The organism is Anaerostipes rhamnosivorans, from assembly GCF_005280655.1.
GTDB lineage: Bacteria > Bacillota > Clostridia > Lachnospirales > Lachnospiraceae > Anaerostipes > Anaerostipes rhamnosivorans.
Genome location: NZ_CP040058.1, coordinates 2,200,106 through 2,257,776, shown reverse-complemented (window position 1 = coordinate 2,257,776; position 57,671 = coordinate 2,200,106). Strand labels below are relative to the sequence as shown.

The following is a 57,671-nucleotide window of genomic DNA, read 5'->3' as shown; positions in this document are numbered from 1 at the left end:
AAAAATGCGCGGTAGTGATAGATGAAGCTCTTCCTGCGGGAATTGCGGTCAACGCAGGAGTGATTCTTGGGATGACCATGGGAAAACATATGCCGGAAGCAATAGGAGCTGATGTTATGGATGGAGATGGCAATGAGCACCGGGGGATCATTACATTTCCGGTACCTGTTCTGAAGGCCGGTCAAGAAGTATTAAAGCAATTGAGACATAAATTAAACCAGCCTGAGTTTAAAGAGCTGTTGGTAACGGATTTTTCTGATCTGGCCCAGGGGTGCATGATTTACAGTGAGTTTATGGAAAAAATGTCAGAAACACCGGAAGAACAACTCAACTACCTCGGGATCGCTGTATGCGGGCCCAAAAAGATGGTGAATAAATTAACTGGAAATTTACCACTTTTAAGATAAAAAACTGACAAAAAGATGGAAGATTCATTATGACTCTTGATAGAACCCCGGTTAACATCTGCTGTTTCTGGGGAATCGCAGTCATTAGATGGTATTCTCTGACCATCTTTTTTTTATTTCTGCCAGCTGTTTCTAACTGATATTGTTAATTTTGTGACGATTTTGTGTGGATTTTGAGGAATAGAATGTCTAAAAATATATAAAATTTTTCTAAATAAAAAAGCAGGCATATGGCTGTATTGAAAAAAGTACAATCTATACTGCATACAAAAGACCAAAAGAAATGGCTTAAAAACGAGGTTCTCGAGATCTCATGAACGTTAATTGAAGGCCTGAAACAAATTTGTAATTGAAATGAAAAAGTGATTGTGATACTATTAACATATCGGCGGGAAACTGCCAAACACTATAGAACAGAGAATTATTATGGAGGAATTGATATGTCAAGAAAAGTAGTTATTGCAAGTGCTTGTCGTACAGCAGTAGGTAAGATGGGTGGAGCATTAAGCACAACTCCGGCTGCTGACTTAGGATCAATCGTTATTAAAGAAGCATTGAACAGAGCTAACGTACAGCCAGATCAAGTTGACGAAGTATACATGGGATGCGTAATCCAGGCTGGTCTGGGACAGAACGTTGCTCGTCAGGCATCCATCAAGGCAGGTCTTCCGATCGAAGTTCCGGCAACAACTATCAACGTTGTATGTGGTTCTGGACTGAAAGCAGTAAACATGGCTGCAGACATGATCAGAAGTGGTGACGCTGATATCGTTGTAGCAGGCGGATGTGAGAACATGTCAATGGCTCCATATGTATTAGATCAGGCACGTTTTGGATACCGTATGAACAACGGTGTATTAAAAGATTCTATGGTAAATGACGCATTATGGTGTGCATTTAACGATTACCACATGGGAATGACAGCAGAGAATATCTGTGACCAGTGGGGACTTACAAGAGAAGAATTAGATGAGTTTGCGGCAGCAAGCCAGCAGAAGGCAGTTGCGGCTCAGGAGGCAGGTAAGTTCGATGAAGAGATCGTGCCGGTAGAAGTGAAGAAGAAAAAAGAGACGATCATCGTGAATAAAGATGAAGGACCTCGTCCTGGAACAACAGCAGAAGGAATCTCTGGATTAAGACCAGCTTTTAAACAGGGCGGAATGGTTACAGCAGCGAACTCATCAGGAATCAATGACGGTGCAGCGGCAGTTGTTGTTATGAGCGAAGAAAAAGCAAAAGAGTTAGGCGTGACTCCAATGGCTACATGGATCGCAGGAGCTCTTGGCGGTGTAGATCCTAAGATCATGGGAATCGGACCGGTTGCTTCTACAAGAAAAGTATTAGAGAGAACAGGAATGAGCATTGATGACTTTGATCTGATCGAAGCAAACGAAGCATTTGCAGCTCAGTCTGTGGCAGTAGGAAAAGACTTAGGATTCAACTTAAGCAAATTAAATGTAAACGGTGGAGCAATTGCGATCGGACATCCGGTTGGAGCTTCAGGATGCCGTATCTTTGTTACTCTGCTTCACGCAATGAAAGACAGGGGAGCTAAGAAAGGTCTTGCAACTCTTTGCATCGGCGGCGGTATGGGATGCTCTACCATCGTTGAAATGGACTAATTTAATTTGAAAGGAGATTGAATCCATGGAATTCATCACATATGAAACAGAAGGTTTTGTAGGTATCCTCACCATCAACCGTCCAAAAGCATTAAATGCATTAAACAGCCAGGTGCTCGGCGAGATTGAGGAAGCACTGGATGCTGTTGATCTGGAAAATACAAGAGCCTTGATTCTTACCGGAGCAGGAGATAAATCCTTTGTGGCCGGAGCTGACATCGCTGAGATGAGTACATTGACAAAAGCAGAAGGAGAAGCCTTCGGTAAGAAGGGAAATGACGTGTTCCGTAAGTTAGAGACATTTCCTATCCCTACGATCGCAGCTGTCAACGGCTTTGCTCTGGGTGGAGGATGCGAGATCTCTATGAGTTGTGACATCCGTCTTTGCGCAGAAAATGCAGTATTCGGACAGCCGGAAGTCGGCCTTGGAATCACACCTGGATTCGGGGGGACACAGAGACTTGCACGTCTTGTGGGAGCCGGAAAAGCGAAAGAAATGATCTACACTGCTTTCAATATCAAAGCAGATGAAGCATACAGGATCGGACTTGTGAATGCAGTATATCCTCAGGCGGATCTGTTAGACGCAGCCAAGAAGATGGCAGCCAAGATTGCTAAGAATGCGCCGATTGCAGTGCGTGCATCCAAAAAAGCGATCAACGACGGACTTGATGTGGACATGGATCAGGCTATCGTTGTGGAAGAAAAAGCATTCGGAAGCTGCTTTGAGAGCGAAGACCAGAGAGCCGGAATGGAAGCATTCTTAAACAAGACAAAGGTTGATGGATTCAAGAATAAATAATCAGTGGCAGGCAACAATTAGAGTTTAAATACAGGAGGAATCACAATGAAAGTTGGAGTTATCGGTGCTGGAACTATGGGCAGCGGAATTGCTCAGGCATTCGCTCAGACAGAAGGTTATGAAGTTTGCCTTTGCGATATCAATGAAGAATTCGCAGCAAACGGAAAAGCAAGAATCGCAAAAGGATTCGAAAAAAGAGTAGCAAAAGGTAAGATGGATCAGGAAAAAGCTGACGCCATTTTAGCTAAAATCACAACTGGTGTGAAAGACATCTGCACAGACTGTGACCTTGTTGTGGAAGCAGCAATCGAAAACATGGAGATCAAAAAGCAGACTTTCAAAGAGTTACAGGATATCTGCAAACCGGAAGCAATTTTTGCTACCAACACATCTTCCCTTTCCATCACTGAGATCGGAGCAGGCCTTGACCGTCCGATGATCGGTATGCATTTCTTCAACCCAGCTCCAGTCATGAAGCTTGTTGAGGTTATCGCGGGAATCAACACTCCTCAGGAGACTGTTGACAGGATCATCGAAATCTCTAAAGAAATCGGAAAAACACCGGTTCAGGTAGAAGAAGCAGCTGGATTTGTTGTTAACAGAATCCTCATCCCTATGATCAATGAAGCAATCGGAATCTATGCAGACGGAGTGGCATCTGTAGAAGGTATCGACACAGCAATGAAATTAGGAGCTAACCATCCGATGGGACCGTTAGCGTTAGGTGATCTGATCGGATTAGATGTTTGCCTTGCTATCATGGAAGTACTTTACAACGAGTTTGGAGATACCAAGTATCGTCCACATCCATTGCTCAGAAAAATGGTTCGCGGTGGTATGTTAGGACAGAAGACCGGTAAAGGATTCTACGATTATAGTAAATAATTAAATGGAGGAATAAGAAATGGATTTCGCATTAAGTAAGAAACACGAAATGGCAAGAACTCTTTTCAAAGAGTTTGCCGAAAATGAAGTAAAGCCTCTTGCACAGGACGTGGATGAAACAGAACAGTTTCCAAAAGAAACAGCTGAGAAAATGGCTAAAAACGGTTTCCTTGGTATCCCGATCCCGAAAGAGTACGGTGGACAGGGCTGTGATCCTTTGACATATGTTATGTGTGTAGAAGAATTATCTAAAGTCTGCGGTACTACAGGCGTTATCGTATCTGCACATACATCTCTGTGCTGTGACCCGATTCAGACTTACGGTACAGAAGAGCAGAAACAGAAGTACCTTCCGGACCTTGCATCTGGTAAGAAGTTAGGTGCATTCGGTCTTACAGAGCCGGGAGCTGGTACTGACGCTCAGGGACAGCAGACAAAGGCTGTCTTAGACGGTGACGAGTGGGTATTAAACGGATCTAAGTGCTTTATTACAAATGGAAAAGAAGCTGACGTTTATATCGTGATCGCTGTAACAGGTGTCGTTGAAAAACGCGGAAGAAAGTTAAAAGAGATTTCTGCATTTATCGTGGACAAAGGTACTCCAGGATTCTCCTTTGGAACAAAGGAAAAGAAAATGGGTATCCGAGGATCTTCTACTTATGAATTGATCTTTGAAGACTGCCGTATTCCGAAGGAAAACTTATTAGGAAAACAGGGCAAAGGTTTCGGAATCGCTATGCATACCTTAGACGGCGGACGTATCGGAATCGCTTCTCAGGCTCTTGGATTGGCAGAAGGTGCATTAGAAGCAACCATCGAATATGTAAAAGAGAGAAAACAGTTCGGACGTACGATTGGACAGTTCCAGAATACTCAGTTCCAGTTAGCTGACATGGCTACAAAAGTAGAAGCTGCTAAACTGTTAGTTTACAAAGCCGCAATGGCAAAGGCTACACAGAAGAATTATAGTGTGGAAGCAGCTATGGCGAAGTTATACGCAGCAGAAGTAGCAATGGAAGTGACAACAAAAGCTGTTCAGTTACATGGTGGTTACGGATATATCAGAGAATACGATGTAGAACGTATGATGCGCGATGCTAAGATCACAGAGATCTACGAAGGAACATCTGAAGTTCAGCGTATGGTTATTTCTGGAAATCTGTTAAAATAAGGGAGGTACTTTACTGTGAAAATCGTTGTTTGTGTAAAACAGGTACCAGATACTAAGGGTGGAGTTAAATTCAACCCAGATGGTACTTTGGATAGAGGTGCAATGCTCACAATCATGAATCCAGATGATAAAGCTGGATTGGAAGCAGCATTAAAATTAAAAGATGAATATGGTGCAGAAGTTACAGTTCTTACGATGGGACTTCCAAAAGCTGATGAAGTTCTCCGTGAGGCAATGGCAATGGGTGCAGACAAGGGAGTTCTCGTAACAGACAGAGTACTCGGTGGAGCTGATACATGGGCTACATCTACAACTCTTGCAGGTGCGATCAGAAACCTTGAATATGATCTGATCATCACAGGACGTCAGGCAATCGATGGAGATACCGCACAGGTAGGTCCTCAGATTTCTGAACACCTGGATATTCCGGTTATTTCTTACGCTCAGGATATTAAGATCGACGGAGACAGCGTTGTTGTTGAACGTCAGTATGAAGACAGATATCATGTGGTAAAGGCAAAAATGCCTTGCTTGATTACAGCTCTTTCTGAATTAAATGAGCCACGTTACATGACTCCGGGCGGAATCTTTGACGCATACGATCAAGAAGTTACCGTTTGGGGAAGAAAAGATCTGAAAGATGTCGATGATGCAAATATCGGACTTGCCGGATCACCTACAAAGATCGCAAAAGCTTCCGATAAAGTGCGTAAGGGTGCAGGAGAAAAAGTAACACTTGATCCTGAAGAATCCGTAGCATATATCATGGGCAAATTGAAAGAAAAACATGTAATCTAGTGTGGTTTTATAGATAAAACCCCATCTGCCTCCGGCGGATGCCAGGGATTTTCAAAGGAATCTTCTGTGCAAGCACAGGAAAATCCCGGCGCAAGTACGCCGCAGCGCACTTGAAAGGAGAATTGGTGAACAAAATGGGTTTAGAAGAATATAAAGGAGTTTATGTCTTTGCACAGCAGGTAGACAATGAATTAAGCGGCATCGCTTTTGAATTACTTGGAAAAGCCAAAGACCTTGCAAAAGATTTAGATACTGATGTCACAGCTGTTTTAATTGGATCTGAAGTGAAAGATCTTGCAGATGAACTTGCAGCTTACGGTGCGGACAAGGTGATCGTTGTTGACGATCCTGAACTGAAAGAATACAGAACAGAGCCTTACACACATGCACTGGCATCTGTCATCAACGAATACAAACCAGAAATCATGTTAGTAGGTGCTACTGCAATCGGTAGAGATTTAGGACCTCGTGTATCTGCCAGAGTGGCAACAGGTCTTACTGCTGACTGTACAGTCCTTGAAATCGGTGATTTCCCATTGGTTGCAATCCCGGGAAGAGAGCAGAAGCACAATCAGTTACTGATGACACGTCCTGCATTCGGTGGAAACACAATCGCTACCATCGCCTGCCCGGACAACCGTCCTCAGATGGCGACTGTACGTCCTGGTGTTATGCAGGCAATCGATAAGATCGAAGGTGCAAAAGCTGAAGTGATTGAATTCAATCCTGGATTTACTCCAGACAACAAATATGTTGAGATCATGGAAGTTGTTAAATCTGTAACTGACGTTGTTGATATCATGGATGCCAACATCCTTGTATCCGGTGGACGTGGAGTTGGAAGTCCTGAAAACTTCAAGATCTTAGAAGACTTAGCGGAAGTGATCGGCGGAGAAGTCAGCTGTTCACGTGCGGTTGTAGACGCAGGATGGAAGCCAAGAGATATCCAGGTTGGACAGACTGGTAAAACAGTACGCCCGAATGTATACTTTGCAATCGGTATCTCAGGAGCGATCCAGCACGTTGCCGGTATGGAAGAAGCTGACATTATCGTTGCTATCAACAAAGATGACACAGCACCGATCTTCGACGTAGCTGACTACGGAATTGTTGGAGACTTAAACAAAATCGTTCCAATGCTTACAGAACAGTTAAAAGCTGTAGTAAAATAATAAAAAACATCAATAAAACTCACAAAAGAGGTCCTGTATTCGTGCAGGACCTCTTTTGCTACGGAAAGTAGCCAAAAAATTCAGAATGTAAACAACAGTTGCTTGTTAGGGAAATACCTGATTGCTATACTTGGATCATCAAAACAGAGGAGGAAAATACAATGTTTTCTAAAAAATTAAAAGATCTGCGCAAGCAGGCACAAATGTCTCAGGAGAGGATGGCTGAAAAGCTTCAGGTATCACGCCAGGCAGTTACAAAGTGGGAGACTGGGGCGGGTGTTCCCGATATAGAGAATGTAAAGGCGATTGCAGCTTTGTTCCACATCTCAATCGATGAACTTCTGGAGAACGATGAAAGTGACGGGCCAAAAAAAGATTATGTATATGACAGCATCACAGAATATGATATCGACGGCGGTAAAAACTACGATATCACCTTTGCAGGGGCTAGACGCGTTTCGCTCTGCGGATATGAGGGAGAGAAAATCCAGGTCCGCCTTGCGTCAGACCAGATTGCTGAGATTCAGACTGCTTTTAAAGTACGGATTGACGATGTGAAGAAAAAGATCGACATCGACGTGCGCCGATTTGGAACTATGACGGAGACAAGGGCAAAAGCAGAATTAGATATTTTTATCAGGATTCCCCGACAATATACCGGAGATATTGAAATATCCGGCAACACTTCGTTGTTGGAACTTGGGAACATAGAGGCAGAAAATATAGAATTCTCAGGTAAGACAGAAAAGGTCTTTGTCAATGGAGTCACCGCACATGTGGAGCTTAACAGCAATGAGGATATGTTGATTGTCTGTGCAGGACTGGACGGACGTCTGGATATCAACCAGTTATCTTCTACCTCAAGACTGATGATATCTGAGAATATGGAATTTTTTGCGGTTAAAAAGGGAATTGGCAACAGTATATATTATGAAAGAGAGGGCAGCCCTTGCGAGGACTTTTCAAGGAAAGAGGGAGAGTTGGATGACCAGACCAGCATGGTTGAACTCAACGGAATGAAAAGTGAGTTGATCATTGAAGCGGTACAGAGTCCCAGCTTTGAGGTGTGATCTATGAAACCATATAAGTATCATCCAATCCGTTTTTATGTAACCGTTTTTGTAATGACGTGGGCCTTCTGGATCGGAGCGGCGGCCTGCAGGGACAATGGGACAGCTATGACCCTGATGTTTCTGGGTCTCTGTGTTCCTGCGGCAACAGCAGTTTGCACTGTCCTAACGTCCAAAAGCAAAGCACTGAAATCCGATCTTAAGCGGAAGCTGATCGGTTTTTACCGGGTACACCCGGTTAACTTGCTGGCGGCAGTTCTGCTGTTTGCATGTATTGTTGCGCTGACGATCCTATTGTCTACTGTCTTCGGGCAAAGTCTTGATCAGTTTTCCTTTACTGAAGGTTTCTCTTTTTCTATCAAAGGAAGTTCTGCCCTGATTACAATCCTTCTGGCTTCTGTCATTGAGGAATTGGGATGGAGAGGGTATGGAGAAGACTCTATAGCGCAGTATGGCAGCTGGTTCTGGGAATCGGTGTTGTTTGGATTTATATGGTCTGCCTGGCATATCCCTCTGTTTTTTATTGATGGAACTTACCAGGCGGGGCTTATGCAGCTCGGCTTTGGATATGCCTTGAATTTTTTTGTGAGCGTCATTCCACTTGGTTTTATCACGACCTGGGTGTACGTAAAAAACAACCGGAGTATGATGGCCAGTATTTTTTTCCATTTGTTTGTAAATTTCTTTCAGGAAAAGATCGCCATGACTCCTGAGACAAAATGTATAGAGACTATCGTGATCACTTTGGCAGCAGTGGGACTGGTTTTTGCCAATAAAGAGATGTTTTTTGAGACGGAGCATGTTGGAAAATTGCTTGAGACAAACAAAGACAGACGGCCGGCGGATTAAGCCGGACCGCCAGTGCTTTTGTACCATAGGAAGGTTCTTTGAACCTCACTATGGTAAAAAAAGCCCTGCGAGTGTTACGTATTTGGTGTTCAAATTGGATAAGTCCCTCAGAGATTGAGGGGATTGTCCGCTTTTTTCAGATAGGCTATGACATCATTTAGATCCTTGTATACCAAATTGACGAATGGTTTTAAGGCATCAGAATAAGGGATTTTATCGGGAATCATAATGGAAGTCATGCCTGCGCGGGAGATGGACTCCAATCCAGCAGGGGAGTCCTCAAGTCCCACACATACAGAAGGATCCAGATCCAGCCTTTCAGCTGCCTTCAGGAAAATATCTGGAAAGGGCTTGCTGCGAGGAACCATTTCTCCAGTGACTATGGCATCGAAGAAATCCATGATCTCTCCTTGCCGAAAATAGCGGGTGACGCGTTCCAGATCACAGGATGTGGCAACTGCGGTCTTATAGCCGCCGTCTCTTAGAAATGAGAGCAGGTTGAGAAGTCCCGGCTTGAATGGGACTCCGTTCTCATCAATCCAGTCATTTACATAATCCTTTCTTATTTGAAGAGCTTTACCAAATGGAAAATCAGGTCCGAACAGAGATGTAAAGTACTCCTGCATTCCGGGGACAGAGAATCCAAAGGTGTGCCGGACGTGTTCTTCTGTGATTGGATAGCCGTAGGTTTCTCCGGCCTGCAGCCAAGCGGGTATGGCCAGAGTCTCTGTATCGAGCATCAGGCCGTCCATGTCAAAAATAACGCCTTGAATCATATTGGTGTGCCTCCTTGCAATTTCGTTCTCTTATCATTATAATTTGAATCAGAGGGATAATATATCAGCATATTAGGACGTTTTATAACAATCCTATGGCAAAAGAGGGAGGATATTGTGAGGCAGATCGAAACAGACCAGAATTTCAGGGAACTGAACCAGTCTCTGGACCAGAGATTTCCTGTATGGGCCAGCAGTGACAGCTTCCTTAAATATTTCAACCGATATTTTCAGTGCCATTGGCATCCGGAGATCGAATTTTCTATCATAACAGAGGGCGAATGTATCTATGAGGCAGGGGGACGGGTCTATGAACTGAAGGAGGGGGATGGGATCTTTCTCAACCAGAATACCCTTCACATGGCTCAAATGAAAGGAAAAAAGGAGTGCAGGTTTAGTGTTGTCCGTGCGGAGCCTTTTTTCTTGGGCGGAAGTACGGACAGTCTGGTTTACCGGAAGTTCATGGAGCCTGTCATAAACAATACGGAGATTCCCTGCATCCCGCTTTACAGCAATACTGCCGGGCAGAGGGAACTGATCGGACAGCTGGAGGAGATGGTCCGTATTTATGAGACGAAGCTGGAAGGATATGAGATGGAAATGGCCGGAAGGTTTTTTTTGTTTTGGAACGGATTCATCCGATACCTGGGCAAAGAGCAAAATGGGGCTGTATCGATGAACAAGGATACGGAGAGGGTACGCAGAGGGATCGCATACATCCAGAAACATTATAAAAGAAAGATCACCCTGAAAGAAATTGCGGAGATATGTCAGTCCTGTCAGAGTGAATGCTGCAGGATGTTCCGGAATGTGGTGAAGGAAAGCCCCATTGAATATGTGAATACTTACAGGATCCGCAGGAGCCTTATACTGATTGAACAGGGGACCTATTCCATGACAGAGATTGCACAGGAAACCGGTTTTTCGGGGAGTAGTTATTTTACCGAAGTGTTTAAACAAAAAATGGGCTGTACGCCGTCAAGATATAAGGGCAGCAAAAAAATATACCAGGGTAGTCTGATGTAGTTGTGTGTTTGGAAAAAGTGCTGTCATATGTTACTATGACATAAAAGGAGATAGTTAGACATGGAAAATCAGGAACAGAAGCATAAAAGACGTGTGCGCTACAGCGGTACACATCCAAAAACCTATAAAGAAAAATACAAAGAGCTCCATCTGGAAAAGTATGCGGATACTGTGGCAAAGGTGATACAAAAAGGAAGTACGCCGGCGGGGATGCATATCCCGATCTGCGTGAAAGAAATTATGGAGTTTCTGCAGATAAAACCGGGACAGAAGGGTCTGGACGCAACACTTGGATATGGAGGGCACACCCTGGAGATGCTCAAAAGGCTGAATGGACAGGGACATCTCTATGCACTTGATGTGGACCCGATTGAGTCTGCAAAGACAACAGAACGCTTGGCAGGGCTGGGGTACGGACCGGAGATCTTGACTGTAAGACTTGAGAACTTTGCCAATATTGATAAGATAGCACAGGAATATGGCAAGTTTGATTTTGTGCTGGCGGATTTGGGTGTATCGTCCATGCAGATCGATAATCCGGACAGGGGTTTTTCCTATAAAACAGAAGGCCCGCTGGATCTCCGTCTGAATCCCAAGAAAGGAATATCAGCTGCCGAGCGCTTGAGGACAGCTGAGCGGGAAGAACTCCACGGAATGCTCATGGAAAACGCGGATGAGCCTTATGCCGCGGAAATCACTAAGGCCATTATATCAGAACAAAAAAAGGGCAATGTCATATCTACAACTACACATCTTCGTAAAGTAATAGAAGGAGCACTGGCGTTTATTCCGATAGCCGAGAGGAAGGAAGCTGTAAAGAAATCCTGCCAGAGGACCTTCCAGGCCTTGAGGATCGACGTAAACAGTGAGTTTGAGGTACTGTATGAATTTATGGAAAAACTGCCCCATGTCCTTGCAGAGGGCGGGAGAGCTGCCATACTGACCTTTCATTCCGGGGAAGACCGGATCGTGAAAAAGGCTTTTAAGCAATTATACCGGGAAGGGATATATTCGGATATAGCAAAGGATGTGATCAGGCCGTCTGCCGAGGAATGTGCGAAAAACGGAAGGGCCCGGTCCACAAAAATGAGATGGGCAGTGAAGGCATAGAGACAGGATGTCTAGAAGTATGAGTTATTTACCACTATTTCCGTCGCGCTTTTGAAATGCGCTCCTCCAATAGTGGTAAATAACTTTCGTAGGTGGCGCCTTTTGTCTTGCAACAGCCATCTCCAGCAGACATTACGTCCATTTTCTACATGATTGGAGTGAGGCATTCTAAGAGCCGAACGGAAATCATGTGGAAAATATCATACATTATATAGATTCATATTGAAAAATAATCAGAATTAATGTTGACAAAATTGATATAGAGGCATATAATAAAACTAAGATAAGAGTAAGTTACTAGGTCTTATCGTACAATTGAATTATTCATCGGTAAAACTATTGAAAGATAGTGACACAAAGCCAAAGGGTCTAAGGTCCTCATATAGAGGATTATGACAGCCGGTTGCCACATTATATATTTAATGTGTATGGATAATAATTATCTATCTTATATGATTATAAGTGCAACCGTTTGTAAAGGATAACTTTGCAAATGGTTTTTTTATTTGGAAGAGAACGTTCCAGATAGATGCTCCGAATTTCATAAAGCTGGATTAATTAATATTCTACACAGAATCACAACATGGATGATGAAGTTAATTAATCAGTAATTTAATATTTTTAGTAAAACTATCGAAAGGTAGTGACACAAAGCCAAGGGTCTAAGATCTTTTTAAGATTACGATAGCCGGTTGCCGCATGAGAGAAGTTCATGTGTAAGAAATAAGCAGGTTGCTTTTTTCGTACCAGAGATCAAGATGGTCACTGGCTTGTGTCTATGAAATAGAGGAGGCGCATGGTCATGAAAAAAGCAATCAAAAAAGTTCTGGTAAGTGCATTTGCAGTTTTACTTGTAGTTGGACTCACAGCACCGGCGGCAGCAACTGTATCAGCAGCCAGCAATAAAGTAACAGTCAAAACAAGTACATCCAAGAAAGTAAAAACCAAAACATATAAGTTAAAGAAAAAGGTTAAACGCGCGAAGGTAACAACAAAGACAACCAAAAAGACATCCAAGAAGGTTATCACAAGCGTATCTAAAAAAGTTGAAGAGACAGTCCAGACCAATGTGGTTGTAAAGACAACAAAAAAAGCCAAAAAGAAAACTGTCAAGACAACAACAATCGTTAAGAAAGTCATTAAGACAACAAACCTCGCACAGGCAGGTAATGCAAGTATTAACCAGTTAAAGGGAATCGTCGATGACAAGGTGATCAATGAGTTCAATAGAGTCGGAATGACATTTGAAACCAATCCGAATTCTTCAGTATTAAAAGGTGCAGATGGAGTGTTCAGCCCGTCTCAGAGAAAGATCATCGTAAAAGAGAATGTCAACAGAGTTTTAGTCCACGAGGTAGGACACTTTGTAGCATATGTAAACAACAGAGCTGATTCCACAGCAGAGTTTAAAGCGATCTATAACGCTGAAAAAGGCAAATTTGTCGGAGACAACAAAGCATATGCAGTATCTAATAACAAAGAGTTCTTTGCAGAAGTATACAAAGAGTATTGCATGAACAGAACTTCTTTAAAGAAACATTGCCCAAGAGCTTATGAATATGTCAAAAATGTCCTTGCAGATATGTAAGGTAATGGGGTTATAGAAATCCGTCCGGAGTTGTCCGGGCGGATTTTTTCTAGTATAATGGACAAAGAAAAATTATTAGAAAGTAGGAATAGTATGCAGATACAGAGAGATGACATTATTATCAGAAAAGGGATCATACATATTCTGGACAGCCATAACGGATATCTTGGTTTGTCCAATGAACTGTTGGATATGGGGCCGGACTTGATGGAATTTGTCCGTGGACATATTTTTAAGATCTTAGAGAGCGATGACACTAAGAAGTGTCAGTTTGACGGAAACCTGTCTCCCGTTTTGACACTCCTGGAAACGATGGAGGAGCAGGAGGATGAAAGCTTTGTGGAAGCAAGCAGAGTTCTGGCAGAGAGCCTTTATGACATTATGTGCGACAGTGTCACCATCCCAGCCGCAGACCTGATTGTTGTCAGTTTCCAGCTTTACAGCGTTGTCCATCTAGCATTCCTTAAAATGAACTATAAGGAGACCTATGTACACAAAGAGGAGGAAAATGAGGTCAATGATATTGTAATACAGCGGGTGATGCCCATGGACGGGGCAAAACTCACAGAGGCTGTCATCGTAGATCTTCTGGAATATAAGGTACAGCTGGTGGAAAAGAAATATGAGATGCTCACAGGGGACAAGATCAACTACATATCCGAACGGTTCCTTCAGTGCCATGCAGATATGGCGCCAAAGAAAAAGTTCCAGATCCTGAACAAAGTGATCACGGACATCAACAACCGTTATGAAAATGAACCTTTAAAGAACCGTCTGGATGCTAAGAGCAAATTGAGAGAAGAATTTGCGGAGAAGAATGAATTCCGTATCAATGAGATCGGTGATCGGATCTTTGGTGAGAGCACAGAAAAGAAACAGGAGTTTGATGACCGAATCGAGCGTTATGACCTCCAGTATGATACCTTTACCGTCGCAAAGGAGAATACCGTCAAGAAGTTAGAATACCAAATCCTGGAGACTGATTCCGGAATTGAGATCAAAATCCCTATGGAAGAGTATATTACCAAGGATAATGTAGAGATACGGGAAGAACCGGGAGGTGGAAGTGTCATCACCATCAAAAATATTGAACAGGTGAAGATTAAATAAAACAGCCTATTCCAGCGTTTCTTGACATCTGAATGCACAAGGACTATAATATTTAAAATTAAAAATTCGGAATTGCTCTAAGCCGGAGTGTCGGTTTAGGGCTTTTCTTACATCGTCACGGAAAGAAGAGGTACATAATCATGACACAGTTTTCAGAAAGAATCCTAAAGACACCGGCATCCTTCATAAGGGAGATCCTAAAAGTCATCCAGAAGGATGATATCATTTCTTTTGCCGGAGGTCTGCCAAATCCTGTTTCTTTTCCGAAAGAAGCCCTCAAGCAGTCTATGGAACGAGTGATCGACCAATATGGAGATGAAGTATTCCAGTACTCCAGTACAGAAGGATATCAGCCTCTCAGAGAATGGGTGGCAAAAAGATACCGGGACGAGTATCAGATGGATGTTCAGGCTGAAGATATTTTGATCACTACCGGATCCCAACAAGCTTTGGATTTAATGGGGAAAGTACTGATTAATCCTGGCGATGCCCTTGCCATCGAAGAACCGGGATATCTGGGAGCAATTCAGGCGTTTACCATGTTTGAGCCAGATTTTTGCCCGGTGCCGCTCCTGGATGACGGTCTGGATCTGGATAAATTGGAATTGATTTTGGAAAAACGGAATGTAAAACTGTTGTACACAGTTCCAAATTTTCAAAACCCCACAGGGCTTACTTATTCCGTGGAAAAGAGGAAGCAGATGTGTGAGCTTCTGAACCGCTACTCTGCTTATTTGATTGAAGATGATCCGTATGGACAGCTGAAATTTGAAGGAGAGGTGTTTCCATATATCAGTTCCTTCGGCCTGAAAAAAAGTGTGGTGTTTGGAACAATTTCTAAGATCATTACACCTGGGATGAGGCTTGGCTGGATCTGCACTAAGGATAGGGAACTTATGAGCCATCTGGTGACAGCAAAGCAGGCAGCTGATCTGCACAGCAATATCTTCGCCCAGTATGCAGTTTATGACTACCTTATGAATCATGAACTAAATGAACATATCGATCATATAAAAGATCTCTATAAGAAACAAAGCGATGCAATGCTGCAGGCTATGAAGGAGTTCTTTCCGGACAGTGTCTCTTATACGATGCCGAAGGGCGGTATGTTTGTCTGGGGTTCACTTCCGGAAGGGGAGTCTTCCCTTAAACTGTTTGACCGGGCGATGGAAGAAAAAGTGGCGTTTGTACCGGGCAATCCATTTTACGTGGATGATACAAAAGCTGTCCCTACGTTCCGGCTAAACTATACAAACTCTGAACCGGAAGTGATACGGGAGGGAATCCGACGTCTTGGAAAGCTGATGGAGATCTATTAATCGGATTCAAATTTAATTTCATAATGGATCACAAGGGTTAGGAAGGATCTCAACAGGATCACCGCGCCCAGCATATAAAGCTCCTGCATATTTTTTGTGATAACCGTGCGTAGGATCTCGCCTCCCAGCTTAAATTCCAGGGCAAAAGCCAGGATCTTGGCAAGCTCCAACTTGATATCCCGGTCTTGCGTGGTGAATCCGGCGCGTAGATATTGAAAAAAAGCTTTTACGCACCCGAATACGATCACAAAGATGCCAAAGAGCTCCAGCATGTGGATGCACAGCATCACAGTGTCCGTTAAAAGATGGTCTGCCATAGGCCTCTCCTCTCTTTTTATACAATAGAATCAGAATGATAATATTTTTTACCAATCTGTAAGATTTCATACAAGTATGCTATAATGGGTATGATATGTTCTACATGATTTCCGTTCGGCTCTTAGAATGCCTCACTCCGATCATGTAGAACATGGACGTAGTATCTTCTGGATAAGGATAATGGAGAAAAGTTCATATCCACAGGGCATACCGCATTTGTAAAGGCAGGAGTAGATATGATGAAGCAAAAAGGAAGCAGCGGAAGGGCTGTATTGTTATATAATCTGGATCACTCTGAGAGAGGAAGAAAGATTAAGTTTATTCTGATCCGCATGGGAGTGCGGATTAAGAATATTAAAAAGGAAGATTATCTGAAACCCATCGGGGCTCTGGCAGGATTGCCTGGAATTGTGGCTCCAGACAGTGTATACGAGGGCCCGGGATTTATGGAAGAGATGCTGGTGATGAAGGGTTTCACCGGGCATCAGATCGATGATATGATCCTCAGGTTTAGAAAAGAAAAACTAGACAAGATCAATCTGAAAGCTGTCATAACTGACACGAACAAGACATGGGATTCGATCACCTTGTACGAGAATCTGAAAGAAGAACATGAACAGATGACGGGACAATAATTTTCTGGGAGTTATATGATGAAGACTTTTAAGAGCCGGAAGAATCCCGGTAAATCGATTGCAGTGTTATCAATCAAACAGGGGCTGACCTTAGTTATCCCCTTTTTAATTCTGGGTTCCTTTGCACTTTTATTCCAGAGCTTTCCATATCCGCCCTATCAGGAATTCATGAGTGATTTCCTGGGAGGGCGGATTTTGTCTATTCTGACATCGGTCTATAACATCACTCTTGGATCCCTGGCGCTGCTGCTGACTGTTACCATCAGCCTGTCCTTTGGCAAGATGGCGGAGACCAATGAAGCATTTTATTATGCAGTCACAGCGGTAGTCTCCTATATGGCCTTTTGCGGTGGAATCACGGAAAACAAAGAATATATTTTTGGACCGGAGTGGGTGTTTACGGCTATGTGCATCACACTGGCATCCTGCATCCTTTTCCGCATAGGTGTCAGGGCCGCCAAGAAAATTGAAGCGATGCACACGGTAGGTGCAGAATATTTATTTAACCTTTCCATCTTGAATCTGGCGCCGATCATTATCATTACACTGCTGTTTGCAGGAGCAGGGGTTTTGTTGAGACAATGGACAGGAGTCAGCAATATTACCAATTTCGGTTCCTTTTTATTCATGAAGGCATTCAGGCATCTGTCAGGCAACCTGACAGGAGCCCTGCTGTATGTTCTCTTTTCCCATGTACTCTGGTTTTTTGGGATTCACGGAACCAATACACTGGACGCGGTGGCAAAGAGACTTTTCGAGCCGGGGGTCCAGGTCAACCAGGCATTGCTTGCTGCGGGAAAGATGCCAACGGAGATCTATTCTAAGTCATTTTTGGATGTCTTTGTGTTTCTCGGAGGCTGCGGGGCGGCCTTGTGCCTCATTTTTGCCCTTTTGATCGCTGCGAAAAAGAGCCATAACCGGAAACTGGCAAAGGTTGCGGGAGTATCGGTTCTCTTTAATATTAGCGAAGTGGCAGTCTTTGGATTCCCTGTCATATTCAACCCTGTCATGTTCCTGCCATTTATCTTAACACCGCTGGTCTTTGTGCTGACCAGCAGCTTTGCAATGTACACGGGTTTGGTGCCGTATGTGACAAAGTCAGTGGAGTGGACAGTTCCGATTGTTTTCAGCGGCTATGAGGCGACGGGTTCCATGACAGGAGGCCTTTTGCAGGCTGTAAATCTGGTGATCGGCACTCTGATCTATATACCGTTTATCCGGTACAGTGAAGCAAAGCAGACAAGAAGTTTTCAGGAAGAGGTCCGGCAGATGACCAAAGATATGGATCAGGGAGATGAGACAGGACACAGACCGGAACTTCTCTCTGATGATTATGTACATAACTATGCAGCTAGAACATTGGCCTATGATCTAAAAAATGAGCTTGAGAGAGGATGTCTGACTCTCCATTATCAGGTGCAGATGGCTGGAGACGGAAGTCTATACGGAGCCGAGGCATTACTGCGGTGGAATCATCCGGTGGCCGGGTACATTGCGCCTCCATTGATCATACAGCTGGCTTATGAGAGCCGTCTCCTGGAGAAGCTGGGTTACTTTATTATTGAAAAAGCATGTATGGATATTCAGGAGATGAACAAGGTTTCAGACCAAGAAATAAGAATATCTGTAAACATCTCGCCAAATCAGCTGGAGCAAAAGGATTGGAGCCGGCATGTGTTCAAGCTTCTCTCAAAGTATGATCTTGGGAACAAGCAGATGGTCTTTGAATTTACGGAGCGTGTGTTTTTGGACCATTCTGATAAAGTGGCCGGTGAATTGAAAGCGGTCAGGGAACATGGCATTGAGATCAGCATGGATGATTTTGGAATGGGCCATGGTTCTATGGTCTACTTACAGGATTATTCGTTTGAGGAGGTCAAGCTGGACGGGAGGCTGGTAAGACAGCTTCTGGACAATGAAAGATCCAGAAATATTGTTTCAGGAATCGTAGAAATGGCAAAGACACTGAAGTTCCATGTGGTGGCGGAGTTCGTAGAGACGAAAGAGCAGAGGGATCTCTTAAGAGATATGGGCTGTAACGTATTTCAGGGGTATTATTACGGAAAGCCCGTTCCTCTGTGTGAATTTATTAAAACCTTCCTTAGGTAAACCGGAAAACATCAGTTGTGATACAGGCAAAATTATGGTATAATAACAGTTGAAATATACATGAACAGAGTTGGACGGCTAAGGGGGATATGGAATGGACAAGAGGAAGAGTGGGAGAATCTGTGCGGCAGTTTTGATTTGTACTCTTTTATTGTGGGGATGCAGCAAAAAAAGTACGGTAGAAAATGAAAAGAGTACCGGTCAGAATGTAACTACCATAACTTTTTTTGGAAATAAATACGAAAAAGAAAATGTCGAAGTGATCGAAGAGATCATCTCTGGTTTTATGAAGGAGAATCCTGATATCAGAGTGTCATATGAGAGCCTGAAAGGAGCCGAGTACTTTGAGGCGCTGGAAAAGCGTATGGCTTCGGGAAAAGGCGATGATGTGTTTATGGTTAACCATGATATCCTGCTGAAACTGAAAGGAAAAGGACAGATCGCAGATCTGTCCGGCCTCAGCACGGTTTCTGATTATACGGACCAGATGCGGGGGCAGATGGAGGAAGGGGGAAAGATTTATTGGATGCCTACCACGGTTTCTGTTTTTGGATTGTACTGCAATACGGATCTTTTGGAGAAACATAAGCAGAAGGCCCCGGAAACTTTGCAGGAGTGGGAGCATGTCTGTGAGTATTTTAAGGAGAAAGGAACTACGCCTGTTATATCCAACAATGATATTTCTCTGAAGACACTGGTTATTGGGGAAGGGTTTTATTCTGTTTATCAGAAACATGAGCAGAAAAAGGTATTTAAGGATTTGAATAACGGAAATGAAAAACTGAGCAAGTACTTAAACTCAGGCTTTTCTCAGGCGGAAAGCTTTATTAAAAAAGGTTATATCGATGCCGGAAAGGCGCTGGATACGGAGAAGACTTCAGATGACCTTGAAGAATTTGTCAAGGGGGAATCGCCGTTTATGCTGACAGGAGCATGGGCGGCAGGAAGAGTGAAGTCAATGAAGCCCGGCTTTAATTTTGAAGTTACAGCTCTCCCTGTCTTGAAGAATGGTTCTCTGCTGGTGATGAATGCGGATACCAGGTTGAGTGTGAATGCCGACAGCCGGCATGTGGATGCCGCAAAACGGTTTGTAGCATATTTTACAGAGGCAGAAAATATCCAGAGGTTTGCGGATCAGCAGTGCTCATTCAGCCCTTTGAAAGGAGGGAATCCTTCTTCGATTGATGAGATTCAGCCTCTTTTATCGTGTTATAAGGCGGGCAAAACGGTAATCGGAACAGACAGTCTTTTAGAATTGCCGATCTGGAATTTAACGGCCGATGCCTCCAGGCAGCTTCTCTCAGGAAAATCACTGAAAGCTGTTTTGAAAGAGATGGACCAGGCAGCAGCAAAAGAAAGGGAATAAAATGACGGAAATAATCAGGCCTGGGAAGGTAAAGAAAAAAATTGCTGTGGCAGCAGTGATCACCGGCATCATTCTCAGCTTTCTGACCTATCTTTTTGTTCAGGGTGTAAAGGAGGAGCTGTGGGAACAGTCCATCAGTACCATCAAAGAGAGTACCCAGCAAGGCTGCAATACTCTGAAGGTGCAGCTCCAGGATGAGTATGAGGCCATGGGAACGATCACAGAATACCTGAAGCAGTACTCAATGGCGGAAAGGAAGGATGTATCGGAGGCTCTAAGCAATTATGCACGGGCGGATAAGGGGATCAGCCTCTATCTGCAGGATGGCAGTTGTATCCCTTCTGGAACAAATCCGGATGAGGAGGTTCAGAGGCAGTTGCTTGAGTCTGACGATAAATACGGTATCATTGATCCGCATATCAGCAGCTCTACCGGTGTCAATGTATTTAACTTATATGTCAGGGTGATTTTGAAAGACGGGACAAAAGGTTATCTTTTGAAGGAATATGAAGTGAGCAGTATTGTCAACAGTTTTAGCCTGTCTTTTTATGAGGATACAGGTTTTTCCTATGTGACCAACCAAAAAGGAAAGGTTTTGATCCGTTCTCCCCATCCAAACAGCAACAAGACCATGAAAAATCTTTTTGATATGCTGCCGGTGGCTCAGAATGACCGGGACAGTATTTTACGCTTTCAAGAGGCTTTGAAGCAATCGAAGACTGGATGGGCTGTATTTAATTATCAGGGAAAGGATACAGTGCTTTGCTATACTCCGTTAAATTTACAGTCTGACTGGTATTTAATATCCATTATTCCAAAAGATGTGGTGGACGCCCAGACCAATGAGATCTTACGCCGTTCTCTGGCTTTGATCGGATGTATTCTTGCGGGTATCTCGGCCTTGGTATTTTTCTATTTCCGTTATGCCAGTAAGACAAATAGAAAGCTGCGCAACCAGGCGGATTACATTATGAATTTATATAATGCAGTACCGGAGGGGATTGCTTTGATCTCGGTTGATCAGCCGTACCGTTTTCTACAGCTGAATCAGCAGGGACTGCGTCTGCTTGGTTATCCTGACAGTACTTCAAATGATGTAGTTTCCGGGGAAGATCTTCAGAGCATGATCCATCCGGATGACTATGTTAAGCTTGTCCAGGTATTTCGGCAGACGGCAGAAAATGGACATAAGAATACGTTTGAATATCGTATCCGAAAAGAGGAAGGCACTTACTTCTGGGCATCTGGGATTCTTGAAAGAACATTGGATGATAATGGCAATCCGGTCCTGGTGGCGGCATTCCATGACATAACGGATGAAAAGCTGGCAAAAGAAGCGGCTGAGAGAGAGAAACTTCAAGAGAGGATCACCCTGGTGGGAGCCATCTCCAATGCTTATCCTGTGATCATCAGTATGAATCTGACAAAAGATACGCTCAGCTTTGTTTATGTAAAAAAAGGGCTGATGCTGGGAATTGGCAGTCAGACATCCTATAGCAGACTTTACGAAGATGTGGCAACAACCCTGCATCCAGACAATGTAGAAGAGTTTAAGCGCCGGTTTGAGCCTGGAAAGCTCTATGAAGCTTTAGGCCAGGATACAAATGAGGTGTTTTTGGAGGCAAGACAGAGGCTTTCAGACGGCAACTATCACTGGACCTCAACGCAGATCATTTCCGTGGATAATCCATATTCAGATGACAAATTGGCGGTCCTCATATCCCGTCGTATTGATAAGCAGAGGTATGAAGAAGAACAGCAGCGTCAGGCGCTTCAGAGTGCACTGGACAATGCCAATGCGGCTAATACAGCCAAAAGCCAATTCCTGTCTAATATGAGCCATGATATCCGTACGCCGATGAATGCCATTGTTGGGATGACAGCCATAGCCACGGCACACGTGGATGAACGAGAGAGAGTCATGGAATGTCTGGAGAAGATCACTCTTTCCAGCAAGCACCTGTTAAGCCTGATCAACGATGTTCTGGATATGTCAAAAATCGAAAGCGGAAAGTTTTCTCTCAGGGATGAACCGTTTAATCTTGCGGAACTCATGGCTGATGTGATCGCACTGGTAAAACCACAGGCAGACGAAAAACAGCTTCATATGAAAGTCCAGCTGACTGCGCTGAAAAACGAAAAAGTCATCGGGGATGCCCTGCGTGTCCGCCAGGTATGCATCAATATTTTGAGTAATGCCGTAAAGTATACGAAGGAAGGCGGAGATATTGATGTCCGTGTCCGGCAGGAGAGCAGTATGCGCAGAGGATATCAGAATTATGTTTTCTGCTGTGCAGACAACGGAGTCGGCATGAGCAATGAATTTCTGGATAAGCTGTTTCTTCCTTTTGAACGGGCCGCGGATGCTTCCGGCAGCAAAGCGGTGGGTACAGGGCTTGGAATGGCGATCACAAGAAATGTCGTGGATTTGATGAACGGCGATATCCAAGTGGAAAGTGAGCCTCTAAAAGGTTCGATATTTACTGTGACTCTGCCCTTCAGGCTGCAGGAGATCCAGCAGAAGGAGATCTCTGGTGAGTGGGCCGGGGTACGAAGTCTTATTGTAGATGATGATCTTCAGACATGCAGGGATGGGGCCGAGCTTCTGAACAGTATGGGGCTTCGGGCAGACTTCGCTGGTGATGGTGAGGATGCTGTCAACTTCGTTGTCCGGTCAAAGGCTGAGCAGGACCCGGTACAGCTGGTGATCGTAGACTGGAAAATGCCGGGTATGGACGGCCTGGAGGTGACCAGGCGTATCCGGGCTGAAGTTGGAAAAAAGATTCCGCTGATCATCCTGACTGCCTATGATTGGGCAGAGATCGAGGAGGAAGCCAGGGATGTAGGTGTGACGACATTTTTGTCAAAACCGCTGTATTACTCAAAATTATGTTATCTTCTCGGCAGGCTGAATGAAGATTCAGAGTATGAAGAACAGCAGTATTCCAGTGAGAAGCCGGATTACACCGGCAAAAGGATCCTGCTGGTGGAAGACAATGATCTCAACAGAGAGATCTCCAGAACCTTGATTGAAGAAATGGGGGTTCTGATTGACGAGGCCGTAGACGGTGAAGATGCAGTGAAGAAGGTTTCAGAGTCGGAAGAAAACTATTATGACATGATCCTGATGGATATTCAGATGCCGAAAATGAATGGCTATGATGCGACAAAAGTAATCCGGACCATGGACCGCCAGGACGCCGGACATATCCCGATCATAGCGATGACAGCCAATGCGTTTGAGGAGGATGTGAGGACGGCCTTAAGGGCAGGAATGAATGAGCATTTTGCAAAGCCTATCGATGTGCAGGCATTGGAGAGGCTGCTTCATAAGTACCTGATGGAAGACAAAACAGACAAAAAATAGATGAACATAGAGCAAAGAGCTGCAATACCCCGTTCCTTTCGGTTGTATCTCCTTTTTCTTCTGCATATATAAATAGTGCACAAGTTGGAGGTAGATACAGCGGATGGGAAATAAAAAAAGAGGTATTTTGCTGCTTTTTGCTGTTTTTTTTCTTGGGCTTTTGATCGCAGCGGAAAGCTCGGCCGTAGAGAGGATTTTACAGCGCAACGACGCAATTGCGAGAGAAAAGCGGTTTCAGGAGTACCGCAACACCGGATGTAAAGACGGAAAGCCTGACCCGCATATTTTAAAAGAAATAAAAAATTCTCCGGTGCAGGAGGACTACATACCGTTTGTCAACTATTCTGATTCGTGGAATGAGGCGAGAAGTTTTGGGGGAGACCGGCATCATGAGGGCACAGACATTCTTTCTGATACTGCGACAAAAGAAAGAGGCGAAATCCCGGTAACCAGTATGTCCGACGGTGTGGTAGAACAGATCGGGTGGCTGAAGCTGGGCGGATACCGCATCGGTATCCGTTCTCCGGGAGGGGTGTATTTTTACTATGCTCATCTCTACAGTTATGCTCCGGGTATGAAACGGGGAATGCGGGTACAGGCGGGAGATATTATAGGGTATATGGGGGACTCCGGATATGGAAAAAAGGAAGGGACCGTGGGCAAATTTCCTGTACACCTGCATCTGGGAATCTACCGTTATGACCGCCTGCATGGGGAATACAGCATTAATCCATACCAGTTTTTGCAAAAGATACTGAAGAAAAAATGAAAGGACAGACAGATGAAATTTGAGATTCACACATATCAGACAGTTGATTGCGTTGAAATCGTTAAACTGTTTTATGAGACCGTCCATGCCGTGAATGCGGCGGATTACACAAAAGAACAGCTGGACGCATGGACAGCAGGCTCCGAAACCAGACGGGCTTTTGAATGGAACCTGTCATTTTTAGAACATACCTCACTGACGGCAAAGGCAGGAGGAAAAATCATAGGCTTTGCAGATATGGACGCTGACGGTTATCTGGACCGGCTGTATATTCACAAGGATTATCAGAGAATCGGTGTGGCAGCCGCGCTTGTAAGGGAGCTGGAGTCGCATTCAGACAAGCGGAGTTTCAGAACTTTTGCATCCATAACTGCAAAACCGTTTTTTAAAAAGCAGGGTTATAGGGCAGTAAAAGAGCAGCAGGTGAACAGAAATGGGATCCTGCTCACAAATTTTCTTATGGTCAAGGAGCTTTGATCACAGAGGAACGTAATAGAGTTTTATGATATTTTCTCCTCTGCACAGATCAATCTCACAGGGACACGCACTTACATACCTCCAGCAGGGAATGCAGACGGCCAGTTTGCGGGCCTTGATCTTGTCACAGGCATTCACGTCTGTCACCTGACGGTCAGGACAGATGCGGTTTCCGGTGCAGCGGTCCAGATACTGCACGGTATAACTTCCAGTATCATCATGGACTTCTATGGATGTATCATCATAGAGATTACAAAGGCTGGTGACTAACACGGCATAGTTGGAGATTGTTCCATCCCCGCACTTTGTTTTGTACTCAAAGGTGAATTCCATAGAGTCATGCGGAGGAACAGTGAAATCCTCGGCCAGGATCCGCCGTTCGGTACTGTGTTCGGCCTGGTCTGCTGACTTTGCTCCGAATACATCATAGAGCAGCGGAAAAACAGCCGGAAGATCGGAGTGATTTCGAACTGCGATACGGTAATATACTTTTTTACAGGCGGCGGCATCCAGTGATTTATAGATGATCTGGTCGGCTTCCGTGCCCACAAACTTTTCTACGGTCACATCGGGATGGCAGGACACCACAGGTGTAGGGAAATGCAGAGTGCGGGCCGGATTATCGTATGTCAGCACTGCGGTATCGGCAGTGAGATGGCTGGGTTCCAGGAAGGTTACAAACGTTTCCCGGTCATTGTTTGTGTGAAGATGCGAACCACTGGCTGCTCCCTTAGCCGTGATCTCATAGCTGAGCTGGAGCCGGGTTTTACTGTCCGGGGACAAAGGGAAGAAGGGAACGTTCCCTAGGTCAACCGTAATGACTCCGTCTTGTATATTACCGTCATCTACGATAGGGAGCAGCGGCGGTTTTTTATAAACCGTATAGCCGGGGGCTGAAGGATCCGTGATGTCAGGATCATCTGCAGTTTTTAGGAGGATGCCGTCCTGTTCTCCTGAAATCTTTAGGGAACCTGGAACATATTCAAACAGAGCGGTGTTGATGGTATCTTTCAGTGACAGACGAAGGCTTCCTGCCAGAACGAGGAGATCCCGCACCAGCCGTTCTAATTCCTCGATGATGGGGCGTTCGGACCCGCTCTCGGCCGCTTCACGAAGATAGGAACCTGTGGAGGCGATTGTCCTCATAATGTTCAGGACATCCTCTCTTGTATACGGGCCGGGAGTCTGTGCATCGATTTCGATCCCCAGCACAAATAAAGAGGCATTTCCGTCAGAGGGATCTTTTATCTTGGCGGCACTTTCATAGGCACGTTTAAGCGCTAAGATCAATTCCTCAGAGGTTGCTGACCGGCTGGCTAACTCCTGGATCAGCCGGGGCAGAGTCTGCTTTAAATATAAATAATACTTCCACAGGCCTCCCGGCATCTCAGGAAGAAAATCACTGTCTGTGTTGGAAGGGCCTGCATATACATCGGCATATTCAGGATTTACGGAGCGGTTGGCCTGACCGTCAGTGATTAAAATAACGGCTCTGCGTAAAATATCATCTGACTGGGTAAAACCCGGAGTCTTTAGAAGACGGTATGCTTCATTGAGGCCTGCCTCAGTATTGGTGTCTTCTCCGTAAGGAATGGCCCAGATCATATTGTCAAGAATGGTATTGGCTTCATATCCGGTATCATTCATGCTGTAAGGAAGCTGAGAAGGAGTGAGGGGAGTCCCTGACGCCACGGATGTGATGAAGTTTCCTGTATATGCAGCCGGATCTGTGCTATACACCTGCTGAAGATAATTTTCCAAGATCGTATCAGTTCTGGCACTGCCGTCGGCATGATAAATGTCAGAGTACTGGATTTTATAATAGTTATAATAATTGTACAAGCTTCGTTCAGCACTGGCAGCGATCGGAGCCGATTGGCTCATGTAGGCGGGAATCTCAGATGCTGAGACATAAGAGCCGTTGCGATAGCCTAAGATCTGTCCGATCATGTTGCCGCCTACGGTGGAGCGCCGCCAGGTAAACAGCGTACCAAGGTAGTCGTAGGAAAAACCGCCTCCAGCCAGCGGGATATAGGCATCCCTCGCAAAAGGGACAATAGTGATCCTGGTCTCCTGATTCTGACGCCAGAGCAGCTGGATCGTCTGGATCAAAGCTCTCTTGGCCAGAGCCATTTTTCTGCTCCCGCCGGACATCATACTTGCGGTGACATCTAAAACAAAGATCACGTCCAGAGAATGAGGTGGATAATAAGAATAAACAAAAGGCTCTGCCGCCACATCGAGTGTTACTTTCGATGTGCAGTCTCCCAGGGCTCCTTTGGAAATGCTGAGCCGGTCATGAAAATGCAGGATACCTCCCCGGCCTTCTTCATAGCCTGCGTCATAGACTGCGGAGAGGCCAGAGGTGATCCAGTAATCCGGATCCAGATCATCATTTGTTTGACGGATCATATCGTATCCGCCGATAGTTTCAGGGTTTTGTTTTCCAGGTCCCTGATAAGGACAAGGAGTTTTTTTAATAGCCATATGATTACCTCCAGTTTCTATTAGTATATTATTCGACAGGCATTGAGACACAAAAAGAAGGGAATCTTCAATATCCTTTAATAGACAGCAAAAACTGGCTATGATAAAATAAACCAATAGGGAAATGAACGGGGATTTTTAAATAAGGGGATTGGCAGGTGGATTAATTTGAGGTGGAATATTGCAGCAGAGTCGATATCATTAGTAATGCTGGGCATCATTTGGGTATATTCAAGAAGGGGAAGTCATCTTCCCACACTGAAAAACAGAATATTTCAGGGATGCCTGATGGTGACATTTGGAGCTATGCTCACCAACATCCTGTCAACGATCATGATTTACCAGTGTGATCAGGTGCCCATGTGGATGACGTGGACGGTGACAACCGTATACTATGTACTGACTCCGCTTATGGGACTTGCATACTTTCTTTATACAGTCTCTGTGATTTATACGGAGAATGGACAGCTTAAGAAAGTCATAGGGGTTGGAATTATCCCAGGGGTGATCTATGTGCTGCTGGTCATCGCCAACCCGTTTACAAAACAGCTCTTTGATATCAATCTGAGTGACGGCTACGTGAGAGGGGACTGGGTTGCCGCCACTTATCTTGTTTTTTATGCATACTGTCTTGCAAGTATCATCGTCACGGTCTGGAATTATAAACGGATCGACAGAAAGATCTATCATATTTTAGCCGCTTTTCCGATACTGGCAGTGGTCGTTATCGTTGTCCAGCAGATCTATCCGAATATCATTTTATCCGGCTCCGCGGCAACCTGCGCGCTGATGATCATCTACCTGCATCTGCAGAACAAACAGATATCTATGGATTATCTAACCAATGTGCCCAACCGCCAGGAACTGCTCAACATGCTGGAATTGATGATCAGCAAAACTCCAGACAGGCGTTTTGTCCTTGTTGTGGTATCCCTCCGGGATTTCCGCCAGGTCAACAATACGTGTGGACAGCAGATGGGGGATGAATTTCTGAAGGAGTTCTGCAGGTTTCTAAGTTCTGTGGGACCGGCCGGAAATATATACCGTTTTAGCGGCGATGAGTTCGCACTTTTATTTACCCGCGAGGGAGAAAAACAGATCAGGCAGTGCATAGATCAGATTAACCAGCGGATGCAGCAGCCATGGCAGATGGAAGATTATCGGTTTCATCTGTCCTGCGTGACCGGCATTATCCGGTACACCGGAGAAGGGGAGAGCCTGGAACAGACCGTAAGTGCCATCGAATATGCGGTTTTTAGGGCTAAGGCCGGAAGGTACGGGCAGGTCTGCTACTGTGATAAGAATATGCTGGAGGAACTGGAAAGAAGGCGCAGGGTGATACAGATCCTGAAGGACAGTCTCTCAGAGCAGAGCTTTGAGATGTACTATCAGCCGATCTATTCCGTGAAGAGCGGAGATTTTCATTATGCGGAGTCACTAATGAGGATCCCGGACTCGCCCATAGGGCCGATCTACCCGTCTGAGTTTATACCGATCGCGGAGGAGACAGGCCTGATTGTGGATATCACTTACGTTGTGCTGGACAAAGTCTGTAAGTTCATTAACCGGCTTTTGGAAAAAGGGATCCAGGTGGGATCGATCCATGTGAATTTTTCGGCAGTGCAGTTCTCACAGCCGGATTTAGTTGATAAAGTCCTGGAGATCATCCGGAGCAATCACACTCCAATGTCCGCTATCGAGATTGAGTTTACGGAAAGTACCCTTGCGGAGAGCACAGAAGTCGTCACAGAATTCGCCCTGCGGATGAAAGACAATGGGATCAAAATGGGGTTGGATGATTTCGGTACAGGTTATTCCAACATCGCCACGGTCATCAATATTCCGTTTGGGACTGTCAAGCTGGACAAAAGCCTTGTGCGTGCAGCTATGGACAAAAGCCTATCCGCCCTAGCAGTCAAAAATTTGTCCTATACATTTAAGCAGCTGGGGATGAAAGTGATCGCCGAAGGTGTAGAGACCGATGAACAGAGAAGTCTGGTAGAAGGTTTCGGGGTAGACCAGATCCAGGGCTTTTACTATGCAAAACCGATGCCGGGGGATGATATGGAGCGGTTTCTCCTTGAGCATGAGAGAAGATAAATGTGCAAAAAGACTGGATGACTTCAGTCTTTTTTTATTCCATAGGAAAGTTCTGAAAACCTCCCTATGGAATAAACAAGACCTGCGGGCAGTATGCACACAAATGCGTAAGGAAATCATTTGACTACGCCAAATCGCATTTGGCGCGCAAAGTGCACAAGCCCCTCAAAGAGTGAGGGGGTGGGGAGATGAAGTGGTTTGCCTACTTTGTTCTGCTGGAAGTCTATGATCCGGCGTCAACTAGTTCCATTGTTCAAAAGAGGCAGGTTTGTTTAATTTTCCGCAAGAGAAGATATCAGCACCCCGTTTTTTCGTATCAGGAAACCTGGCAGCTGTGATCCGGCTGTTGTCATAGGTCCTGAAAAAATATGTGGAGGAGGACAGGTCAATGAATGTCGTGTACTGTGTATAATCTGCGGTTTCACGGTTTGTCATGACAGAGCCCTTTGGGATGCTTACTCCTTCTAAAATATGAAAGCAGGCGGAGACTGCCTGATCTTGTGCTTCTGGAAGAGGAGTGTGGGTTTTTAAATATGCGGTTTTTACAAATCTGGCCGGCGGAGTGTAATCTCCGGGGAGACCAAAGGTTCCTGTGCCCTGTCCGAAGGGGCTGAGCGTTACTGTATTCCAGCTGTTTTCTTGAAGCTGGGAGGAGGTAACGTTCATGTAGTTTCGGAGGTTTGTCATGTGCCATTGGAAATCAGGGCTGTTGGACAACACGCCGATGGGATTCTCCATGATGTGCAGTCCGTCCGCCATTTTTTCAATGACCCTGCACTGTCCGCTTCTGTCTGTCAGGATCCAGTGGAGGGGAGCCACAGAATCGGTGACAGGATCTTTGATTCCTACAATGCGGAGCATGGAAAGGGTGGAAACTGCCTCCTTTACCGACGCACACTGGCCCAGAAGGAAATTTACAAGCTCCAGTGCGGCTATGGAAATTTTGGAGGACCGCTGGGTTTCTGCGGGATCATACTGGGCATAGCCAGGAAAGTATAAAACAGCGGCGGCAAAACCCATTTCATTTACGCCGTCTGCGAGAGTGACAGGAGAGATATCCTGGCCGATGCCCATGACACTGTATCGGTTTTGGATCAAATGGGTCTTTAACCTGTTGCTCCATTTATATCCTCTTGGGATAACATAGAGTTCCGGATCCAGGGGATAGGAAAAATCCATAGTGCGCCCAAAATAAAAGTTCCCCTTTGGCGTCTGTGCAGTCATTGCGGTACACATTGATAAAACCTCCTTATAGATGAAGCAGTTTTGTATTATGCAAATGTATATCTATGCTATGCTGCATGCATGAATAACTTGACGGGTTCTGAGAAAAAAGCTAGTATTTAAGAAGCGAAGATAAAAACACGGTCCGGTTGGTAGTCCGGGCGCGGGAGATGTATCCTGTCAGTAACCTGCCTCCTTGGTTGTCCATTCTTTGTTCATATCTTTTATTTAAGGAGGAATAAGAAATGAACAAAGTGACGTTAAAAACCACCGTATTTTTTGAGGATCCTTTCTGGATCGGACTGTTGGAAAGAGAGGAAAACGGCCAGCTCTCTGTGTCAAAGATTACCTTTGGCCCTGAGCCGAAGGACTATGAGGTACTCTCGTTTCTTCTAAGGCATCATCAGGACCTTAGATTCAGCCCGCCTGTAACGATTTTGGAGACAGCAGGGAAAAAACTGAATCCTAAAAGGATGCAGAGAAGCTTAAGAAGACAAAAGGAGCCTGGTGTGGGGACAAAATCCCAGCAGGCACTTGCAGCCCAGAGAGAGGCTGTGAAGACAGAGAGAAAGGTCCACAGGAAAGAAATGCGGGAGGAACGGGAGCACATGCAGTTTCTTAAAAAGCAGCAGAAGAAAAAACAGAAGCATAAAGGAAGGTAGGGGAGCAAGTATGGAAAAACTGTTTCAGCCTTTTAGCATCAAGGGCCTTAAAATCAAAAACAGGATTTGTGTACCGCCCATGGTTTGTTATAACTGGGTGAAAGATGACGGTTATGTGGTGCCAAAGAATGTGGAACATTACAGGGCCATTGCAAAGGGCGGTTTTGGCCTGATCATCCAGGAAGCCACCTGTGTGGACACGGACGGCAAACTCAGCAGAGATCAGCTGGGCATCTGGGAGGACGGGCAGATTGCTGGCCTGAAAAGAATCGTGGACGCAGTACATAGGGAAGGCTGTCCTATCTTTTTGCAGATCCACCATGCGGGAGTTAACGGATGCCAGGAGCATCTTTTATGTCCCAGTGATTACGAGTTTCATACGAATGGGGCAAAGAGGATTGGACATGAAATGACACCTGAGGACATTAAAAAGGTACAGGCAGAATTTGTTCAGGCGGCTGTGCGGGCCTGTGAAGCGGGCTATGACGGAGTGGAGCTTCACGGCTGCCACAGCTATCTGATGTGTGAGTTTTTCAATTCCAGGGTAAACTTAAGGACAGACGAATACGGTTTGCATCCGGAGAAGTTTGCCCTGGAGATCTTAGAGGAGATCAGAAAGCAGACCCCGAAGGATTTTATTGTGGGGATCCGTCTGGGAGCGTTTGAGCCAAAGCTTTCTGACGGCATCCGCCATGCACAGATCCTGGAGCAGCACGGCATTGACTTCCTGGATATCTCTTATGGTTTTTCTGGTGAGGATGAGCCGGAGGCACCGAAAGATTTTCCATATAAGGATGTCATTTATGCGGCAGGAGAGATCAAAAAGCATGTTTCAGTCCCTGTATTTGCGGTCAACAGCATAACGAATGCCCAGATGGCCGAGGATATCTTAAACCGTACAGGGGTGGACATGGCAGACATCGGCCGCGGAGTCCTGGTCAATTACAACTGGGCCAATGACGCCCGGGAAGGAAAAGATACCGGGCGCTGCCTGAACTGCAAGGTATGTCGGTGGAGGGAAGACTCTGATAAGTGCGCGGGTAGGATTCTTTTAAACCGCAGGAAACAAAAATAAGAAGATAAAAGCCTGTTTTATGTGTATAGAAAGTATATGCATAAGGCAGGCTTATGTTAGAATGACAAAAAGGAGGAAGTTTGTTATGAAAGAGATACTGATGATGAAATTGGAAAGCTGCCCATACTGCCATCAGGCACTGGACATGATGGATGAGCTGAAACAGGAGCACCCGGAATACAGGGACATTCCAGTAAAGATGGTGGATGAAGATGAGGACACTGATCTGGCGGACTCTCTGGACTACTGGTATGTACCGACCTATTATGTAGGAGATGAAAAGCTGCACGAGGGGGTTCCCACCAAAGAAAACATTCAGAAAGTCTATGAAGCGGCATTAAAATAGCAGGCAGAGGAATTCCTGTTTTATCCCAAGCATATATTTAGGAAAAAGAAGCAAAAGGATAGACACATGATTTATGTGGTAAAAGAAGGGGATACGATTGATTCTATTTCCTCACAGTTTGGAATTTCCAGGAGCCGTTTGATATATGATAACCAGATTTACGCAGGGAGGGTTGTGACCGGTCAGGCTCTGCTGATCCTGGAGCCTTCCGTCGTGCATACGGTGGAGGCAGGAGATACTCTTACGTCTATCGCCAGGGAATATGAAACTTCGGTCCAGTCTCTTGTAAGAAAGAATCCTTATCTGTTAAATGAGGTGAACCTGATGCCGGGGGATGTGCTGACGGTTGAGTATGCCCAGGAGAAGCTTGGGAGCCTGAATGTGACGGGATATGCGTATCCATATATCAGCACGGAAACCCTGCGGGAAGCACTTTTGTATTTAGATGAGCTTTTGATCTTTTCCTATGGATTCACTACCTCAGGGACTTTGATCCCTCCGGCTATGGAAATACCTTTGATTGATCAGGCTCTGGAGTTTGGCGTGGATCCCATGCTGGTTCTGACCCCGTTTGCAGAGACGGGATCTTTTAACAATCAGCTGGTGAAGACGGTCTCTGAGGACCTCTCCATGCAGCAGACCCTGATTGAGAATCTGGTTCAGACTGTCCAGCAGAAGGGATACGCAGGAGTGGATGTGGACTTTGAATATATCCTTCCGGAAGACAGGGAAGGATATGCGGCATTTGTGGGGAATCTGAGGGAACGCATGAATGCCCTTGGGTATAAGGTATCTGTAGCTCTGGCGCCTAAAATATCGTCCGAACAGGAAGGGCTGTTATATGAGGGGATGGACTATGCGCTTTTGGGAGAAAATGCAAATACGGTGTTTCTGATGACGTACGAGTGGGGATATACCTACGGGCCGCCCATGGCCGTCGCCCCCATCAACAAGGTCCGCCAGGTGCTGGATTATGCAGTAACACAGATCCCGGCGGAAAAAATCTATATGGGCATTCCCAACTATGGTTATGACTGGCCTTTGCCTTATGAAAGAGGAGTGACAAGAGCAACCAGCATAGGAAATGTGGAAGCGGTGGAGATCGCGGACCAGAATGGGGCACAGATCCAGTTTGATAAAACTGCAATGAGTCCCTTTTTTAATTATACTTTAGACGGTGTAGAACACGAGGTTTGGTTTGAGGATGTGCGGAGCATCGACGTAAAGCTCCGGACAGCCAAGGAGTATGGGTTTTCCGGGGTCGGATACTGGAATTTAATGAGGCCGTTCAGGGCCAACTGGCTTCTGATCGACAGCTTATTTCAGTTGGATGACTGACAAATAGACAGGAGGCGGCAGTATGGGAAAACATATCGTAAGCATGATGCTGGCAGCATTGATCGGATTGGGGCCATCCATTCAGGAGATGTATCATAAGGATCCGGCCCAGCCAGCTTTTTCTAATAAAAGTATCAGCGGTTTTTCTTATGGGAAGGTACCTAAATCTGTGAGAGAAAAGGTCAATGGGATTTCGTATCGTCCGAATCCTGATATTTCTTTTCAGGATCTTCGGTATGTGAAGGTAAAATATCATGGATATGATGGGAAAATTAAGGACGGACAACTGCTGGTGCACAAGTCCATTGCCAAAGATACGGTAGAGATTTTCCAGGAGCTTTTTACGATGCAGTATCCCATCGAAAGCATTCAGCTGATTGATGATTATGATGCGGATGACACAAAATCTATGGAGGCCAACAATACTTCTGCATTTAACTATCGGATCGTGGCGGGGACCAGCCATCTGTCCAATCATGCCTATGGAAAGGCCATTGACATCAATCCAAGGGTCAATCCGTTTGTAAAGAGAAATTCCATTACACCGGAAAATGGGAAAGTTTATGCCCAGAGAGACGTGAAGAAATGCAAAGGAAAATATAAATATAACATGATCCACAGAAACGACCGTGTATACCGGCTGTTCAGAAAACATGGATTTCAGTGGGGAGGTGACTGGATCACATATAAGGATTACCAGCATTTTGAGAAACGATGAGGGGATCTGTACTCATGTGCGCAAGTTGGATACATGGAATCATTGTACATTCTACCAAGAGTTTTAAAGCAGCCAGAAGGCTGCTTTTCTATTTTATATCAATAACCTTGAAGATATATCGTGAAAAAGACTGCCCCAAATAGAACTTGCCCACATTGCCCGTGGGTATCATGATATATTCCTAATAGAGATCATGATCTAAGAAATTTTAAAGATAGTGTAGTTTGCCATACCCAAGGGGTACATCGTATTTTAAACCTTGTGGGTATGACATTGTCACCAGTTCTCCGGCTTGCTGTCTCAGGGACGTAAGATTTTCTAACTTTCAGCAAAGCCTCTCCGGCGGCCCGTTCGGAACTCGCTGACGCTCAGACAGCCTCACTGCGCAATGCGCACCGCCTACGAGTCTTTACTTCAAGAAGAAAAACTAACGTCCCTTCGAATGCAAGGCCTCCGAACTGGTGAAAATGGACGTAATGTCTGCTGGAGATGGCTGTTGCAAGACAAAAGGCGCCACCTACGATAGTTATTTACCACTATTGGAGGAGCGCATTTCAAAAGCGTGACGGAAATAGTGGTAAATAACTCATAAGATTTTGAACGGCTTCTGTAAACAACCGCATGTATCAGGAGGTAGAAATCATGAATATTTGGGAGAGTACAGTTTTGACAGACAAAGGGGCAGCTCTGCAGGCAAAATTGATAGAGGGACAGACGTTACATATCACACAAGTCATGACGGGAGGTGCCAAAGTACCGTTAGTGAATCTGCGGCAGAAGGGCCGGGATTTTCAATCACATGGGATTTTTACTTTAAGACCTCAAATACGGTGCCGATTGAGGTGAATTTAAACTCAAAAGGGCTGGTGAGTATTGAGCAGTATCAGGTTCATGAGGGGGAGATTCATGGTCTGAAAGGGGATGTTCATGAACTTGATGGAAGACTTAAAGAACTAAATGCGGATTTAAATGCTATAAACGTAGATATAAGTACTAAAGAAACAAATTTAAGTAAAAAGTCTACTGGGGTTAAAAATCTTAACAATGTTATAGAGAATGGGTGTTTTACAATAAATCCTGATGTTACCACTGAATGTCTGCCGATTTACGAGTGGCTGACTTTACTTGTTATGAATAGTGGATTTGGGGGGATTATTCAAATAGCATTTGTAGTAGATGGGTCAAAAATGTTTGCTAGAACGTATAATGCGGGTGGAGCTGGCTGGTCAGAATGGAGACAAGTTTTTTAGAAAATAGGAATTTATTCATCTATTATCTGTTTTATACTGGTAATAAGGTCGGACAGATGTTCTGGCCTGATTATTTTAAATAATATTTTATGTTTAGTTCTGAAAAACCGAACTTATTTATTTCATTTTTTAAAATATCACTCGTTGGTTCAGTAAAAGAACAGGCGAAGGCCGGATACAAAGCTGACATTGCCCACACTGCCCCAAAAGATCATGATATAGTTCTTGATGAGAAATATCAATCATTGGGAGGTAAATATTATGAACATTTGGAAAGACACGGTTTTAACAGATAAGGGAGCCGCATTACAGGCAAAGCTTATGCAAGGGCAGACATTGAAGATTACAGGTGCCAAAACTGGGGCGGGTAGTGTACCGGCTGTAAATCTGAGACAGCAGACAGATGTAACGGAAGAAAGGGGAGATATCACTCTTCAGCCTGCAAGAACTGAGGGAGATCAAACAATTATTCCGGTGCTGCTGGAGAATAAGGATTTAAAAGAGGGATATGAACTGTGGCAGATTGGATTTTATGCAGAGGATCCAGATGAAGGAGAAATCTTATATTGCATTGCCCAGGCCACGAAGGGGAAGGATATACCTGCAGTATCGGAAAGTCCGGGCTTCTCTATCACATGGGACTTTTATTTTCAGACCTCAAATACGGCGCCATTTGAGGTGATGGTAAATTCTAAAGGTTTGGTCAGGATTGAAGAATACCAGATTCAATCGGAGGAAATTGACAATGTAAAAAAATCTACTCAAAAGCTTGATGACAGTATTATCGTATTGAATACTAATTTAGAGAAAACAAACATTAATCTGAATTCTACCGTCAATGACTTAAAAACAGCAAATACAAATATCCAGAGTATTAAAAATCAGCTTGCAGATACAGGATGGATAAACGCACCATTGGCATCAGGTGTCTATAATCTTTCTGGTTCAGTTCAACCGCTAAAATATAGAAGAAAAAATGGTATTGTATATGTTAGTGGTGTTGTTAAAGTGACTGGAAAATCAGGTGATTCACAAAAAGTAATTACTACGTTACCTGCTGGTTTTAGGATTACGAGTGGATCGTACTATTATTTCACCAATGCTGCGACAGGCGGCACGATGAGCCGATACCTTGTTTTGAGTTCTGGTAATATAACATTGGAATGGGTCAGAAAGCTTCAGGATGGAAGTGTGCTGTCGGGTGATATTACATGGGTTGGAATTGATATTTCATACCCTGTATAAATTAAATTGTGAAAAAACTCCGGCCAACAAAATGGCCGGAGTTCGTTCTTAAAACTATTTTAGATTAACAGGATTCTGATTTAAAGTTTCTGCCAACTGATTTCTTACCTTAGTGACTGTTTTATCAGAAACCTTTTCTGTCGATAAGCAGTCTCCCAGCCGTTCAATCTGGGAATCTACAGCGGTAACCGTTTTTTTATTGCTTTTATGGAACTGTTCAAATGATTTTTCAATATGCTTAAGCTGACTGTCTGCCAAATCTTTTGAAAGATCAGCTCCTAAATATTTGTCAGTTGTCTCAATGGCTCTGAGTCCTAAACGGTACTGGCTGTCGCTCAATCCCTGTGGTTTTATATGGGCTGTACCGCAGCCGCTCAGAGAAGCGGCAAGAAAAAGGGCAAGACAGCCGGATAAGAGATATTTTTTCATAACATGACCTCACTTTTTGTATAAATCCTCTAAAAATAACACGTATTTTTGTTTGAATCCTACAATAGCACAGATGATAAAACATGTAAATATTTTCTGCTGTACTTTTTGAGATACACAAAAGAGCGGCCGGTAAATACTAAAGATCCAGGGACACAAGTATTTCCTTCAGCTGGCTTGCAGATTGATTCAGCAGGTCAGTTTCTTCCTCATTCAGTTCGATCTCAATGACCTGCTCCGCCCCGTTTTTATTGACAATCGTCGGTACACTCAGGCAGAGATCAGAAAGGCCATACTCACCTTCCAAGAGGCTGGAGACCGGAAGAAGCGAGTTTTTGTTTCGGATAATGCTCTCTGCGATATGGCTTACGGCTATAGCAACACCGTAGTAGGTGGCACCTTTCTTTTCAATGATCTCGTAGGCACTGTTTCTCACATCGTCAAGAATCCTGCGCATGGATGTCTCGTGGTCAAAATGTCCGCGCAGCTCACAGAAATCATTGATGGCAACGCCGGATACATTGACACCGCTCCAAACAGCCAGTTCGCTGTCGCCGTGTTCACCAATAATAAAAGCCTGTATACTTCCGCTGTCCACTTCCAGATGTTCACTGAGCAGATACTGGAACCGGGCAGAATCCAGCACTGTACCGGAACCGAACACTCTGTTTTTAGGAAAACCGGAGAGCTTTAATGTCACGTAAGTAAGAATATCCACCGGATTTGCCACCACGAGAAGAATCCCTTCTGTATTCCGCTTTGTGATCTCCGGAATGATGGATTTAAAAATGCCAACATTTTTATGGACCAGGTCGAGACGGGTCTCATCCGGTTTCTGGTTGGCACCGGCCGTTATGATGATCAGTGCACAGTCCGCGATATCATCGTATGTGCCCGCGTAAACTTTTGATGTATCCACATAAGGACGTCCGTGGCTTAAGTCCATGGCCTCACCCTTTGCTTTGTCAGCATTTACATCGATCAGTACAAGTTCCGTAAACAGTCCTTGGTGCATCAGGCTGAAAGCAGTGGAAGCACCTACAAAACCACAGCCAATGATGGCAGCTTTTCTATTATTTATCATAAAAAAATCCTCCTTTATTTTTATACCTTGTAGGTATAGTTTAACAAAGGAGGATAAAATATTCATCGAAAATGAAACAAATGAGAATCTATATCAAGAAGCATCTATTTGTTCGATTTTCTCCAGATTTTTGCTTTTTCAGCATCTTTGATCAGCTGATCTCTGAAGTCTGGATGGGCAATGTTAATCAGAGCTTCCGCACGCTGCCATGCAGAGAGTCCCTTCATGTTGGCCATTCCATATTCCGTTACGATGTAATGGGCGTTGGCACGGGTGTCAGTTACGATAGAGCCGTTATGCAAAGTAGGAAGAATACGGGAGTGCATTTCTCCGGCTTTGTCTGTGAAGGTGGAAGAAAGGCATACGAAACTCTTTCCTCCGTTGGATAAGTAAGCTCCCATAACGAAGTCTAACTGTCCGCCTGCACCGCTGATCTGTTTGATCCCTGAAGATTCAGCACTGATCTGTCCGTATAAGTCTACATCTACCGCATTGTTGATGGAAATAAAGTTATCAATAGAAGAAACTCTCGCTATATCGTTTGTATAGTTAACAGGAGCACTCATACATTCTGGATTGTCATTCAAGTAGTCATATAACTTTTTGGTTCCTGCCGCAAATGCGTAGGTCTGGCGGTAGCGGTCAATATTCTTTTTGGCACCAGTGATCTTTCCGGCTTTAGCAATATCAACAAACGCATCAACATACATTTCTGTATGGACACCGAGATCTTTTAAGTCGGACTCTGCGATCATGGAACCGACTGCATTCGGCATTCCACCGATACCAAGCTGGAGACATGCCCCGTCAGGGATCTGGTCTACGATAAGTTTTGCGACAGCCTTATCCACATCTGTAGCAGGTCCTCCTCCGCCAAGTTCTGCAATGGCAGGATTCTCTCCCTCAACGATCATATCTACTTTGGAAATATGTACCCCTTCTTCAAACCCGCCCAGGCAGCGAGGCATATTTTCATTGACTTCTACGATAACACAGTCAGCTTTTTCAAGCATTGCAGATAAGTGGGATGCACTCGGTCCAAAGTTAAAGAAACCGTGTTCATCCATAGGAGCCACCTGCATCATGGCAACGTCTACATGGTCGATGTAATTGCGGTAATATCCCGGAAGTTCGGAGTAGCGGATCGGTGCGTAGTAAGAAAAGCCTTCGTTGATCCATTTTCTCTCAAGTCCGCCCATGTGCCAGGAATTCCATGTAAAATGGTCTGCCGGAGAATCAATCTTCGTGATCTCCAATGGCCACATGACAATTCCGCCGCGGATATTAATGTTTTCCAGCTCAGGCATTCTTTTTGCCAGAGCTTTGTCCAAAGCTGCCGGAGTGGTAACACACCAGCCGTATTCCAGCCAGTCACCGGATTTTACAGCTTTTACTGCCTCGTCAGCAGTTTTAAGTTTCTTTTGGTATTCTTCCTTGAATGACATAAGTAATCCTCCTGTCTTTATCTGTTAATTTATTAACATACTGTTCTATTGTACCATTGGCATAAAAGAAACACAAGTAAAATAATTTTAAAAATAGGTGGTCTTTTTACAGGTTTTGTACTATAATTAGATACTAAGTTTAGGAGGACATTTATGGAACATAAAAAATTCACTTGGAAACACTACACACTTATTGCAGTTGGGATTCTTGTAGTGATTTACTGCTGTATCGCGGTATATTTCAGTAAAAAGTTTACATATGGGACAAAGATCAACGGTGTCGATGTTTCCAATAAGACAGTTGATGAAGTAACAGACATTTTTAAGAAGAAAGCAGACGGTTATTCGCTGACAGTAAAAGAGCGCAAAGGGAAACAGGAGATTTTAAAGAGCAGCGTGCTCAAGGTTTCCTTTACCGGCAAAGATGAGATTAAAAAGATCAAAGACGGACAGAGTTCCCTGTTATGGATCAAAGGGATCTTCGGCGCAGAGAAGTACAAAGATATTGATATGTTTGCATATGACAAGGCAGCATTTCAAAAGGCATTCAAGAACCTTGATTGCTTCAAAAAGAAAAACATCATTAAAATCCGCAATGCCAAGCCTGTCTACAAAGACGGAGCTTTTCAGATCCAAAAGGAAGAAATCGGTACAGTCTTAAAGAAGGATCAGACCGAGAAGTTGATACAGAGTGCCGTAGAAGGCGGTGTTTCTGTTGTAGATCTGGACAAGGAGGGGGCTTATGAGGCTCCGAAATACACAAGCAAGAGCAAAGAGATCATAACTCTGAATGATAAGATGAACGATTCTCTAAAAGGAAGCATTACATATAAGTTTGGAAAGCAGAAGGTTGTCCTTGACAAAGAGGTCTACCACAAGTGGTTTAAAATCAAAAACCACACGGACTTTACCATTGATATGAAAAAGATGGAAACCTGGGTTATGAAGTTTGCGTACAAATATAACACTATGGGAACGATGCATACCTTTAAGACCCATGATGGACGGACCAAGAAGATTTTCGGCGGACCTTACGGCTGGAGAATGAGCCGTGACAAGGAAGAAGCCGCTGTGAAGAAGATGCTGAAAGAAGGAACGGTGGAGACCAGGGAGCCGTACTGGCGCCAGAAGGCAAAGGTATATGACGGTTATCAGGGAGACATCGGAGACACCTATATCGAAGTGGATATGGGACAGCAGGAAGTTTTCTATATTAAAAACAAAAAGATTGTATTTTCATCTTCTGTAGTGACTGGAAAGATGGAGGCAGGAAGAAAAACACCGGAATGTGTAGCGTTTGTTTTATATAAGCAGCGCCATGCTACATTGAGCGGCCAGGGGTATGCTTCCCCAGTTTCATACTGGATGCCGTTTAACGGGAATGTTGGACTTCATGATGCAAGCTGGAGATCTTCCTTTGGAGGAAGTGAGTATATTTCTGGAGGATCCCACGGATGTGTAAATATGCCACCCTATGCGGCAGCAACTCTATATAATATGATTGAGGCGGGAACACCGGTTGCCTGCTATTACTAAGCCTGGCAGGAACAGAGATTAAAATGGTATGATACCTCCGAAGCAGACATGGCAAGTGACCATTCTGCTTTGGAGGTGTTTTTTATTCCATAGGAAAGTTCTTCGAACCTCCCTATGGAATAAAGAAGACTTACGGGAGATTATCCATTTTATTGTGATAGAAACGGGAGGTAAGGGAAATGAGGGTCAGTATCACACAGTGGGTACAGCAGGAGCTAAAGCGTTTTATTAAAGAGGGAGACCTCTGCATTGACGCAACTGTAGGAACAGGGCGGGATACGGAGTATCTCTGCGGCTTAACTAGCCGGGTGATCGGTTTTGATATACAGGAGGAAGCCCTGGCAGCGGCAAAGAAACGACTTAACTTAAAAGGTTATGATCCGCTGCTGGTCAGGGAAAGCCATGAAAACATGGATCAGTATGCCCAAAAGGGAACGGTTCAGGCAATCCTGTTTAATCTGGGATACTTGCCTGGAGGGGACCACAGCATTGCCACCAGGCCGGACAGTACCGTAAAAGCGATCTTTGCAGGACTTGACCTGCTGAAGACAGGAGGTGTCATGAGCATCTGCATTTACAGTGGAGGGGATACAGGATTTGAAGAGAAGGACAGCGTGCTTGCGGTTTTAAAACAGTTGGATGACAGTAATTATCTTGTGGTGAAACAGGACTTCTACAATAAAGCAAATCATCCGCCGCTCCCTGTATTGATCCTGAAACTTTGAGAGTGTCAGGGGCCCGCTCTGCTTGCCCTTCTCACTAAAATATGGTAATTTATCATTAAGAATTATTTTATTCAGGACCAGGGATTTCTGCAGAGGGTTTTTCTTACGAGGAGGATGGATTATGGATAGATATCCGGAAGAAGCTGCTTCATTCCAGATTGACGGCCAGGCTTTTTATGAAGCCATAGTGAACAGCACAGAGGATTACATATATATCATAGATATGAGGACGGATGAGGCGCTTATCTCTGAGAACATGCTGCAGGATTTTGAGCTGCCGGGGATTCTTGTACCCGGTCTTGTTCCTCTATGGGGAGAATTAATTCACGATAAGGATAAGAAGCGTTATTTTGATTCTGTGGATGACATGCTCAGCGGCCTTACGGACAAGCATAACGTAGAGTATCAAGTCCGAAACAGAAATAATGAATATGTCTGGGTAGTATGCCGGGGACTGTTAAAGAGAGACGAACATGATAACCCAGTATCCTTTGCAGGGGTAGTCACACCAATCGGAAGCAAAGGAAAGATTGACCGGACTACGGGCTTATTTACAGAGGATAAATGCAAAGAACGAGTGGAAGATCTGCTGGAGCAGGGGAACAGAGGGGGAGGACTGCTTCTTCTTGGACTGGATGATTTTAAGCAGATCAATAATCTAAAGGACCACATTTTCGGAGATCTGGTGCTGAGGCAGATGGCACAGAATATCCAGCAGATGCTGCCGCCGAAATCAGAGATCTTCCGGTTTGACGGTGATGAATTTGCCATCGTATGCCCGGATATCTCCCTGGACGATATAGAGGAACTTTATGAGTCCATCCATCTATATGCCAATGCGGAACATGAGATCGACGGCATCTCATATTTTTGTTCCATCTCTGGCGGGATTTCCGTGATCGGGGAAGATGCGGACAACTATTTAGATCTGCTGAAGTTTGCGGCCAGTGCCCTGGATGCTTCCAAAAAGAAGGGGAAGAACACATGCACTGTTTTTTTCCCTGATCTTTTGCAGTCTGAACTTCGTATGATGGAACTGAACCGCCTGTTGCAGCGCTGTGTCATGGACGGAATGAAAGATTTTGTTTTGGTATATCAGCCGCTTGTCAGTTCAAACGGGCTGAAGCTGACTGGGGCAGAGGCTCTTTTGAGGTGGAACTGCCCTAGCGCAGGTCCCATAGGACCAGCTCAGTTTATTCCTCTGCTTGAAAACAGCGGGCTTATCATACAGGCAGGAAAGTGGATCCTTGATCAGGCATTCTGTACATGCAGCCGGTGGCTTTCAAATTGTCCGGGATTTATCATGCATATCAACGTGTCCTACCTACAGTTTATAGATAAAGACTTTGTTCCTTTCGTAGAACAGCTCCTGGATACCTATCGTTTAGATGCAAGGCACATTGTGCTGGAGCTGACCGAAAGCTATTTTGTCACGGATATGCCTGCACTGCAGGATACGTTCCAGAGACTGCGGGATCTGCATATCCGGATTGCCATGGACGACTTTGGTACCGGATATTCATCTCTGGGCATGCTGTCCCAGACTCCTGCGGATATTGTGAAGATTGACAGGGTTTTTATATCCTATATCAATGATTCTGAGCATGTTTTTAACCACTCTTTTATCGGAGCAGTTATAAAGCTTTGCCATAGTGTCGGGATCTCAGTCTGCGTGGAAGGTGTGGAATATATTGATGAGCTTAAGGCCGTTTGTTCTCTGGAGGCTGACAGCATTCAGGGATTCTATATATCAAGGCCGATTCCGGCGCAGCAGTTTGAGGAGAAGTATTGGAAGGGCAGCGGAGGGGTTGGCTATGACAGAATCTGATCGAGCTGAGGACAGATACGTCAGACGTATTTACCGCCAGATCATTTTGCTGGCACTCCTGGCACATCTTTCTTATGTTTTTATATTTATAGCAACGGGGATTTGGGTACTGGCAGCTTATAATGTGGCCAGTGTCTGTTTTTACTGTACCATGGGGATAATCTCAGAGAAAGGTTATTACCGTACTGCAGTGACCGCGATCCATCTGGAAGTCTGTGTATTTGCCATTGTTTCGACCGTGGCTGCTGGATGGGATATAGGGATCTGGGTCTATTTAATTGCCATGACATCTCTGACGTATTTTTGCCCGTTTCAGCATAAAGGAGTTCCGTATGTATTTGCGGCATTCGAGATCTTCGTATTTTTGGCATTGAAGCTTTATATTGGATTTGTGAACCCAGGCTTTTTTGAGGTGAAAGGGACGGAGGCGGTCTGGATCTCTCTCTACAGCATCTGCGCTTGTTTTACGATCATATTATATGCGGCTGTTTCCTCCAGTCTTTCCGCGGCTGTCAGCCGTCAGGAACTTCAGGATGAAAACCGAAGCCTGACCACTCTGGCAAACTATGATCAGCTCACAGGCCTTCTGAGCCGCTATGCTTTTCTGGAACGGATGAAAAAGTACAGTGACACATCCACAGTACTGGCACTGAGTGATATTGACGATTTTAAGGTGGTCAACGATACATGGGGACATTCCTGCGGTGACAAAGTGCTCAGTGAGGCTGCGGAATTGGTGCGCTCTTTTCTCGGCAGAGAGGTGGATGTATGCCGGTGGGGCGGAGAAGAATTTGTCTATCTGTTTCAAAATGTATCCATGGAGGAAGCCATTCAAAAAATTCAGCAGCTTTGTGATGCCGTGGCGGAACATTCTTTTTGCCATGAGGATATCAACTTAAAGATCACTATGACATTCGGCGTAAGTCCGGTGGAGAAAGGCTCTTCTCCGGAGGAAACTGTCACCTTGGCTGACAGACAGATGTACAAGGGAAAAGCCAATGGGAAAAATTGTGTAGTCTTCAGGAAACCGTGAGATTATGTTATATTTTCATCTTCTTTATCATATAGTATTAATTGTATATTTGGCTTGAAGGAGAGTGAAAAGAATGAAGAAGATATTCTGTGTTATATGGTCTCTGTTTTTCTGTTTCCAGCTTGGATTTCACACAGTCCAGGCAGATGATGATACGCTGAAGCTTTATGCAAAGGCAGCTATTTTGATGGATGCCGGAAGTGGACGAGTTATGTTTGAGAAATCAGGCAAAGAAAAGATGCCCAATGCCAGCACCACAAAGATTTTAACCTGTCTGTATATTATCAAGCATTGCAATCTGGAAGAAGAGGCGACTGTATCAAAAAATGCCGCCGCCCAGCCTCAGGTGCATCTGGGGGTTAGGGCCGGGGAAAAGTACAAAGTAAGGGACCTTCTCTATGGCCTGATGCTGGAATCTTACAATGACTGTGCGGTGATTTTAGCGGAACACGCAGCGGGATCGACAGAAAACTTTGCAAAAAAGCTCAATGCGGAGGCAAAAGCTTACGGTGCCAAGTCAACTCATTTTGTAACACCCAACGGCCTGGACCGCACGGATAAAAATGGGATTCATTCAACGACAGCATATGATCTGGCAATGATCATGAAACAGTGTATTAAAAATAAGGATTTTCTGGATATCACAAGAGCCAAAAGTCATTCTTTTCACGATGTTTCTGGGAAACGGACCTTTACGTGTAATAATCACAACGCGTTGCTGTCTATGATGGATGGCGCTGTTTCCGGAAAGACGGGATTTACTTCCAAGGCAGGCTATTGCTATGTGGGAGCAGTAAAGAAAAATGGAATGACGATGATCGCGGTAGTGCTGGCCTGCGGATGGCCTCCCCATAAGACTTATAAATGGTCTGATGTCAGGACACTGGTGGACTACGGGGCTAAAAATTATTCTTACCACAAAGTCATCCCGGATTATAGTAAATTGGAGGATCTGTATGTAAACGGAGGGCTGGACAGCAAAGTGCCTATAGAGGCCAAAGGCAGCGGTATGACAGTCCTGCTGAAAAAGGGGGAGACAGTGGATATCAAATGCCAGATTCCCAAAAGTCTTGACGCTCCGGTGAAAAGAAAAGAACAGGTGGGAAAGATCGCTTATACGCTGAACGGCAAGGTGATTCGCGAGGAGCCGGTTTACACAAAAGAATCGATTGATAAAAAGGATTATTGGTGGTATCTCGGAAAGACTCTGGATGAGTTCTGCCTGTAAAGAATAAGGGAAAGAAAAAGGTTGTTGAGAATCTGGATCAACTGCCTTTTTTTCTAAGCTAATCTATGGTAAGATAACCGGAGAATAAAAGAAACGAAAGGAGAATCGAGTATGTTATTTATAGAGTACCCAAAATGTACAACCTGCAGAAAAGCCAAGAAATGGCTGGATGAGCATCAGGTTTCTTATGAGGACCGCCACATCGTGGAAAACAACCCAAAAGCGGAGGAATTAAAGGAATGGATCGATAAGAGCGGATTTCCGGTCAAACGCTTTTTTAATACAAGCGGAATGAAATACCGGGACCTGGGGCTTAAGGATAAACTGCCGCAGATGAGCGAAGAGGAACAGATCGAGCTGCTGTCTACGGACGGGATGCTGGTAAAACGTCCATTGGTGATCGGGGATGATTTCGTACTGGTTGGATTTAAAGAAGAACAATGGGGTAATACTATCAAATAAAAACCACTTTGACAGAAAGGATCTTGTATATGGAACGAAAAAATACGTGGCTTTCTTACAACGAAGAAGACAAAAAAAACTTGGAAGTTCTGGCCTCAGATTATAAAGAGTATTTGACGAATGGTAAAACTGAAAGAGAATGCGTAAAGGAATCTGTAAAGCTTGCGCAGAGGGCAGGATACAAGGATCTGGAGCATTTTATCGCGGAGGAGAGACAGCTGAAGCCGGGAGATAAGGTATACCGCACTTGGATGGACAAGACCATTGTTCTGTTCCAGATCGGCTCCAAGTCCATGGAAGAGGGTCTGAATATTCTAGGCGCTCACATTGACTCCCCTAGAATGGATTTAAAACAGAATCCTTTGTATGAAGATACAGAAATGGCACTTTTAGATACCCATTATTACGGCGGAGTGAAAAAATACCAGTGGGTGACACTTCCCCTGGCTCTTCACGGCGTTGTGATCAAAAAGGATGGGACCACAGTGGAGATCAACATTGGAGAGAAGGACACGGATCCGGTTGTCGGAGTAACGGACCTTTTGATCCATTTATCCGGCCAGCAGCTGGAGAAAAAAGCCAAGGTTGTCATCGAAGGAGAAGACTTAAATGTCCTGATCGGAAGCCGTCCTGCCAAGGATGAAGAAAAGGATGCCGTAAAGAAAGAGATGATTCAGATCTTTCAAGAAGAATATGGAATTGAGGAAGAGGATTTCTTGTCGGCAGAAATCGAAGTTGTACCAGCAGGACCTGCGAGAGATTTTGGATTGGACCGCAGCATGATCATGTCTTACGGACAGGATGACAGGGTATGCGCTTACACTTCTCTGGCAGCCATGCTAAACGTAGAGGATGCCGAGAGGACAACCTGCTGTATTCTCGTGGACAAAGAGGAGATCGGAAGCGTCGGGGCAACCGGGATGCATTCCAGATTCTTTGAAAATACTTTGGCTGAGATTGTTGCCTTGACCGGAGAATACAGCGAATTAAAACTGCGCAGGATTCTTCAGAATTCCCACATGCTTTCCTCGGATGTCAGCGCTGCCTTTGACCCAAATTATCCTCAAGTTATGGAAAAGAAGAACGCAGCGTACTTCGGAAAAGGACTTGTATTAAATAAATATACCGGCTCCCGTGGCAAGTCAGGCTCTAATGATGCCAATCCGGAATTTGTGGCAAAACTGCGCAGAATGTTTGATGAAAATGAGGTGGCATTCCAGACTGCCGAGCTTGGGAAAGTGGATGAAGGGGGCGGAGGCACCATCGCTTATATTCCGGCGGGTTATGCTATGGATGTCATCGACTGCGGCGTTGCAGTGCTGAACATGCACGCGCCGTGGGAGATTACCAGCAAATCCGATCTGTACGAAGTGGAAAAAGGCTACGAGGTATTTCTTAGAAACTGTTAAAAACAAACGTATAACTGATAAAAATAAAAGGGAGTCCTTCCGTATAAAGAAGGGTTCCCTTTGTGAATTCATAAGTACGGTCTTTAGTTTTTGCTCGGAATGATCTCGATCCAGTATCCGTCAGGATCGCTGATAAAGTAAATTCCCATGTCAGGATTCTCATAGCAGATACAGCCCATATCCTCGTGACGCTTGTGAAGTGCTTCCATATCATCGGTCTCCAGTGCCAGATGAAACTCAACTTCGCCCAGATCGTAAGGTTCTGTGCGGTCCTTGAGCCAGGTAAGTTCCAAAGAGAAACCTGTGGTTTTGTCCCCTAAAAATACCAGCTTAAAGCTGCCGTCAGAAGCGGTTTTTTCGCGTACTGGGGTAAGGTCCAGCGCGTTTTTATAGAACTCAAGGCTTTTGTCCAAGTCTAAAACGTTAAAGTTAAAATGATTAAATGCGATCATAATGTCCTCCTTGATATTTTACAATTTTCTTAAATTTATCATAACATACTTTTTGCTATTTACAAGTATAAATAAGAGTGGATATAATGGTAGGGTATTGAGAAAAGACGAAAGGGGTAATTATGAAGCAGCAAGCAAATAAGTTAAAGAAGTTCACGGCCGTGCTTCTGATGCTGTCTTTCCTGATCGGGGCAGGAATCGGCCCGGCAAAGGCAAAGAGCGTTAGTGCGGCACAGACAAAATACTGGATCAAGGTAAATAAGCAGGCCAATGTAGCCACTGTATATAAGCTTACCAAAGGCAAATACAAACCGGTCAAGGCATTTTTGGTATCCTGCGGAGGATCCAATACTCCGTCAGGGACGTTTTATACTCCGGCCAAATACCGCTGGCAGACCCTGATGGGTCCAAGCTACGGACAGTATTGTACAAGGATTCACGGAGGAATTTTATTCCACTCTGTATGGTATTACAGCCACAGCAAGGCAAGCCAGTCCACTGTCCAGTACAATAAGCTCGGACAGACTGCATCCCATGGATGTATCCGTTTGAGTGTGGCAGATGCCAAATGGATCTATGACAATTGTAAGCTGGGAACAAAGGTTACGATCTACAGCAGCAAGAATCCAGGACCGTTAGGAAAACCAAAAGGGATCAAGGTGTCCACATCCAGAAAGATGTATTGGGATCCTACTGACCCGGATAAGAACAATCCTTACCGAAAAGTAAAACCGACCATTAAGGTTTCTTCTAAGAAGAAAAAATCAGTGGAATACGGTAAATCCTACAGCATCAAGTCCTATGTAACGGCCAAGGATAATGTGACCAAGAAGAGTCTGACCAGCAAGGTGAAGTACTCCGTCACAAAGTATAATACCAAGAAGAAAAAGTATTACAAAGCTAAATTCAGCACCAAATCTTTAGGTACATATAAGATTAAGTATTCTGTAAAGTCTGCCCTTGGAAAGAGCACCAGCAAGACCATCACAGTAAAAGTAGTGGATACACTGGCACCAATAATCTCCAAGGCGGCAAATAAGACAGTTACGATCAACACAAAGAACGCGGTCTTCAAGACCACGGCGAAGATGAGAAGCGGAAAGAGCAGAACTTCTGCCATGACAGTTTCCATCACAAAGCCGGGAGAGAAAAAGGCAACAACTATGTCTTACTCTAAGGCTAAGACCTATGTGTTTAACAAGGCTGGAACTTATACAGTTAAGTACACAGTAAAGAACAGCAACAAGCCTTACAAGTCTGCATCTAAGACGGTAAAAGTAATAGTGAAGAATTACAAAGATGCTGAACTTAATGTAGAACCGAATACATTTGCCATGACTGTGAAAGATGGAGCTTTCGATGCAGCGAAGGATTCATTAAAGAAAGAAATTTTGAAAGCAGTTTCAATTATGGATAACGGAGCAACGATCAGCGCAGAAAAGGCAGCGGTTGATCTTAGCAAAGTTAAGAGTACAGAAGGCACATATGATGTTACCGTAAGTTATAAAGGAAAAAGCGGAAAGACTGTTACGAAATCAGTAAAAGTAAACGTGACGGTCGAGACAACAAATCCGACTGTACCGACAACCGCGGTGACAGCTGCAACTACAGCATCAACAAATTAATACAAGATTATGAGTAAAGCCGTATCACTGGATAAGTGATCGGCTTTTTCTCGTTAGATTGAGAGAAATATTGACATCAAACCGGTATATGATAAAATAAATAAGTTAATAAGTATAATATAGGTACAAGAAGTTTTGTGCAGATTATAGAACGAAGATACAGTTTAGGAGGATGAAAATTATGGCAGTACCTTATAATCATAAGGCAATCGAACAGAAGTGGAGGAAACACTGGGAAGAACAACCGGTCAATGTAAATGACGGCAAAAAGCCAAAATACTATTGCCTGGATATGTTCCCATATCCGTCAGGAAGCGGACTTCATGTAGGACACTGGAGAGGTTATGTGATCAGCGATGTGTGGAGCCGTTATAAAATGCTGAACGGATATTATGTGATCCATCCGATGGGGTGGGATGCCTTTGGACTGCCTGCGGAAAACTATGCCATCAAGATGGGCGTGCATCCGAAAGAATCCACAGCAGAGAATATCAGCAATATCAAGCGCCAGATCGGTGAGATCGCTGCCGTCTATGACTGGGATATGGAAGTCAATACAACAGATCCTGAGTTCTACAAATGGACCCAGTGGATCTTTGTACAGATGTTCAAAAAGGGACTGGCCTACGAAAAAGAAATGCCGATCAACTGGTGTCCTTCCTGCAAGACAGGTCTTGCCAACGAGGAAGTTGTCAACGGCAAGTGTGAACGCTGCGGTGCGGATGTGACGAAGAAGAACTTAAGACAGTGGATGTTAAAGATCACAGAATATGCAGACCGTCTTTTGGGTGATCTGGATAAATTAGACTGGCCGGAAAAAGTAAAGAAGATGCAGGCAGAGTGGATCGGAAAGAGCCACGGTGCAGAAGTAGACTTCAAGGTGGACGGAAGCGGCGAGACGATCACTGTCTATACGACAAGACCGGATACCCTCCACGGGGCAACCTTCATGGTTCTGGCTCCGGAGCACAAGCTGGCAGCAGGTCTTGCCACAGAAGAGACAAAAGAAGCTGTGGAAGACTATATCTTCCAGGCATCCTTAAAGTCCTCCGTTGACCGCCTTCAGGATAAGGAAAAGACCGGTGTATTCACGGGAAGCTATGCAGTCAACCCGATCAACGGCAAGAAAGTGCCGATCTGGCTGTCTGACTATGTATTGGCAGACTATGGAACCGGCGCGATTATGTGTGTTCCGGCCCATGATGACCGTGACTTTGAGTTTGCCACAAAGTTTGATATTCCGATCGTACAGGTAATCGCAAAAGACGGAAAAGAAATTGAAAATATGACGGAAGCATACACAGATGCATCCGGAACGATGATCAATTCCGGGGAATGGAATGGAATGGAATCCTCCGTGTTAAAGGAAGAAGCCCCTGAGATCATTGAAAAGATGGGTGTGGGCAAAAAGACAACCAACTATAAGCTCAGAGACTGGGTATTCAGCCGCCAGCGTTATTGGGGAGAGCCGATTCCAATTGTACACTGCCCTGACTGCGGTGCTGTGCCGGTGCCTGAAGATCAGCTGCCGCTGACACTTCCGGAAGTGGAAAAATATGAACCAACTGGAACTGGGGAATCTCCACTTGCAGATATTGAAGAGTGGGTGAACACTACCTGTCCGGTCTGCGGAAAACCAGCAAAAAGAGAGACCAATACCATGCCTCAGTGGGCAGGATCTTCATGGTATTTCCTCCGTTATATTGACAATAAGAATCACGAACAACTTGTTTCCAAGGAAAAAGCGGATAAATACCTTCCGGTAGATATGTATATCGGCGGTGTGGAGCATGCGGTGCTTCATCTTCTGTACTCCAGATTCTATACAAAATTCCTGTATGACATCGGTGTAGTAGATTTTGACGAGCCGTTCCATAAGCTGTTTAACCAGGGAATGATCACAGGTAAAAACGGAATTAAGATGAGTAAGTCAAAAGGAAATGTGGTTTCACCGGATGATCTGGTGAGAGACTACGGATGTGACTCTCTTAGAATGTATGAATTATTCGTAGGACCGCCGGAACTGGATGCCGAGTGGGATGAAAGAGGAATTGACGGTGTACGCCGTTTCTTAAGCCGTTTCTACAACGTGGTACTGGATCAGAAAGATAAGGATGTAAAAGAGACAAAAGAGCTTCTAAAGGTGCGTAATCGTCTTGTATATGATGTGACAAGCAGGCTAAATAAGTTTAGTCTGAATACAGTTGTCAGCGGATTCATGGAATACAACAACAAGCTCAATGAGCTGGCGAAAAAAGGCGGGGTGGACAAAACAACACTGGAGACCTTTATCGTGCTGCTGGCACCGTTTGCGCCTCATATTTCACAGGAACTTTGGAGTGAGCTTGGTCATGAGAATAGTGTATTTGACCAGAAATGGCCGGAATACGACGAAGCATATCTGAAGGATGATGAGGTCGAGATTGCTGTGCAGATCAACGGAAAAGCGAGGGCTACTGTTACGATCGGCGCAGACGATGCAAAAGATGTTGTCATTGAAAAGGCGAAGGAAGCATTAGGAGACAAATTAAACGGAACGATTGTGAAAGAAATCTATGTTCCGGGAAGAATCGTAAATATTGTCCAGAAATAAAATAAAAATAGAAAATGGCGTAAGTGAGAATATTGCTTGCGCCTTTTTTGTTCCATAGGAAAGTTCTCCGAACCTCCCTATGGAACAAAAAAGCCCTACGGGCATTATGCACACAAATGCGTCAGGAATAAAAGGAGGATTTTCATATGATAAAGGCAGTGTTTTTTGACTTAGACGGAACTTTGATCTCCGGCACAACCGGTGAAATTCCTAAAAGTGCCAGAAACGCAGTTGATCTGCTGAGAAAAAATGGAGTCAAAATATTTACCGCCACCGGCAGGCATATTTCAGAGATCAGAGACCTGCCGGCAGATGATATAAAGTTTGATGGATATATTACATTGAATGGACAGCTTTGCCTGGACAGCCGGGAAGAATTATTATATAGTGTGCCGATCAGCAGTGCCGACGTAAAACAGATACTTCATGTTTTTGAGGAAGGGCATGTGCCTGTCATGCTGGTTGAAAAAGACAAAATGTATATTAGTTTTATAGATGAGAAGGTAAGGACAGCGCAGGCAGCCATTCATACCCCTGTTCCTGACATTGGCATTTATTCAGGGGAGCCGGTATATCAGTGTAACCTGTTTACGGATGAGAAAACAGCTGAAGATATTGTGGCAAGGCTTACAGATTGTAAAATGAGCAGATGGAATCCATATGCAGTCGATATTATTTCAAAAAGCGGAGGGAAAGTAGCGGGTATCCGCCAGATTATGCAGCATTATGGTATTCAGCAAAATGAGATTATGGCGTTTGGAGATGGTGAGAATGATATGGATATGCTCCGCTATGCAGGGATCGGAGTTGCAATGGGCAATGCAGACAGGGAAGTAAAGGAATGTGCCGATTACATAACAGAACATGTGGATGCAGATGGGGTGGAAAAAGCATTGAAACATTATTATATAATATGAGTTTTTCTCCATTATCTCCAGTCAGCCCTGGAAAGGCCTCCTTCCGATAATGGAGAAAAACTTTTGTAGGATGCAACCTGTTGTTCAGCCATAATCCTTATCTAGCAGACACTACGTCCATTTTCTATATGATTGGAATGAGGCATTCTAAGAGCCGAACGGAAACAAGGATTATTTTTCTTCTCCGGACGGTAAACTTTGCATGAGGGCAAAGAATTGTTCAGAATTTCCGGTAGTAAAGTATTCATACCATGATTCCAGTGTGTTTGAAGCAAAAACACCTAAATGCTCAATGATTTGTTTTGCCCACAGCAAAGTCCCGGTACAGCTTGCAGTGATAAGGTTGTTGTCCGATACGGATGGCTTGTTTATATAAAATTCTTGCCCTTTATAACCAGGACAAATCATATCAAGAAATCCCGGCCCGTTGCTGGTATGCGGACGTTGGTCAAACAGACCGAAGTCAGCCAATGCAGCGGTAGCCCCGCAGATTGCACATACCAAAGCACCGAAAGAGAGAAGCTCACCAGCTTTTTTGATGATAGCGGCGTGCTTTGGGTCGTTCCATGTATCTGCTCCCGGTAAGAGCAACACACTTGTTTTACTCACAATCATATCGTCAATGAGACAATCGGGCACGATTGTAAGCCCGCCCATCGTGTGGATTGGCGCCTCAGAATAACTGACCGTTTTAAGTGATACCAATGGTGCATCTTTTTTGAAAAACCGGCCAGAATTCAGTTCTGAGATAACGTGTCCCAGTTCCCAGTCGGCCAAGGTATCAAGGACATAAACATAGATTGTAAACATAAATTTTCTCCTTTTTATAACATTTTTAAATTGATTTCTTTTGTATTGTACCATGCGATTACTGACAACAGTATGGCCATAATATAAATCGAAAGGCGGCTATGAAATGAAAGTAGACAGGCTTGTCAGCATTATTATGATACTCCTTGATAAAAAACGAATCGGCGCACAGGAACTGGCGGATATGTTTGAAGTTTCACCCCGCACGATCTACCGTGACATAGACGCCATCAACATGGCGGGTATCCCTGTCCGCGGGGCGTCAGGCGTGGGTGGCGGCTTTGAAATTATGCCGGAATACAAAATTGATAAAAAGGTCTTTTCTACCGATGACCTTTCCGCTCTCTTGATGGGACTTTCCAGTCTTTCCAATATAGTGAGGGGTGATGAGTTGGTACACGCTCTTGCGAAAGTCAAGAGTTTTATCCCTGCCGACAGAGCGAAAGACATCGAATTAAAGGCGAATCAGATATGGATAGATTTAAGTCCGTGGACTGGTAACAGCAACATTCAGCCATATTTAGAAATGATCAAAGGAGTTTTGCAGGAAAAGAAGCTGCTGTCGTTTGAATATATAGCCCATCACGGAAAGAAAACCACACGAACGGTCGAGCCGTACCAGCTTGTACTGAAAAGCAGCCAATGGTATTTACAAGGGTATTGCCATAAAAGAAATGATTTTCGTCTATTCAGACTATCCCGCATGTCAAACCTTCAAATGAAAGAGGATACTTTTGAGCTGCGGGATTATGAAAAACCGACATTAGACTTTGAAGATCTTCTGGAAACGATGCAGACAAAAATTAAAATCCGTATTCATAAATCTGTGATGGACCGGGTGCTTGATTTTTGTTCTTATGAAGATTTTTCGCCAGACGGTGATGAGTATTATATTGTTCGTTTTCCTTTCATAGAGAATGAATACCACTACGATATACTTTTGGGTTTTGGGAATAAATGCGAGTGTTTAGAGCCGTTACATATCCGCGCGGAAATGAAGCGGAGAATCCATGATATAGCTGCTGTATACGAAAGCTAGTGTCATTCGCTGTCTGTGGGGAATACAAAACCCTCAATGAACTTCTGAGCGGACAACGGCTCAATAACACCGAATTCCGGCAGAAGGCGGATGACAACGTGATCGATTCTTTAAAGAGAGAGAAGGTGATCTGGAAGAAAAGGAGATTTATTGATTTTTTGGAGGGCGGCGGAACTGGGATTTTGGTGTCTATTATTTTTTCTCCGGACTCTCCCAGAAGGACCATAGCATTTTTGGTCGGTCTGGCCATGTTATGCACCGGATGGTATTTCAGGACAAAATATGAACAGTATATTCTGCGCAAAGCAGGGGAAGGGAAATAGGTTGACACTTCTTTCTGTTTGATCTATACTGAACGATGTTCAGTATGAAAGGGGGAATTCTTTGAATAAAACAGTGACCTCAAAAGAAGCCATTCTGGCAGCCAGCCGGAAGCTGGTGATGGAGAAGGGGCTTCCGGCAGTGAATATGCGGTCTGTGGCATCTGTATGCGGTGTGGCTGTCGGCTCCGTTTATAATTATTTTCCGTCAAAGTCAGAGCTTTTGACAGCAACAGTAGAAGAAGTGTGGAAAGAAATATTTCATATGCCCGAACGGTCCGTGGAGTTTTCTGGTTTTGCAGACTGTGTCGCCTGGTTGTTTGAGCGGATCAGAGAAGGCTCCAGGAAATACCCAGGTTTTTTTACGCTGCATTCCATGAGTTTTGCGGCAGGGAACAGAGAACAGGGTCAAAAGATGATGGAACATTACTTTGACCATATGAAGAGTGGCCTCCTGCATGTACTGGAATGTGATCAGAACGTGAAGCCGGGAGTCTTTAATGAGATACTGACACCGGAAAGCTTTGTAGATATGGTATTTTTTAATGTGACATCTTCCCTTCTGGAAGAGCGGGGGGACTGCCGGCCTCTTCTAGAACTGATAAAGCGTGTGCTCTATGAACTATGATCAACCCCTGTCCTGTGAAATGTAGGGCAGGATCTTTTAATAATAAAATTGAACGAAGTTCAAGTTGAAGTTGGACAGAAAAGGAGAAACAATGAAAGTACAGAAAAAACAGCTGCTTTTTGCAGCAGGAATTGTGTGGGGAATTGCGGGATTTAATATCCTGAGAATCGGCCTTATGGCCTACGGCGGGCATTGGTCTGTGTTAAACGGGCTGGGCTCTTTGGCAGTATTTGCGGTATTTCAGGTTATGGTGTTTGGTAAGCTTGTCAGGAAGCATACGGCCAGGATCATGGAATATAATGAAGAGAAACAGTTTATCTTAAAGTTTTTTGATGTAAAATCTTTCTGTATCATGGGATTTATGATGACCGCCGGCATAGGGATCAGATTATCGGGAATCTGGCCAGAATCATGGATTGCTGTATTTTACACAGGTCTGGGGACGGCGTTGTTTCTGGCAGGAGCAGCTTTTCTTTTAAATTATCTGAAGGTGCGCGGCAACGCTGTGAATGCAGCAGCGGAGCTTGAATAGGAAAGGAGAATGACTATGCAGGCAATTATGGAAACCATTTTTGATATTGTATATCTGACAACGGTGATTTCAGTGGGAATTATGATGATCGCAAAGAGCAGAGGCAGCAGGCAGCATTGGCTGTTTGGAATTATGGCTGTAGTTCTGGGAGCAGGGGACTCCTTTCATCTTGTGCCCCGGGCGGTGGCTCTGTGCACTACGGGACTTGATCACTATACACAAGCCCTGGGAATCGGAAAGTTGGTTACTTCCATAACAATGACGATATTTTATGTTTTGCTGTATCACATATGGCAGATGAGATACCGGGAAAAGGGGAGAGCCGGGCTGACAGCGGTTGTATATATCCTGGCTGTGGCAAGGATCGTTTTATGCCTGTTTCCGC

The 57,671-nt window shown here is 44.5% G+C and carries 53 protein-coding genes and 2 riboswitches (2 of these 55 running past the window's edge); of the genes, 44 read left to right on the top strand and 9 right to left on the bottom strand.

The annotated features are described in order from the left end of the window. The 9 genes from AR1Y2_RS11175 to AR1Y2_RS11135 all read left to right on the top strand — a co-directional run. On the top strand, positions 1-407 hold the 3' portion of the coding sequence (locus tag AR1Y2_RS11175) for a DUF2000 domain-containing protein (protein WP_137329022.1). It extends 16 nt beyond the left edge of the window; the window shows 407 of its 423 coding nt (coding positions 17-423); its start codon lies beyond the left edge, outside the window; its stop codon occupies positions 405-407. 440 nt (positions 408-847) lie between these two features. Then, positions 848-2,029 carry an acetyl-CoA C-acetyltransferase gene (locus AR1Y2_RS11170; RefSeq protein ID WP_137329021.1) on the top strand — a complete coding sequence of 394 codons (1,182 nt, stop codon included), beginning with the start codon at positions 848-850 and terminating at the stop codon, positions 2,027-2,029. Between the two features lie 25 nt (positions 2,030-2,054). Then, positions 2,055-2,831 carry an enoyl-CoA hydratase-related protein gene (locus tag AR1Y2_RS11165; protein WP_137329020.1) on the top strand — a complete coding sequence of 259 codons (777 nt, stop codon included), beginning with the start codon at positions 2,055-2,057 and terminating at the stop codon, positions 2,829-2,831. A 45-nt stretch (positions 2,832-2,876) separates the two neighbouring features. Continuing rightward, positions 2,877-3,716 (top strand): 3-hydroxybutyryl-CoA dehydrogenase, encoded by an 840-nt coding sequence (locus AR1Y2_RS11160; protein WP_137329019.1) that lies wholly within the window; start codon positions 2,877-2,879, stop codon positions 3,714-3,716. Between the two features lie 19 nt (positions 3,717-3,735). Next, positions 3,736-4,887: an acyl-CoA dehydrogenase gene (locus AR1Y2_RS11155; RefSeq protein WP_137329018.1), complete on the top strand. Its 1,152-nt coding sequence runs from the start codon at positions 3,736-3,738 to the stop codon at positions 4,885-4,887. A gap of 15 nt (positions 4,888-4,902) precedes the next feature. Continuing rightward, entirely contained in the window at positions 4,903-5,685 is a 783-nt protein-coding gene (locus AR1Y2_RS11150) for an electron transfer flavoprotein subunit beta/FixA family protein (protein ID WP_137329017.1), read from the top strand. Between the two features lie 134 nt (positions 5,686-5,819). Next, positions 5,820-6,857: an electron transfer flavoprotein subunit alpha/FixB family protein gene (locus AR1Y2_RS11145; protein WP_137329016.1), complete on the top strand. Its 1,038-nt coding sequence runs from the start codon at positions 5,820-5,822 to the stop codon at positions 6,855-6,857. Positions 6,858-7,018: 161 nt separating this feature from the next. Beyond that, positions 7,019-7,927, top strand: coding sequence for a helix-turn-helix transcriptional regulator (locus tag AR1Y2_RS11140; protein WP_137329015.1), 909 nt, complete (start codon positions 7,019-7,021; stop codon positions 7,925-7,927). A gap of 3 nt (positions 7,928-7,930) precedes the next feature. Then, positions 7,931-8,776 (top strand): CPBP family intramembrane glutamic endopeptidase, encoded by an 846-nt coding sequence (locus AR1Y2_RS11135; protein ID WP_137329014.1) that lies wholly within the window; start codon positions 7,931-7,933, stop codon positions 8,774-8,776. Between the two features lie 107 nt (positions 8,777-8,883). Here AR1Y2_RS11135 and AR1Y2_RS11130 read toward each other — a convergent pair whose 3' ends face one another. Continuing rightward, positions 8,884-9,552 carry an HAD family hydrolase gene (locus AR1Y2_RS11130; protein ID WP_137329013.1) on the bottom strand — a complete coding sequence of 223 codons (669 nt, stop codon included), beginning with the start codon at positions 9,550-9,552 and terminating at the stop codon, positions 8,884-8,886. 117 nt (positions 9,553-9,669) lie between these two features. Here AR1Y2_RS11130 and AR1Y2_RS11125 point away from each other — a divergent pair, with 117 nt between their 5' ends. The 5 genes from AR1Y2_RS11125 to AR1Y2_RS11105 all read left to right on the top strand — a co-directional run bounded on the left by AR1Y2_RS11125 (position 9,670) and on the right by AR1Y2_RS11105 (position 15,705). Beyond that, positions 9,670-10,578, top strand: a complete 909-nt coding sequence (locus AR1Y2_RS11125) for an AraC family transcriptional regulator (protein WP_137329012.1) — start codon at positions 9,670-9,672, stop codon at positions 10,576-10,578. Between the two features lie 60 nt (positions 10,579-10,638). Further along, positions 10,639-11,688 (top strand): 16S rRNA (cytosine(1402)-N(4))-methyltransferase RsmH, encoded by a 1,050-nt coding sequence (gene rsmH / locus AR1Y2_RS11120; protein ID WP_137329011.1) that lies wholly within the window; start codon positions 10,639-10,641, stop codon positions 11,686-11,688. A 319-nt stretch (positions 11,689-12,007) separates the two neighbouring features. Beyond that, a riboswitch (cyclic di-GMP riboswitch) is annotated at positions 12,008-12,099 on the top strand. A gap of 202 nt (positions 12,100-12,301) precedes the next feature. Then, positions 12,302-12,388: riboswitch (cyclic di-GMP riboswitch) on the top strand. Positions 12,389-12,490: 102 nt separating this feature from the next. Beyond that, positions 12,491-13,276, top strand: coding sequence for an anthrax toxin lethal factor-related metalloendopeptidase (locus AR1Y2_RS11115; RefSeq protein ID WP_243118736.1), 786 nt, complete (start codon positions 12,491-12,493; stop codon positions 13,274-13,276). 93 nt (positions 13,277-13,369) lie between these two features. Beyond that, positions 13,370-14,386 (top strand): nucleoid-associated protein, encoded by a 1,017-nt coding sequence (locus AR1Y2_RS11110; protein WP_243118735.1) that lies wholly within the window; start codon positions 13,370-13,372, stop codon positions 14,384-14,386. Positions 14,387-14,526: 140 nt separating this feature from the next. Next, positions 14,527-15,705, top strand: coding sequence for an aminotransferase-like domain-containing protein (locus tag AR1Y2_RS11105; RefSeq protein WP_137329009.1), 1,179 nt, complete (start codon positions 14,527-14,529; stop codon positions 15,703-15,705). On the opposite strand, the gene AR1Y2_RS11100 is transcribed toward AR1Y2_RS11105, so the two are convergent. Then, positions 15,702-16,022, bottom strand: coding sequence for a DUF1622 domain-containing protein (locus tag AR1Y2_RS11100; protein WP_137329008.1), 321 nt, complete (start codon positions 16,020-16,022; stop codon positions 15,702-15,704). The genes AR1Y2_RS11105 and AR1Y2_RS11100 overlap by 4 nt on opposite strands. 237 nt (positions 16,023-16,259) lie before the next feature. Between AR1Y2_RS11100 and AR1Y2_RS11095 the strand changes: the two genes are divergently transcribed. The 6 genes from AR1Y2_RS11095 to AR1Y2_RS11070 all read left to right on the top strand — a co-directional run bounded on the left by AR1Y2_RS11095 (position 16,260) and on the right by AR1Y2_RS11070 (position 24,746). Further along, on the top strand, positions 16,260-16,658 hold the full coding sequence (locus tag AR1Y2_RS11095) for a DUF3783 domain-containing protein (RefSeq protein WP_243118734.1): 399 nt from the start codon (positions 16,260-16,262) through the stop codon (positions 16,656-16,658). Positions 16,659-16,673: 15 nt separating this feature from the next. Further along, positions 16,674-18,767 (top strand): EAL domain-containing protein, encoded by a 2,094-nt coding sequence (locus AR1Y2_RS11090; RefSeq protein ID WP_330576897.1) that lies wholly within the window; start codon positions 16,674-16,676, stop codon positions 18,765-18,767. Between the two features lie 94 nt (positions 18,768-18,861). After that, positions 18,862-20,133: an ABC transporter substrate-binding protein gene (locus tag AR1Y2_RS11085; RefSeq protein WP_137329006.1), complete on the top strand. Its 1,272-nt coding sequence runs from the start codon at positions 18,862-18,864 to the stop codon at positions 20,131-20,133. 1 nt (position 20,134) lies between these two features. Beyond that, positions 20,135-23,500 carry a response regulator gene (locus AR1Y2_RS11080; protein ID WP_137329005.1) on the top strand — a complete coding sequence of 1,122 codons (3,366 nt, stop codon included), beginning with the start codon at positions 20,135-20,137 and terminating at the stop codon, positions 23,498-23,500. Between the two features lie 103 nt (positions 23,501-23,603). Continuing rightward, positions 23,604-24,269 (top strand): M23 family metallopeptidase, encoded by a 666-nt coding sequence (locus tag AR1Y2_RS11075; protein WP_137329004.1) that lies wholly within the window; start codon positions 23,604-23,606, stop codon positions 24,267-24,269. Positions 24,270-24,281: 12 nt separating this feature from the next. Continuing rightward, positions 24,282-24,746 carry a GNAT family N-acetyltransferase gene (locus AR1Y2_RS11070; RefSeq protein ID WP_137329003.1) on the top strand — a complete coding sequence of 155 codons (465 nt, stop codon included), beginning with the start codon at positions 24,282-24,284 and terminating at the stop codon, positions 24,744-24,746. Here the strand turns inward: AR1Y2_RS11070 and AR1Y2_RS11065 are convergent, their stop codons facing one another. After that, positions 24,747-27,233, bottom strand: a complete 2,487-nt coding sequence (locus AR1Y2_RS11065) for a vWA domain-containing protein (RefSeq protein WP_137329002.1) — start codon at positions 27,231-27,233, stop codon at positions 24,747-24,749. It lies immediately after the preceding gene. 168 nt (positions 27,234-27,401) lie between these two features. On the opposite strand from AR1Y2_RS11065, the gene AR1Y2_RS11060 reads away from it, so the two are divergent. After that, positions 27,402-29,333, top strand: a complete 1,932-nt coding sequence (locus AR1Y2_RS11060; RefSeq protein WP_137329001.1) for an EAL domain-containing protein — start codon at positions 27,402-27,404, stop codon at positions 29,331-29,333. Positions 29,334-29,573: 240 nt separating this feature from the next. Here AR1Y2_RS11060 and AR1Y2_RS11055 read toward each other — a convergent pair whose 3' ends face one another. After that, positions 29,574-30,569: a linear amide C-N hydrolase gene (locus AR1Y2_RS11055; RefSeq protein ID WP_137329000.1), complete on the bottom strand. Its 996-nt coding sequence runs from the start codon at positions 30,567-30,569 to the stop codon at positions 29,574-29,576. A gap of 233 nt (positions 30,570-30,802) precedes the next feature. On the opposite strand from AR1Y2_RS11055, the gene AR1Y2_RS11050 reads away from it, so the two are divergent. From AR1Y2_RS11050 to AR1Y2_RS17810, 8 genes are all read left to right on the top strand, one after another. After that, positions 30,803-31,219 carry a YjdF family protein gene (locus tag AR1Y2_RS11050; RefSeq protein WP_137328999.1) on the top strand — a complete coding sequence of 139 codons (417 nt, stop codon included), beginning with the start codon at positions 30,803-30,805 and terminating at the stop codon, positions 31,217-31,219. A gap of 10 nt (positions 31,220-31,229) precedes the next feature. Next, positions 31,230-32,294: an NADH:flavin oxidoreductase gene (locus AR1Y2_RS11045; protein ID WP_137328998.1), complete on the top strand. Its 1,065-nt coding sequence runs from the start codon at positions 31,230-31,232 to the stop codon at positions 32,292-32,294. An 85-nt stretch (positions 32,295-32,379) separates the two neighbouring features. Further along, the gene (locus AR1Y2_RS11040; protein ID WP_137328997.1) at positions 32,380-32,640 is read left to right on the top strand and encodes a thioredoxin family protein; all 261 of its coding nucleotides are present in this window, start codon (positions 32,380-32,382) and stop codon (positions 32,638-32,640) included. 66 nt (positions 32,641-32,706) lie between these two features. Continuing rightward, positions 32,707-33,978 carry a glycosyl hydrolase family 18 protein gene (locus AR1Y2_RS11035; protein ID WP_137328996.1) on the top strand — a complete coding sequence of 424 codons (1,272 nt, stop codon included), beginning with the start codon at positions 32,707-32,709 and terminating at the stop codon, positions 33,976-33,978. A gap of 22 nt (positions 33,979-34,000) precedes the next feature. Beyond that, positions 34,001-34,696 (top strand): M15 family metallopeptidase, encoded by a 696-nt coding sequence (locus AR1Y2_RS11030; RefSeq protein ID WP_137328995.1) that lies wholly within the window; start codon positions 34,001-34,003, stop codon positions 34,694-34,696. A 642-nt stretch (positions 34,697-35,338) separates the two neighbouring features. Continuing rightward, a complete protein-coding gene (locus tag AR1Y2_RS11025) occupies positions 35,339-35,542 on the top strand; it encodes a hypothetical protein (RefSeq protein WP_137328994.1) in 204 nt (67 codons plus the stop codon). Further along, positions 35,539-35,946, top strand: coding sequence for a pyocin knob domain-containing protein (locus AR1Y2_RS11020; protein WP_137328993.1), 408 nt, complete (start codon positions 35,539-35,541; stop codon positions 35,944-35,946). Before AR1Y2_RS11025 ends, AR1Y2_RS11020 begins: the two co-directional genes overlap by 4 nt. Before the next feature lie 261 nt (positions 35,947-36,207). Further along, a complete protein-coding gene (locus AR1Y2_RS17810) occupies positions 36,208-37,191 on the top strand; it encodes a hypothetical protein (RefSeq protein ID WP_175403635.1) in 984 nt (327 codons plus the stop codon). A 54-nt stretch (positions 37,192-37,245) separates the two neighbouring features. Here AR1Y2_RS17810 and AR1Y2_RS11010 read toward each other — a convergent pair whose 3' ends face one another. The 3 genes from AR1Y2_RS11010 to AR1Y2_RS11000 all read right to left on the bottom strand — a co-directional run bounded on the left by AR1Y2_RS11010 (position 37,246) and on the right by AR1Y2_RS11000 (position 40,149). Continuing rightward, entirely contained in the window at positions 37,246-37,620 is a 375-nt protein-coding gene (locus AR1Y2_RS11010) for a GTPase (RefSeq protein ID WP_137328992.1), read from the bottom strand. 139 nt (positions 37,621-37,759) lie between these two features. After that, entirely contained in the window at positions 37,760-38,704 is a 945-nt protein-coding gene (locus AR1Y2_RS11005; protein WP_137328991.1) for an L-lactate dehydrogenase, read from the bottom strand. A gap of 104 nt (positions 38,705-38,808) precedes the next feature. Further along, complete coding sequence (locus AR1Y2_RS11000; protein WP_137328990.1) at positions 38,809-40,149, bottom strand: butyryl-CoA:acetate CoA-transferase; 1,341 nt, start codon at positions 40,147-40,149, stop codon at positions 38,809-38,811. Positions 40,150-40,302: 153 nt separating this feature from the next. Here AR1Y2_RS11000 and AR1Y2_RS10995 point away from each other — a divergent pair, with 153 nt between their 5' ends. From AR1Y2_RS10995 to AR1Y2_RS10965, 7 genes are all read left to right on the top strand, one after another. Then, positions 40,303-41,685, top strand: coding sequence for a L,D-transpeptidase family protein (locus AR1Y2_RS10995; RefSeq protein WP_137328989.1), 1,383 nt, complete (start codon positions 40,303-40,305; stop codon positions 41,683-41,685). 179 nt (positions 41,686-41,864) lie between these two features. Continuing rightward, positions 41,865-42,410 carry a tRNA (mnm(5)s(2)U34)-methyltransferase gene (locus tag AR1Y2_RS10990; protein WP_137328988.1) on the top strand — a complete coding sequence of 182 codons (546 nt, stop codon included), beginning with the start codon at positions 41,865-41,867 and terminating at the stop codon, positions 42,408-42,410. A 121-nt stretch (positions 42,411-42,531) separates the two neighbouring features. Beyond that, entirely contained in the window at positions 42,532-44,238 is a 1,707-nt protein-coding gene (locus AR1Y2_RS10985; RefSeq protein ID WP_137328987.1) for a bifunctional diguanylate cyclase/phosphodiesterase, read from the top strand. Further along, the gene (locus AR1Y2_RS10980) at positions 44,225-45,271 is read left to right on the top strand and encodes a GGDEF domain-containing protein (protein WP_137328986.1); all 1,047 of its coding nucleotides are present in this window, start codon (positions 44,225-44,227) and stop codon (positions 45,269-45,271) included. Before AR1Y2_RS10985 ends, AR1Y2_RS10980 begins: the two co-directional genes overlap by 14 nt. Positions 45,272-45,344: 73 nt before the next feature. Then, complete coding sequence (locus tag AR1Y2_RS10975) at positions 45,345-46,499, top strand: D-alanyl-D-alanine carboxypeptidase family protein (protein ID WP_137328985.1); 1,155 nt, start codon at positions 45,345-45,347, stop codon at positions 46,497-46,499. A 111-nt stretch (positions 46,500-46,610) separates the two neighbouring features. Beyond that, positions 46,611-46,961 carry an arsenate reductase family protein gene (locus AR1Y2_RS10970; protein WP_137328984.1) on the top strand — a complete coding sequence of 117 codons (351 nt, stop codon included), beginning with the start codon at positions 46,611-46,613 and terminating at the stop codon, positions 46,959-46,961. Positions 46,962-46,990: 29 nt separating this feature from the next. Beyond that, positions 46,991-48,370: an aminopeptidase gene (locus tag AR1Y2_RS10965; RefSeq protein ID WP_137328983.1), complete on the top strand. Its 1,380-nt coding sequence runs from the start codon at positions 46,991-46,993 to the stop codon at positions 48,368-48,370. A gap of 83 nt (positions 48,371-48,453) precedes the next feature. Here AR1Y2_RS10965 and AR1Y2_RS10960 read toward each other — a convergent pair whose 3' ends face one another. Beyond that, a complete protein-coding gene (locus AR1Y2_RS10960) occupies positions 48,454-48,822 on the bottom strand; it encodes a VOC family protein (RefSeq protein ID WP_137328982.1) in 369 nt (122 codons plus the stop codon). Positions 48,823-48,944: 122 nt separating this feature from the next. On the opposite strand from AR1Y2_RS10960, the gene AR1Y2_RS10955 reads away from it, so the two are divergent. The 3 genes from AR1Y2_RS10955 (at position 48,945) to AR1Y2_RS10945 (ending at position 53,957) form a co-directional block, all read left to right on the top strand. Next, positions 48,945-50,447, top strand: a complete 1,503-nt coding sequence (locus AR1Y2_RS10955; RefSeq protein WP_137328981.1) for a L,D-transpeptidase — start codon at positions 48,945-48,947, stop codon at positions 50,445-50,447. 181 nt (positions 50,448-50,628) lie between these two features. Beyond that, entirely contained in the window at positions 50,629-53,040 is a 2,412-nt protein-coding gene (gene leuS, locus AR1Y2_RS10950; protein ID WP_137328980.1) for a leucine--tRNA ligase, read from the top strand. A 146-nt stretch (positions 53,041-53,186) separates the two neighbouring features. Next, positions 53,187-53,957 carry a Cof-type HAD-IIB family hydrolase gene (locus AR1Y2_RS10945; RefSeq protein WP_137328979.1) on the top strand — a complete coding sequence of 257 codons (771 nt, stop codon included), beginning with the start codon at positions 53,187-53,189 and terminating at the stop codon, positions 53,955-53,957. Positions 53,958-54,128: 171 nt separating this feature from the next. On the opposite strand, the gene AR1Y2_RS10940 is transcribed toward AR1Y2_RS10945, so the two are convergent. Next, entirely contained in the window at positions 54,129-54,767 is a 639-nt protein-coding gene (locus AR1Y2_RS10940) for a type 1 glutamine amidotransferase family protein (RefSeq protein WP_137328978.1), read from the bottom strand. A gap of 106 nt (positions 54,768-54,873) precedes the next feature. Between AR1Y2_RS10940 and AR1Y2_RS10935 the strand changes: the two genes are divergently transcribed. From AR1Y2_RS10935 to AR1Y2_RS10915, 5 genes are all read left to right on the top strand, one after another. Next, a complete protein-coding gene (locus AR1Y2_RS10935; RefSeq protein ID WP_137328977.1) occupies positions 54,874-55,806 on the top strand; it encodes a helix-turn-helix transcriptional regulator in 933 nt (310 codons plus the stop codon). Positions 55,807-55,904: 98 nt separating this feature from the next. Continuing rightward, entirely contained in the window at positions 55,905-56,129 is a 225-nt protein-coding gene (locus tag AR1Y2_RS10930) for a hypothetical protein (protein ID WP_175403634.1), read from the top strand. Positions 56,130-56,190: 61 nt separating this feature from the next. Then, the gene (locus AR1Y2_RS10925) at positions 56,191-56,754 is read left to right on the top strand and encodes a TetR/AcrR family transcriptional regulator (protein WP_137328976.1); all 564 of its coding nucleotides are present in this window, start codon (positions 56,191-56,193) and stop codon (positions 56,752-56,754) included. Positions 56,755-56,845: 91 nt separating this feature from the next. Next, positions 56,846-57,286 (top strand): hypothetical protein, encoded by a 441-nt coding sequence (locus AR1Y2_RS10920; RefSeq protein ID WP_137328975.1) that lies wholly within the window; start codon positions 56,846-56,848, stop codon positions 57,284-57,286. 15 nt (positions 57,287-57,301) lie between these two features. After that, positions 57,302-57,671: the 5' portion of a hypothetical protein gene (locus AR1Y2_RS10915; protein WP_137328974.1), read on the top strand. The gene runs 287 nt beyond the window's last position; the window shows 370 of its 657 coding nt (coding positions 1-370); it begins with the start codon at positions 57,302-57,304; the stop codon falls past the right edge of the window.

Excerpts from the sequence above, each read along its gene's own strand:
- AR1Y2_RS10995 (WP_137328989.1), top strand. The coding sequence starts at position 40,303 with ATGGAACATAAAAAATTCACTTGGAAACACTACACACTTATTGCAGTT.
- AR1Y2_RS11070 (WP_137329003.1), top strand. The coding sequence starts at position 24,282 with ATGAAATTTGAGATTCACACATATCAGACAGTTGATTGCGTTGAAATC.
- AR1Y2_RS10920 (WP_137328975.1), top strand. The coding sequence starts at position 56,846 with ATGAAAGTACAGAAAAAACAGCTGCTTTTTGCAGCAGGAATTGTGTGG.
- AR1Y2_RS10965 (WP_137328983.1), top strand. The coding sequence starts at position 46,991 with ATGGAACGAAAAAATACGTGGCTTTCTTACAACGAAGAAGACAAAAAA.
- AR1Y2_RS10955 (WP_137328981.1), top strand. The coding sequence starts at position 48,945 with ATGAAGCAGCAAGCAAATAAGTTAAAGAAGTTCACGGCCGTGCTTCTG.
- AR1Y2_RS10935 (WP_137328977.1), top strand. The coding sequence starts at position 54,874 with ATGAAAGTAGACAGGCTTGTCAGCATTATTATGATACTCCTTGATAAA.
- AR1Y2_RS11055 (WP_137329000.1), bottom strand. The coding sequence starts at position 30,569 with ATGTGTACCGCAATGACTGCACAGACGCCAAAGGGGAACTTTTATTTT.
- AR1Y2_RS10980 (WP_137328986.1), top strand. The coding sequence starts at position 44,225 with ATGACAGAATCTGATCGAGCTGAGGACAGATACGTCAGACGTATTTAC.
- AR1Y2_RS11025 (WP_137328994.1), top strand. The coding sequence starts at position 35,339 with ATGAATATTTGGGAGAGTACAGTTTTGACAGACAAAGGGGCAGCTCTG.
- AR1Y2_RS10940 (WP_137328978.1), bottom strand. The coding sequence starts at position 54,767 with ATGTTTACAATCTATGTTTATGTCCTTGATACCTTGGCCGACTGGGAA.
- AR1Y2_RS11135 (WP_137329014.1), top strand. The coding sequence starts at position 7,931 with ATGAAACCATATAAGTATCATCCAATCCGTTTTTATGTAACCGTTTTT.
- AR1Y2_RS11075 (WP_137329004.1), top strand. The coding sequence starts at position 23,604 with ATGGGAAATAAAAAAAGAGGTATTTTGCTGCTTTTTGCTGTTTTTTTT.
- AR1Y2_RS11005 (WP_137328991.1), bottom strand. The coding sequence starts at position 38,704 with ATGATAAATAATAGAAAAGCTGCCATCATTGGCTGTGGTTTTGTAGGT.
- AR1Y2_RS11105 (WP_137329009.1), top strand. The coding sequence starts at position 14,527 with ATGACACAGTTTTCAGAAAGAATCCTAAAGACACCGGCATCCTTCATA.
- rsmH (WP_137329011.1), top strand. The coding sequence starts at position 10,639 with ATGGAAAATCAGGAACAGAAGCATAAAAGACGTGTGCGCTACAGCGGT.
- AR1Y2_RS10960 (WP_137328982.1), bottom strand. The coding sequence starts at position 48,822 with ATGATCGCATTTAATCATTTTAACTTTAACGTTTTAGACTTGGACAAA.
- AR1Y2_RS10990 (WP_137328988.1), top strand. The coding sequence starts at position 41,865 with ATGAGGGTCAGTATCACACAGTGGGTACAGCAGGAGCTAAAGCGTTTT.
- AR1Y2_RS11040 (WP_137328997.1), top strand. The coding sequence starts at position 32,380 with ATGAAAGAGATACTGATGATGAAATTGGAAAGCTGCCCATACTGCCAT.
- AR1Y2_RS11160 (WP_137329019.1), top strand. The coding sequence starts at position 2,877 with ATGAAAGTTGGAGTTATCGGTGCTGGAACTATGGGCAGCGGAATTGCT.
- AR1Y2_RS11010 (WP_137328992.1), bottom strand. The coding sequence starts at position 37,620 with ATGAAAAAATATCTCTTATCCGGCTGTCTTGCCCTTTTTCTTGCCGCT.
- AR1Y2_RS11170 (WP_137329021.1), top strand. The coding sequence starts at position 848 with ATGTCAAGAAAAGTAGTTATTGCAAGTGCTTGTCGTACAGCAGTAGGT.
- AR1Y2_RS11050 (WP_137328999.1), top strand. The coding sequence starts at position 30,803 with ATGAACAAAGTGACGTTAAAAACCACCGTATTTTTTGAGGATCCTTTC.
- AR1Y2_RS11000 (WP_137328990.1), bottom strand. The coding sequence starts at position 40,149 with ATGTCATTCAAGGAAGAATACCAAAAGAAACTTAAAACTGCTGACGAG.
- leuS (WP_137328980.1), top strand. The coding sequence starts at position 50,629 with ATGGCAGTACCTTATAATCATAAGGCAATCGAACAGAAGTGGAGGAAA.
- AR1Y2_RS11140 (WP_137329015.1), top strand. The coding sequence starts at position 7,019 with ATGTTTTCTAAAAAATTAAAAGATCTGCGCAAGCAGGCACAAATGTCT.
- AR1Y2_RS11085 (WP_137329006.1), top strand. The coding sequence starts at position 18,862 with ATGGACAAGAGGAAGAGTGGGAGAATCTGTGCGGCAGTTTTGATTTGT.
- AR1Y2_RS11080 (WP_137329005.1), top strand. The coding sequence starts at position 20,135 with ATGACGGAAATAATCAGGCCTGGGAAGGTAAAGAAAAAAATTGCTGTG.
- AR1Y2_RS11155 (WP_137329018.1), top strand. The coding sequence starts at position 3,736 with ATGGATTTCGCATTAAGTAAGAAACACGAAATGGCAAGAACTCTTTTC.
- AR1Y2_RS11090 (WP_330576897.1), top strand. The coding sequence starts at position 16,674 with ATGATGAAGACTTTTAAGAGCCGGAAGAATCCCGGTAAATCGATTGCA.
- AR1Y2_RS11165 (WP_137329020.1), top strand. The coding sequence starts at position 2,055 with ATGGAATTCATCACATATGAAACAGAAGGTTTTGTAGGTATCCTCACC.
- AR1Y2_RS11045 (WP_137328998.1), top strand. The coding sequence starts at position 31,230 with ATGGAAAAACTGTTTCAGCCTTTTAGCATCAAGGGCCTTAAAATCAAA.
- AR1Y2_RS10945 (WP_137328979.1), top strand. The coding sequence starts at position 53,187 with ATGATAAAGGCAGTGTTTTTTGACTTAGACGGAACTTTGATCTCCGGC.
- AR1Y2_RS11100 (WP_137329008.1), bottom strand. The coding sequence starts at position 16,022 with ATGGCAGACCATCTTTTAACGGACACTGTGATGCTGTGCATCCACATG.
- AR1Y2_RS10985 (WP_137328987.1), top strand. The coding sequence starts at position 42,532 with ATGGATAGATATCCGGAAGAAGCTGCTTCATTCCAGATTGACGGCCAG.
- AR1Y2_RS11095 (WP_243118734.1), top strand. The coding sequence starts at position 16,260 with ATGATGAAGCAAAAAGGAAGCAGCGGAAGGGCTGTATTGTTATATAAT.
- AR1Y2_RS11130 (WP_137329013.1), bottom strand. The coding sequence starts at position 9,552 with ATGATTCAAGGCGTTATTTTTGACATGGACGGCCTGATGCTCGATACA.
- AR1Y2_RS11115 (WP_243118736.1), top strand. The coding sequence starts at position 12,491 with ATGAAAAAAGCAATCAAAAAAGTTCTGGTAAGTGCATTTGCAGTTTTA.
- AR1Y2_RS11110 (WP_243118735.1), top strand. The coding sequence starts at position 13,370 with ATGCAGATACAGAGAGATGACATTATTATCAGAAAAGGGATCATACAT.
- AR1Y2_RS11065 (WP_137329002.1), bottom strand. The coding sequence starts at position 27,233 with ATGGCTATTAAAAAAACTCCTTGTCCTTATCAGGGACCTGGAAAACAA.
- AR1Y2_RS10970 (WP_137328984.1), top strand. The coding sequence starts at position 46,611 with ATGTTATTTATAGAGTACCCAAAATGTACAACCTGCAGAAAAGCCAAG.
- AR1Y2_RS11145 (WP_137329016.1), top strand. The coding sequence starts at position 5,820 with ATGGGTTTAGAAGAATATAAAGGAGTTTATGTCTTTGCACAGCAGGTA.
- AR1Y2_RS17810 (WP_175403635.1), top strand. The coding sequence starts at position 36,208 with ATGAACATTTGGAAAGACACGGTTTTAACAGATAAGGGAGCCGCATTA.
- AR1Y2_RS11035 (WP_137328996.1), top strand. The coding sequence starts at position 32,707 with ATGATTTATGTGGTAAAAGAAGGGGATACGATTGATTCTATTTCCTCA.
- AR1Y2_RS10975 (WP_137328985.1), top strand. The coding sequence starts at position 45,345 with ATGAAGAAGATATTCTGTGTTATATGGTCTCTGTTTTTCTGTTTCCAG.
- AR1Y2_RS11030 (WP_137328995.1), top strand. The coding sequence starts at position 34,001 with ATGGGAAAACATATCGTAAGCATGATGCTGGCAGCATTGATCGGATTG.